Origin of the sequence: Glycomyces xiaoerkulensis (genome assembly GCF_002798405.1) — a bacterium.
Taxonomy (GTDB): Bacteria; Actinomycetota; Actinomycetes; order Mycobacteriales; family Micromonosporaceae; genus Glycomyces; species Glycomyces xiaoerkulensis.
The window spans coordinates 1-57,671 of the sequence record NZ_PGGV01000003.1; the positions used below are offsets into that span (position 1 = coordinate 1).

Below are 57,671 nucleotides of genomic sequence, written 5' to 3' on the forward strand. Positions count from 1 at the left end.
TACTCCAGTTGTAGGTTCGGGTTTCATGCGGCGAGGGTGAGTTGTCGCTGGTAGTGGAGCTGTTTCGCGGTGGCTTGGTGGCGGCGTCGCCAGGTCGACCAGCGGAGCCGGTGTTGCCAGTTGAGGTCGGGCGCGGCTGCACTGACTATCAGGTGGCGGATTTCGTTGCAGGTCAACGGGATCATGTCGGACTCGTCCGGGTCGGATTCGCGGGCGCGGGTCGCGGCGAGGAAGGCGTAGGCGAGCATCGCGAGGGTGACCCACCGGTGCCACGAGGTCCAGGTCCGGACTTGGTGCTCATCGAGTCCGGCGAGTTCCTTGGCGCCCTGGAAGGTCTCCTCGATCCTCCAGCGCATCCCGGCGACCGTGACCAGTGTCTGGAGCGGGACTGCTGTGAGGGTCCAGGCCAGGTAGTAGGCGAGTTCGCCGGTGCGCCGGTTCCGGCGGGCCAGCAGATGCGCGTGCCCGCCGCGTTCGGGTACGAGATCGATCCAGGCCCAGTCATAACACCGCAGGCCCTTCGCGCCGTCTCCGGCCGATCGGGGCTGCCAGGCGACTCCTGCCTGTTCGATGGCTTCGGCGGCGGTGGTCTTACCCGCTTCGACAGCGACCGGGGTAGTGCAGGCGACGGCCAGGACATAGGGCAGGCCGCGGGCTTCGAGCCGGGCGCGCAGGTCGGGGTTGACGCCGTAGGCCTCGTCGCCGACAGCGAAGTCGGCGCCGATTCCGGCATCGAGCGCGGCCTCGATCATATCGCCGGCCAGTTCGGGCTTGGTGGCGAAGCCGACCTGTTCGGGCACACCCGCCGCCGCACACCGCCCGGGATCGTCGGTCCAGGACTTCGGCAGGTAGAGGCGGACATCGACCGGCGCGTGCCCGGCCGCGGTCGCCAGGGTGAGGTAGACCCCCAACTGGCAGTTCTCGATCCGGCCCGCCGTCCCCGAGTACTGCCGCTGCACCCCAACCGTCCGATCGCCTTTCTTGACATCGCCGGTTTCGTCCACGGCCAGGACCCGCAGGCCCGCTCCGGTGCTCAGCTGCTCGGACGCCCAGGCGCGGATCTCGGACCGGACCTGTGCATCGTCCCAGCTCGCACGGGAGAGGAGGTGCTGGAACCGCCAGGGCCCGGCCTCGCCTGCATGCTCGGCCAGGGTCCAGCAGTTGCGCCGTTCCAGATGCGCCATCATCGCCTGCGTCAGGCGCTTCGCGTTCTGCCTGGTCTCGATCCGCCGGAACGCCGAAGCCAGGCGCGCCCACAGCGCGTCCAGGTCAGACCGCCAGCGGCCCACGTCTACACTCGCCAAAGCGGCCGTCGTGCTCTTCAGTTGCCTCACAACAACAATGATCACGGCGGCCGTCCCGCGCCCAGCGACGGCATCCCCGCAGCTCACAACCTGAACTCTCACTGGAGTACTAACCACGTGTCTTAATTGGGGTGCCCAGGCCGATTCGGTACCCGGCGAGGCACCGCCTTGCCCCAGCAACACCACCGCCGCCACGGTCGCGCGCACCCGCCTGAGCGTTACGGCGCGCTCGACGTGCCGTTGACCGTCTGGACCGTCAGCGATGTCGCCGACTTGACCGCGCATCTGTTCGCCGAACTCAAGCCCGCTCGGGGCCCGATCATGGCCGTGAGTTTGCCCGGCTGGGCGTCAATCTGCCGGGCGGGACGCCGGGCACTTGTCTTCGGCGCCGACCGCGGCGCCTTCGCTCGAGCCCAGGCGACGCTCCCGGCCTCCAAGCAGGGCCTCGCCATCTTCCAAGCGATCGACTACGAGAGCGCAGCCGTCAGGATGGCGAAACTCCATGGATCGTGTGCCCTGGCCCTGTGCTCGGCTGAGGTCCTGACATGGCCGGGTGCGATGGCGGCCCTGGTCGGCGCGATGCGCCCTGGTGGTCTGGTGGTGCTGCTCGGACGCACTGATATCGAAGCGGCTGAGTTGTCCGATTTCAGTCGTCCGAGCCGCCGTGGCCGGAGCGAGGCGAGCGCGGCGGCGCTGGGATTGGAGTTCATCGGCTACCTGGTGGCCGCCCCGAAGAGGGTGTTCGATGCCTCTGTCGCTGCTGCGGTGCATCGTGAGAGGCGACCGCTCCGGCCCAGTGAGCCGTTGACCCGCCATTTCGACATCGCCGTTTGGCGCAAGCGGCCCGCGACCTCGGACGGTGACCTTGAGCGGAACTGAGGAATCGTCGATCTGGGCCAGCGGCCAGCGGCATCCGCGCTGGCAACGCGATGACCTGTACGCACCCGAAGTGCTGCAGCATCCGGCGAAGATGTGGCCGTCCATCGCCCGAGCCGCCATCGACCGGTACAGCCGTCCCGCCCAAGTCGTGCTCGATCCGATGTGCGGGATCGGGACGGTTCTGATCGAGGCCGTCCGACTCGGGCGAAGTGCTGTCGGCGTCGACTGCGAACGAGAATGGGTCGAACTCGCCCGCCGCCAGGTGGCCGACGCGACCGCATCACGCACTGGCTCCTGGGGCAAGGTGTTCAGCGGCGACGCCGCCGACCTGGCGACCCTGCTGAAGGAGAAGCGGCTGCGTCGGCCGGTCGACCTGATCGTGACCAGCCCGCCCTACGGCTCGGTCACCCACGGCAGGCCGAAGACCTACCGCGAGACCGCCGGCGGCGTCCAGAGCCGGGACAAACGGTATTTCACCGGCGGAGCGGCGCATCCGGCTCAGCTCGCTACCTCGTCGGTCCGGAAACTCACCGCCGGGCTGGAACGGGTCTGGGCCGAGTGTGCTGCGGTGCTCAAGCCCGACGGTGTGCTGGTGGTGACTGCCCGCCCGTTCACCGAAGCCGGGGTCACCATCGACTTCCCGTCGCTGATCGTCCAAACCGCCGCGAACGCGGGGTTCGCGTTGAGCGAGCGGCACGCCGCACTGCTGGGCCGGTGGACCGGGGGACTGCTGCGAGTCCACGCGACGTTCTTCCACAAGAACCGCGTCCGCGCCCTGCACCAGGCAGGAGAACCCTCGTTCTTGCGGGTGCATGAGGACGTGCTCGTTTTCGGTAGGGCCTCATGAATCGGGGGAGTCACGCTGGCCAGGCCGCTTGGCACGGCCCTGGAGTCGGCATACGGTCACACACCGAAACTCCAAAATGGGCATATCATGGCCAGTGGCGGTGACAGCTCCGAGCGCCAGAACGGATCTGAGCCACCAGTGGTCCTGGACTGGGAGCTGGCCGAACTTGAAGACCATGAGAGGCCCGTTCTGGAGGCGGAGCAAGCACGAGTTCTCATGGAAGTGATCGAATGGTTGAAGCAGTAGCGCCGCCCTGGCTGGTGGAAGGAGTCCTTCCCGGCCCGTCGGAGACCCATTCGGATGGGACGTTGCGCGTGGCGTTCATGGGGCGCACCTCGACCGACGACCTGCAGGACCCGACGATATCGATTCCGCGGCAGTTGAGCTCGGTCCGAAAGAGCCTGCCCGACCGGGCACAGGTGGTCGCCCACTACTACGACGTCGAAAGCGGCCGGACCGAGCTCAGCAAGCGGGGGACCGGGAACGCTCACGAGCGGTTCGACATCCCAGTGCCGCGAAACGGCGGCATCAACGACCTGCTGCAGGAGGCCGCCAAACGCGACCGCCTCTTCGACGTGGTCATGTGCGAGTCCATTGACCGCATCGCCCGGAAGACCTACTACTCGACCCGGCTGGAATACCTCCTCGAGGAAGAGGGGGTGGCGCTGCTGGCGGCCGACGAACCGATCATGGTCGCCCGCCGCAAGCTCAAGAACGCCACGACGGTGCTGACCAGGCGGGTCAAACAGGGCATCAGCGAGTGGTACGTCCTGGACCTGCTGGAGAAGTCCTGGGGCGGGTTCGAGACGCACACCCAGTCGGGCTTCAACGTCGGCAAGCCCCTCTACGGGTACCGGGCCAAGCGCGTGCCGCATCCGGTACCCGAGAAACGCGCCGCCGGCCGCTCGAAGACGACCCTGGTGACCGACCCGCCGAAAGCCGCGGTGGTCAAGCGGATCTTCGAGATGCGCGTCGGGCAGCGGCTGGGCTACGTGGCCATCGCCGAACGGCTCAACCAGGACCTGGTGGTCAACCCGCCGCCGGAACCGGGCGACCCGAGCCGGACCCGCGGCAACTGGTGCGGCTCCTCGATCCGCGAAATCCTGCGGAACCCGAAGTACACCGGCTACATGGTCTGGAACCGCCACGCCACCACCACCGGCGGCAACCGACTCAACCCGGTCAGCGAATGGGTGTGGTCGGCCGAGCCGGTCCACGAGGCGATCGTCGACCCGGAGCTGTTCACGGCCGCCCAGCAGATCGGCACCCACACCCAGCGCCGCCGCAGCAAGCAACCCAATTCGACCGGAGCGGCGACCTACCGGTACCGGTCGATGGTGCGCTGCGGCCAGTGCGGCCTGCTGATGTACGGCAAGCGCCGACAGACCCGCACCTACTACTCTTGCCACCCCAAGCGGCACTCCAGGCCGACGGGGCATCCAGCGGCGACCTACCTGCGCGAGGAGCTGGTCACCGGCGCGCTGGAGCGGTTCTTCCGCGCCTACCTCACCGGCGCGGCCCGCAGCGGGAACCTCGAGGCGCTGATGCGCCGCGCCCGGGCCGAAGGTCCGGAACGACACCGCCGCGAGCGCGATGCTGTAGCCGCCGCGCTGACCGAGGTCGATGAGCGGCGGTCGAAGCTGGTGCGGGTGTTGGAGATCGCCGACGAGGTCGACAGCGAGTTGATCGCGGGGGTCGCCGACCGTCAGCGGCAGTTGGGGGTGGAGCGGCGCGAGCTGGCCGATCGGTTGGCGCGGCTGGAGCGGGACTTGGAGCAGGTACCCGACCAGGAGGTCATCGAGGCGGTACCGGTGGTCGACCTCGAGCTCGGTCGCCTTCCCGACGAGCTGGTCAGGCGGCTGCTCGAGGCGTTCCGGGTGGAGCTGGCCTACGATCCGGCGAGGCGGACGCTGACGTGCCGGGCGGCGGTGTCCCGGGCGCTCATCCCGACGCTACGGGGGTTGCTGGCTGAGCAGGCAAAACGCCCAGAAGACGAAAGACCCACACGTACCGCCGGTGACGTGTGGGTCTGTGACGTAGGGCGGGTGGGACTCGAACCCACACTGTACGGGTTTTGAATCCGTTTTCTCTGCCAATTGGAATACCGCCCCGGGCACCGAGCCGCTGGGCCCGGGCCGCAGCATATGATACTCCTGGGGCGGAGCGGTCAACAGTAGGGCCCGGCTGCACGAAACGCTCGACATAGGCGGATGCGGCCAGACCTGTAGCCGGATAAGCTGACTTCCCGGTGCGCCCGCAGCACCGCCGCCCTACCGACCAGACGCGCATGAAAGGTACGGACACGCATGACGAGCAAGGCCGCCGAGGAGCCGCGGAAGCGCGTGCTCATCGCCGAAGACGAGGGGCTCATCCGCCTCGACCTGGCCGAGATGCTCACCGAGGAAGGCTACGAGGTCGCAGCCGAGGCCGCCGACGGCGAGGCCGCCGTCCGGCTCGCCCAGGAGCACCGGCCCGACCTGGTGATCTGCGATATCCAGATGCCGATCATGGACGGCCTCCAGGCCGCCGAGAAGATCGTGTCCGCGCGCATCGCTCCAGTGGTCATTCTCACCGCCTTCAGCCAGCGCGATCTGATCAACCGCGCCCAGTCCGCCGGAGCCATGGCCTACCTCGTCAAGCCCTTCCAGAAATCCGATCTGGTGCCGGCGATCGAGCTGTCCATCACCCGCTTCGCCGAAATGACCGCGCTCGAGAAGGAAGTGGAGAACCTCAACGAGCGCCTCGAGGTCCGCAAGCTGGTCGACCGCGCCAAGGGCCTGCTCATGACCCAGTACGGCATGGCCGAACCGGACGCCTTCCGCTGGATCCAGCGCGCCGCGATGGACCACCGCCTGTCGATGCGGGCCGTCGCCGAACGCGTCGTCGACGAGGCCAAGGAGAAGGAGTCCCAGGAGTAGCCCCCACGGGGCGCGCCGTTACCGGACTTGTCCGGGGGATGTCGGAGTCGGTCGATAGGCTCTGAGGCGTGACCGCTTCGCAAACCCGCCTGCTGCTGATCGACGGCCATTCGATGGCCTTCCGAGCCTTCTTCGCGCTGCCCGCCGAGAAGTTCTCCACCGACGACGGCCAAGTCACCAACGCCGTCTACGGCTTCGCCTCGATGCTCATCAACCTGCTGCGGGACCACGAGCCCACCCACATCGCCGTCGCCTTCGACGTCTCCCGGCGCACGTTCCGCACCGAGGAGTACGCCGAGTACAAGGACGGCCGCGACCAGGCCCCCGCGGAGTTCAAGAGCCAGATCCCCATCATCCAGGACCTGCTCGAGGCGTTCGGCATCAAGTGGCTCACCAAGGACAACTACGAAGCCGACGACATCATCGCCACCCTGGCGAACCGAGGCGAGGCCGCCGGAGCCAAGACCCTCATCTCCTCCGGAGACCGGGACGCCATCCAGTTGGTCAACGACGAGGTCACCGTCCTGTACCCGGTCAAGGGCGTCACCGACCTCGCCCACTACACCCCCGAGGCGATCGAGGAGAAGTACGGCGTTCCCCCCGGCCGGTACCGGGACCTGGCGGCCCTGGTGGGGGAGAAGGCCGACAACCTCCCCGGCGTGCCCGGCGTCGGTCCCAAGACCGCCGCCAAATGGATCGCCAAATACGGTTCGCTCGACGACCTGGTCGCCAAGGCCGACGAGATCGGCGGCAAAGCCGGCCAGAGCCTCCGCGACCACCTCGACCAGGTCCTGCGCAACTACCGTCTCAACTACCTGGTCGCCGACCTCGACCTGCCCGCCGGATTCGACGACCTCGCCTGGGAGGGCTGGTCGGTCCAGGACACCGGCGACCTGTTCGACGCGCTCCAGTTCCGCACCCTCGGCGACCGCCTCAACAACAGCCTCCGCGACAAGGCCGTCGGCGAGATCGCCTCCAAGGAGACCGAGACCAAGGACCTCCACGCTCGGCGGCTCGAACCGGGCGGGCTCGGCGAATGGCTCGGCGCGCGCGAGGGCGAGGTCGCGGTCGCCTACACCGGCCGGTTCGAATCCGGGACCGGCTCGTTCGACTCGATCGCGCTCGCCGAGGGCGGTGAGGCGCTCTGGTTCGACCCCTCTCAACTCGACGCCGAGGACGACCGGGTCTGGGTGGAGTGGCTGCGCGACGGCGAGCGCGGCAAGGTCGTGCACGATGCCAAGGCGTTCAACTGGGGCGCCGGGGCCGCCGGTTGGCCCGAGCCGGCCGGGCTGCGGGCCGACACCGTCATCGCCGCCTACCTGCTCAAGCCCGAGCAGCGCAGCTATGCGCTCGGCGACCTGGCGATGCAGTACCTCGGCCGGGAGCTGGAGGAGGCCGCGCAGCCGGCCGGGCAGGGAGCCCTGGAGGGCCTGGACGCGGCGATGGCCGACGGCGACTCCCGGTTCGAGGCCGACTGCGCCGCGGCCGCCACGATTGCCGACCTGGCCGTCGAGCAGCGCAGGCGCCTGGACGAGCGGCAGCAGACCCGCCTGGCCGAGGAGCTGGAGTACCCGGTCACCGGGCTGCTCGCACGCATGGAGATCGCCGGCATCGCCGCCGACGAGGGCCACTTCGCCGGCATCGAGGCGAGCTTCGCGGCCAAGTCCAAGGAGGCCACGGACGAGGCCCACCGGATCGTCGGGCGCCGGTTCAACGTCGGCTCGCCCAAGCAGCTCCAGGAGATCCTGTTCGACGAGCTGGAGATGCCCAAGACCAAGCGCACCAAGACCGGCTACACCACCAACGCCGAGGCCCTGCAGCAGCTCTACGTGAAGACGCAGCACCCGCTGCTGGAGCAGTTGCTCCGCTTCCGCGACGTCGAGAAGCTCAAGCAGATCGTCGCCTCGCTGCGCGCCACCATCCAGCCGGACGGGCGCATCCACACCACCTTCCACCAGACCGTGGCCGCCACCGGCCGCCTGTCGTCCTCGGACCCGAACCTGCAGAACATCCCGGTCCGCTCCGAGGCCGGGCGCGACATCCGCGCCGGGTTCGTCGTCGGCGACGGCTACGAGTCGCTGATGACAATGGACTACAGCCAGATCGAGATGCGCATCATGGCCAGCCTGACCGGCGACGAGGGCCTGATCGACGCGTTCAAGTCGGGTGAGGACGTCCACCGGGCCGTGGCGGCGAAGGTCTTCGGCGTCGCGCCCGGCGAGGTCACCGCCGAGCACCGCCGCAAGATCAAGGCGATGTCGTACGGGCTGGCCTACGGCCTGTCGACCTACGGGCTCAGCCAGCAGCTCGGTGTCTCCACCGAAGAGGCCCAGCAGTTGTCGGACGAGTACTTCGACCGGTTCGGGAAGGTCCGCGACTTCCTGCACCGGACGGTCGAGGAGGCCCGCAAGACCGGCTACACCGAGACGATGATGGGCCGGCGCCGCTACTTCCCGGACCTGACCAGCGACAACCGGCAGCGCCGGGAGATGGCCGAGCGGGCCGCGCTCAACGCCCCCATCCAGGGCAGCGCCGCCGACATCATGAAGACCGCGATGCTCCGGGTCGACCGGGAGCTGCGCCGCGACCGGTTCGATTCCCGGGTGCTGCTCCAGGTCCACGACGAGCTGGTGTGCGAGGTCGCGCCCGGGGAGGCCGACCGGCTCGAGGAGCTGGTGCGCGAGCAGATGGCCGGCGCCGCCGAGCTGGCCGTCCCGCTCACCGTCTCGGCCGGCTTCGGCGATTCTTGGGAGGCCGCGGCCCACTGACGGTGGCTGTCGACACCACCTGCGGCCCGAGGTGGCGCGGCATTATCGCGCACGGTAACCTGGATGAGCCTAGGCACGTCTGTGCCCTCAGAAGGGAGCAGGGCACGCGCCGGTCGAACGGCGGGACGGCCCGGGAATTGGCAATTGCGAGCATTCGCGCCTGTCGAAGACGCGGACGCGAACTGACGAATCTGAAACGTATCCGGAGCACCAGCCCACATGACGAGCAGCATCGAGGCCACCTCGAGCAACGCTGAGAACAGCACCACGGTCGACGAATTCGCCTCTGACGAGGATCTCCTTGCCGCGATCGACGCGACCATCAAATACTTCAACGACGGCGATATCGTCGAAGGTACCGTCGTCAAGGTCGATCGGGATGAAGTCCTGCTCGACATCGGCTACAAGACCGAGGGCGTCATCCCCTCGCGAGAGCTGTCGATCAAACACGACGTGGACCCCGAAGACGTCGTCGCTGTGGGCGATCACGTTGAGGCCCTCGTCCTCCAGAAGGAGGACAAGGAAGGCCGCCTGATCCTCTCCAAGAAGCGCGCCCAGTACGAGCGCGCCTGGGGCACGATCGAGAAGATCAAGGAAGAGGACGGCGTCGTCCGCGGCTCGGTCATCGAGGTGGTCAAGGGCGGCCTCATCCTCGACATCGGACTGCGCGGCTTCCTGCCGGCCTCGCTGGTCGAGATGCGCCGCGTCCGCGACCTGCAGCCGTACGTCGGCCGCGAGCTCGAAGCCAAGATCATCGAGCTGGACAAGAACCGCAACAACGTGGTCCTGTCCCGCCGCGCCTGGCTGGAGCAGACCCAGTCCGAGGTCCGCACCGAGTTCCTGCACCAGCTCGCCAAGGGCCAGGTCCGCAAGGGCACGGTCTCCTCGATCGTCAACTTCGGCGCCTTCGTCGACCTCGGCGGGGTCGACGGCCTGGTCCACGTCTCCGAGCTGTCCTGGAAGCACATCGACCACCCCAGCGAGGTCGTCGAGGTCGGCCAGCCGGTCGAGGTCGAGGTGCTCGAGGTCGACCTGGACCGCGAGCGCGTCTCCCTCTCGCTCAAGGCCACTCAGGAAGACCCGTGGCGCCAGTTCGCCCGCACCCACGCCATCGGCCAGATCGTGCCGGGCAAGGTCACCAAGCTCGTCCCGTTCGGCGCGTTCGTCCGCGTCGAGGACGGCATCGAGGGCCTGGTCCACATCTCCGAGCTCGCCGAGCGCCACGTCGAGGTGCCCGAGCAGGTCGTCAAGGTCGGCTCCGACGCGATGGTCAAGGTCATCGACATTGACCTGGACCGCCGCCGCATCTCGCTCTCCCTCAAGCAGGCCAACGAGGCCTACGTGGAGAACGAGGAGCAGTTCGACCCGACCCTGTACGGCATGGCCGCGCAGTACGACGACCAGGGCAACTACATCTACCCGGAGGGCTTCGACTCGGAGACCGGCGAGTGGATGGAGGGCTACGACGAGGCCCGCGAAGAGTGGGAGCGCCAGTACGCCGAGGCCCGTGCCCGCTGGGAGGAGCACGGCCGCCAGATCGCCGAGCGCACCATCACCGAGCCGCCGGCCAAGCCCGCCGAGGGCGAAAAGCCGGAGAAGAGCCCGAAGCAGCCGAAGGCCACCGAGAAGAAGGCGGCGGCCTCCCCCGCGGAGCCGTCCGGCACGCTGGCCACCGACGAGGCTCTCGCCGCCCTGCGCGAGAAGCTGGCCGGGAGCTAGCCGCTCGTTAAGCCGACAGACCACTACCCGTCCCAGGTTGTTCGCCTGGGGCGGGTAGTGTTTGAGATGTGCTTAAAGTCGCATTGACCGGTGGCATCGGAGCCGGTAAAAGCACGGTCGCGGCGAAGCTCGAGAAGCTGGGAGCCTACGTCATCGACGCGGACGTCCTCGCCAGAGAGGTCGTCGCCCCTGACACCGAGGGTCTCGCCGCGGTGGTCACCCGCTTCGGCCCGAAGATCCTCGACGCCGAAGGGGCGCTCGACCGTGCCCGGCTCGCGAAGATCGTCTTCGACGACCCGCACGCCAGGGCCGAACTCGAAGCCATCATCCACCCGCGAGTCCGCGAACGGGCCCGAGAGCTCACCGATACCCGATCCGACGACGCCATCGTCGTCCAAGACATCCCGCTGCTGGCCGAAACCGGTCAGGCGGCCGGCTTCCACCTGGCCATCGACGTGGAAGCGCCGGCGGAGCTGCGGCTCGAACGGCTCGTCGCCCGCGGCCTCGACCGCACCGACGCCGATCGGCGCATCCGGTCCCAGGCCAGCGACGCCGAGCGCCGCGACTCCTGCGACGTCGTCCTCCAGAACCGCGACGGCATCGAACAGCTCGAACGGCGCGTCACCATGCTGTGGGACGAACGGATCGTCCCCTTCGCCGACAACCTCCGTGCCGGACGCGCCGAACGGCGGCCTGAGAAACTCCAGTTCGTAGAGTCCGACCCGGCCTGGCCGCGCCGCTTCGAGCACCTCGCCGCCCGGCTCCGCCGCATCATGGGGCCCATCGCCGTCCGCATCGACCACGTCGGGTCCACCGCCGTGGCCGGACTGCCCGCCGAGGACATCATCGACATCCAGGTCACGGTCGTGACGCTCCGGGCGGTCGACATGCTGGAACAGCGCCTCGGGGAAGCCGGGTTCTTCGGCGGTGTCGCCCACGACGAACCCAAACCCGAACGGCCGGACGTCGCCGAGTGGGAGAAGCGCCTCTACGGCTACGCCGACCCCGGCAACATCGCACACGTCCACTTCCGCCGGATCGACAGTCCCGGGCAGCGGTTCGCGCTGCTGTTCCGCGACTGGCTGCGCGCCGACCCGGAGGCTTGCGCCGACTACGCCGAGGCCAAGGGAGAACTGGCCGCCAAGGTCGACTCCGCCACCGCCTACGCCGAGGCCAAGGAGCCCTGGTTCCTGCGCGAGGCCTGGCCGCGTGCGGGCCGGTGGGCCGAGACGACCGGCTGGAAACCCCCCGTCTGCTGACCGGCGACGGACGGCGGATCCGGCCACCCGACCGGATCCCGCGGCGTCCCTCGGCGCTCAGCCGATGGTGTCGCTGACCGTCCAGGGAATCGCCATCACCGGGTAGTCCTCGTAGGCCAGCTCGGCGCCGCCCACACCCCAGAACGTCATGAGCTCCACCTCTGCCAGCCTGCCGTCGGCCACGTGGTACCGGAAGGCCGACTCCCCGGCCTCGGCCTCCGCGTCGCCGGCCACCGGGAACTCGACCACATAGGTCGCCGGCTCGGCGTCCCCGTCGACCCGCAGCAGCGACGCCTCCTCGGCGACCGCCCCGGCCTCGCCCGGGTCCTCGGAGGCCGTCTCCAGCAGCCGGTACGTCATCGTCTCCACCGGGCCGAACAGCTCCGATGCCTCGTCGTCGCCGAGCGCGCGGGCCTCCCAGCCCTCGGTCGGCAGCGGCCGCGGCAGCTCGTCCGAGTCCACCTCCAGGTGCGCCACGCCGCCGGGCCGGGCCAGCAGCAGGTGGTGGCCGTCGGCGTCGTGCACGTTGAGGTAGGCGGTCATGGTCCGCCAGTCGATGAAGCCGTGCCCGTCGGCGACCTCGCCGTCCCCGACCGGCACCCGCATCTCCACCGTCGCCGAGGCCGCCCAGTTCGCCTGTCGGGCCTCCACGATCGCCGAGGCGAGCTCGGCGTCGACCTCGCCGGGGTCGATCGCCGGTCCGCCGAGCAGGTCGATCGGCTCCAGTCCGGCGGCGTCGAATTCGACCTGCCGCAGGAACTCGACCGACGCCAGTTCGTCGCCGCCGGTGTTGACCTGGAAGCGGCGGATCCGGCCGTCCTCGTCGAGCGAATAGAGCGCGTCCGGCCGGGTGCCCGCGGCCGTGTCGGCCCCGTCGGACTCGACCAGGATCGGCGCCCGGAAGGTGTCGACGGGCACGCCGTCGACCAGCCCCTCCTCCCGCCAGGTGGCGTGTTCGGCGAGGTAGGCCGGGTCGTCCTCCCGCTCGCCGGACACCGTGAACAGTGACGAGACCAGGATGTCGAACATCGACTCGTCGGGCGTGGCCCCGCCGGCCAGCATCTGCCGCGGCGACCAGTCCCCTCCCGGGACCTGCGCCCGGTCGAACTTCTCGTGGTCGGCACGGGTGGCCACCAGGCCCGGCATGGCCTGGACCAGCCGGTCCTCACCGTCGGCGCCGGCGGTGCGGGCGTACAGCAGCGGGTGCTCCCAGTCGAGATAGCCGTCGACGACGACCTCCTCGCCCTCCACCGGGAACCGGAGCCGGACGGCGACCGGATCGCCTTCGTGGTTGCGCTGGCGCAGGCCGGCCAGCATCTGCGCCTCCTGGTCGGTGACGGGCCGTTCGGCCTCGGCCTGGTCGCCCCCGCGGGAGAGGGCCAGCCAGCCGCCCGCTCCGATGGCGAGGAGGACGGCCAGGGTCCAAAGCAGGGCGGATTTCACGGGCTTGGTGGTATCGGTGCTCACAGAGGGACCAACGATCGGGGCCCGGAAAAGTCACCGGCCTGTGGCCTGTCGGGGGTCCGGGCTACCGTTGGCGCGTGGCATTCGATATCCCGCGCGCCGAGGGGCGCTTCGAAGTCGTCAGCGAGTACGATCCGGCCGGCGACCAGCCGACGGCCATCGCCGAACTGGCCGAGCGGGTGGAGGCCGGCCAGCGCGATGTGGTGCTGCTGGGCGCCACCGGCACCGGCAAGTCGGCGACCGCGGCGTGGCTGATCGAAAAGCTCCAGCGGCCCGCGCTGGTCATGGCCCACAACAAGACCCTGGCCGCGCAGTTGGCCAAGGAGTTCCGGGAGCTGCTGCCGAACAACGCGGTGGAGTACTACGTCTCCTACTACGACTACTACCAGCCCGAGGCGTACGTGGCGCAGAGCGACACCTACATCGAGAAGGACGCCTCGGTCAACGAGGAGGTCGAGCGGCTGCGGCACCGCGCCACCTATTCGCTGCTGACCCGCCGCGACGTGGTCGTGGTGGCGACGGTCTCGGCCATCTACGGCCTGGCCACCCCGGTCGAGTACCTCCAGCAGGCCACCGAGGTCGAGGTCGGCCAGGAGTGGGACCGCGACAAGCTCCTGCGGCGGCTGGTGGACGTCCAGTACTCCCGCAACGACATCGCCTTCACCCGCGGCACTTTCCGGGTGCGGGGCGACACGATCGAGATCATCCCGGCCTACGAGGAGCTGGCGATCCGGATCGAGATGTTCGGCGACGAGATCGACCGGCTCTACTACCTGCATCCGCTCACCGGTGAGGTGGTGCGCGAGGTGGACCGGGTGCTGATCTTCCCCGGGTCGCACTACGCCACCGGCGACGAGACGATGGCCCGCGCGATCGGCACGATCGAGGACGAGCTCGAGCAGCGCCTGGGCGAGCTCGAATCGCAGGGCAAGCTCCTGGAGGCCCAGCGGCTGCGCATGCGCACGGTGTTCGATCTGGAGAACATGAAGCAGACCGGCTCCTGCAACGGGATCGAGAACTACTCCCGCCACATCGACGGGCGGGCCGCGGGGGAGCCGCCCCACACGCTGCTGGACTACTTCCCGTCGGACTTCGTGACCATCCTCGACGAGTCGCACCAGACGGTGCCGCAGATCGGCGCCATGTCCGAGGGCGACGCGTCGCGGAAGCGCAACCTGGTCGAGCACGGCTTCCGGCTGCCGAGCGCCGAGGACAACCGGCCGCTTCGGTTCGGGGAGTTCCGCGAGCGAGTGGGCCAGACGGTCTACCTGTCGGCGACGCCCGCACCGTGGGAGCTGGAGCGGGCCGGCGGCGAATTCGTCGAGCAGGTCATCCGCCCCACCGGCCTGGTCGACCCGCGGGTCGAGGTCCGGCCCACCCGGGGCCAGATCGACGACCTGATGCACGAGATCGGCACTCGCGCTTCCCAGCACGAGCGGGTGCTGGTGACGACGCTGACCAAGAAGATGGCCGAGGACCTCACCGACTACTTCCTCGACCACGGCGTCCGGGTGCAGTACCTGCACTCCGAGGTCGAGACCCTGCGCCGCGTGGAGCTGCTGGGCGAGCTGCGGCGGGGCGACTTCGACGTCCTGGTCGGCATCAACCTGCTGCGGGAGGGCCTGGATCTGCCGGAGGTCTCGCTGGTGGCGATCCTCGACGCCGACAAGGAGGGCTTCCTGCGCTCGTCGACCTCGCTGATCCAGACGATCGGCCGGGCCGCGCGGAACGTCTCGGGCACGGTGCTGATGTACGCCGACGACCTGACCGACTCGATGAAGGCCGCGATCGACGAGACCGAGCGGCGGCGCGCCAAGCAGATCGCGTACAACACCGAGCACGGCATCGACCCCACGCCGCTGCGCAAGCGCATCGGCGACATCATGGAGGACCTCTACGACACCGCGGCCGATACCGAGGAGCTGGTCAAGGACGCCCGGCCGTCGCGGGAGGGGGCGGTGCGCGAGAAGGGCGCGGCGAAGGTGCGCGCCGAGATCGTGCAGCAGATCGACGAGCGGAACGAGCAGATGCTCGCCGCGGCAAGGGAACTTCGCTTCGAACTGGCCGCGGCCCTCCGCGACGAGATCGGCGACCTGAAGCGGGAGCTCCGCGAGATCGACGAGGGGAGCGCCTGACCGCTGGTCGGCCGCAGTGCTATTCGACGTCCTCGAAGTGCTCGACGCGCGGGGCCTCGGCGAAGTGCGGGCCGAGGGCCTCGCGCCAGGCGCCGAAGCGGTCGGTCCGGCGGAAGCCCTGATCGTGGGCCTCGACCGAGTCCCATTCGATGAGGAGGACGAACCGGCTCGGCGACTCGACTCCGCGGGTCATGCGCATCGAGCGCAGCCCGGGGGAGGCGGCCACGAGCCCGCGGGCGCGCCGGTACGCCTCGGTGAAGTCGGCCTCGCGGCCCGGGACGACGTTGATTTCGGCTACTTCGAGAACCACGCTCGGAGCCTTCCACAGGCGCTTGACCTCGAATCGCATCACACTTATGCTCGGAGAGCCAAGTCACATATCCGACTGATGCCATGTCGGATAACCGCGTGCATAATAGGGCCCGGCAAAACAAAATCCGGTATATGGGGAGTATCCCGCAGCGCGCACTGCGTTGTTAGCGTCGTCGTCAACACACGAGACCGCAGACGGTCTCCGGTGGCGCTGATCCAGGCGGATCGGGAGAGACCATGTGACCCTCCACCGATAAGGAAGGCAACACATTGGAACTCCCAGCATGGGTCTGGGTCCTCACCATCGCGGCCCTGGCGGCCGTCGTCGTCGTGGATCTGACGCTCGCCATCCGGAATCCCCACCGTCCCGGTATGCACGAGGCCGCCCTCTGGTCCAGCGTCTACATCGCCGCCGCGCTCGTGTTCGGCGGCGTCATGTTCCTGACCCAGGGGTCGACCTATGGGGGCGAGTTCCTGGCCGGCTTCCTCACCGAGAAGGCCCTGTCGGTCGACAACCTCTTCGTTTTCCTGCTCATCATCCAGGCGTTCCGCGTGCCCGATCCGCTCCAGTCGCGGGTGCTGCTGGTCGGCATCGTGCTCTCGATCGTGCTGCGGAGCGTCTTCATCGCCATCGGGGCGATCATGATCGAGCGGTTCAGTTGGGTCTTCCTCATCTTCGGCGCGATCCTGATCTGGACCGCCTGGGGCCTGCTGCGCGGCAGCGGCGAGGAGGAGAGCTATGAACCCAACCGGTTCATGAGGTGGGCGCAGCGGCGGTTGCGGGTCCTTCCCGACTACCACGGCGGGCGCCTGATGGCCCGGTTCGACGGGAAGCGGTACGTGACCCCGCTGTTCCTGGCGATGCTCGCGATCGGCTCGACCGACATCCTGTTCGCGCTCGACTCGATCCCGGCCATCTTCGGGCTCACCCAGGAGCCCTACCTGGTGTGGACGGCCACGATCTTCGCCCTGTTCGGGCTGCGCCAGCTCTACTTCCTCCTGGCGGCGCTGCTGCGCCACCTGCACTTCCTGGCGCTCGGCCTGGCGGCGATCCTGGGGTGGATCGGCGTCAAGCTCATCATCAACGGCCTGGCGGCGAACCAGTTGTCGTTCATCAACGCCGGTCGGCCGCTGCACATCCCGCACATCCCGACCTGGTTGTCGCTGGGCTTCATCGCCGCGGTGCTGTCGGCGGTGGTGCTGGCGAACTGGGTGATGCTGCGTCGGCAGGGCCGCACCTGGGCCGACCTGTTCGCCGAGTCGACCGCTACCCCCGCGACCGCAGCCGCCGGCAAGCAGTGATCGTCCCCAGCTCGGAGTCCTTGATCGACTCGATCACGACCTTGCCGTAGACCGGCGACGCGAAGATCACCTCGGGCAGGTCGGCCTGGCCGCGCTCGGCGACGATCGCCGGCAGGAACGAGTCGCCGCCGTGTTCGAAGAACACGAGGTCGCCGGGGAGCACGTCGTCGAATTCGACCTCGTCGCCGGTCCCGGCCAGCGGCTCGTTGAACCGCGGGACGTCGATCCCGAGCTGCCGGTAGACGATCCACACCAGGCCCGGCGCGTCGATGCCGTAGGCGCTGATGCCGCCGTGGAGGTAGGGGATCTCCAGCATCTGCTGGGCGAGCTTGACCGCGTCCAGGCCGCAGGCGATCATCGACGTCGCGGGCGCCTCGTCCCGGCCGGCGTCGAGCGGCTCGGCCGACAGGTCCCGCCCCGGCACCCAGCCGGGCTGCTGCGGCCCGGGCAATGAGACCGGCACCCAGCCCCGGTAGTCCTCGCCGACCACGCGCAGCCGGGTCCCGAGGGTGACGCCGGGGATGAGGACGTCGCCGCCGGGCTCGTCCCGGACGGCGGTGGCGGTGGCGACGACCTGATGCTCGGCACCGGCGTGGCCGTCGTCGGCCGGATTCACCAGTTGATCGAGCGGCACCCAGCCCGAGGTCTCCTGCCGCGGGCAGGTCACCTCCGCCCAGAGGTCCTCGATCCGCTCCACGGCCACCTCGGTCCCCAGCAGACACTGGGTGCGCGCCCGGCCCTTGAGCCCGTGCGCGCGCACGTCGCTGGTGAGGCGGGCGACCCAGTCCCGGACGGCGGACGGAACGCCGAGAGCGAGCCGGTCTTCAGATCCCGGCGCCGAAGGTGAGGCCCAGAGGGTGGCGACTGCCACGGCGATCAAGGCCGGTTGTCCTGGTGCGATCGGCACGGTTGGTTCTCTCCGAGTGTTCGGCTGGTTCGGTATTCATGACGCGAGCAGGGGGATCCTCCACCGGCCCGCCGCGTTCCACGCAGCACCGATCACTCACTGTAGCAAGAGCACCGTGGTCGGGACGGCGTGGCCCTCACGGGCACAGGACGGTCGGTTCCACCTATCGAGCGGGGAGGTAACCGGAACATAACCGGTCCCGAACCTGTGGCAGGATCTTGCCATGCCGGATGTGAACGACGCCCTCGCACACCTGTCCGCCGACGCCGACGCGGGGCGGACGCCCGACGCCGCCGACCTGGAGGCGGTGCTGGCGAGCGGCGACTCCGAGTTGATGGACGTGGTGTCAGCGGCGGCCCGACTCCGCTTCCGCCACTTCGGGAACCGCGTCAAGTTGAACTATCTGGTCAACCTCAAGAGCGGACTGTGCCCCGAGGACTGCGGTTACTGCTCGCAGCGCCTCGGGTCGGAGGCGGAGGTACTGAAGTACACGTGGCTGTCCCCGGAGGAGGCCGCCCGTCAGGCCGGGGCCGGCGTCGCCGGCGGCGCCTCGCGGGTATGCCTGGTCGCCAGCGGCCGCGGACCGACCGATATGGACGTCGAGCGCGTCGGCAAGACCATCGCGGCGGTCAAGAACGCCAGCCCGGGCGTCGAGGTCTGCGCCTGCCTCGGGCTCCTCCAGGGCGAGCAGGCCGAACGGCTCGCCGCCCTCGGCGCCGACGCCTACAACCACAACCTCAACACCTCGGCCGACCAGTACGCCGAGATCTGCTCGACCCACACCTTCGACGACCGGGTCGAGACCGTGGGCGCCGCCCGCGACGCCGGCATGTCGCCGTGCTCGGGTCTGATCGCCGGTATGGGGGAGTCCGACGCCGACCTCGCCTCGGTCGCCCTCCGGCTGCGGGGACTGGGTTCGGACTCGATCCCGGTCAACTTCCTGCTGCCGTTCGACGGCACCCCGATGGAGGGGCGCTGGGAACTCGACCCCCGCCGGTGCCTGCGGATCCTGGCGATGGTGCGGCTGGCGAATCCGTCGGCCGAGGTCCGCCTCGCGGCCGGCCGCGAAGCGCACCTGCGGCACCTCCAGGCGATGGCCCTGCAGGTGGTCAACTCGATCTTCCTGGGGGACTACCTGACCAGCGAGGGCCAGGCGGCGCGGGAGGACCTGGAGCTCATCGCCGACGCGGGCATGGTCCCGCTCGGCCTGGACCGCGCCCCGGAGCCGGTGCGCGAGGCGGTCCGGGTCCGCCGCCGCGGCGCGGGCACCGAGCAGGCGCCCAACGCCTGATCAGCGGCCCTGGTGCCGGGTGGTCGACTCCCGCACCACCATCTCGGTGGCCAGCTCCAGCCGGGGCGATTCGACGTCGTTGCCGGAGGCCAGCTCCAGCACCGTCCGGGCAGCTAGCGCTCCCATCTCCGAGAGCGGCTGCCGCACGGTCGTCAGCGGCGGCGACGTCCAGCGCGACTCGGGCAGGTCGTCGAAGCCCACCACGCTGACGTGCTCGGGGATGAGCAGCCCGCGCTGGCGGATCGCCTCGTAGGCGCCGAAGGCCATCTGGTCCGAGGAGGCGAAGATCGCCGTGGGCGGGTTGGCGAGGGCCAGGACCTCTTTGGCCGCGTCGAAGCCCGACTGGTGGTAGAAGTCGCCGTCGTAGACCATCGCGGGGTCGTAGGTGAGCCCGGCGGCGTCCAGGGCGGCCCGGTAGCCGTCGAAGCGGGCCCGGGAGGCCAGCACCTGCTTGGGGCCGTGGATGAATCCGATCCGACTGTGCCCCAGCTCGATGAGGTGGTCGGTGGCGGCCATGCCCCCGGCCCAGTTGGTGGCCCCGATCGCGGGGGCGTCCATCACCGGTCCGCCGGCCGGGTCGAGGACGACCATCGGGACCCGCAGGTGCCGCAACTGCTCGAGGATGGGGGAGGAGAGGGTGGAGACGACCAGGATGACCCCGTCGGAGGCGCGGGTGCGCAGGTTGTCGAGCCACTGCTCGCTGGCCGCCCGGCGCCGGTGGATGGCCGAGACGACCGTGCCCACCCCTTGGGCGTGGCAGGCGTCTTCGACGCCGCGGATGATCTCGACGGCCCAGGGGCTGTCGAGCTCGTTGAACACCAGGTCCACCAGGCGGGCGTTGCGGCTGGGCGTCCGAGTGGAACGGCGGCGCTGGTAGCCCCGCTCGGTCAGCAGGGTCTCAACGCGCTTGCGAGTCTCCGGTGCGACATCGGAGCGGCCGTTGATGACCCGGGAGACCGTGGGCACGCTGACGCCGGCCTCGTCGGCGATGGCGCGTATCGTGACGCGTCCCTGTTCGGCTTCGGTCAAGGGTCCTCCCGTGGTCGGTACGTTCCAAGGTAGCCGCCGACATCCTATAGCCAGGTACGGACCCTCACACCGCGTGTCCGAAAGTTTCGGTCAAATCCTGATCGATTCGACGTCATAAACCCCGTTTTCGGTGGTTGTTGAGCGCTAGAACTCCCGCGTAATCAATGTTATGGTGTCCAAACCTGTATCGGAACCGATCAGAAAAGTTTCAGAAACTATCGGCCCAGATAGCCCCCCAGGTAGCAAGTCTCGGGCCGTTGAGTGGAGTGGCATGGACACCGACACCCCCGCAGAGGCGGCCGAGCGCGCGGCCGGTCTGGTCAAGCAGATGACGCTTGCTGAGAAGTGCGCGCAGCTTGTGGGCCTCTGGCGAGACGTGGACGCCGACGCAGGGGACATGGCGCCCCACCAGAGCGAGCAGACCGGCGGTCTCAGCGAGGAAGAGGCCATGGCCCACGGCCTCGGCCAGTTGACCCGTCCGTTCGGCTCGGCGCCGGTCGACCCCGTCGAGGGGGCGGCCCGCCTGGCGGCCGTCCAGAAGCAGATCCGCGACACCAGCCGTTTCGGGATCGCCGCCCAGGTCCACGAGGAATGCCTCACCGGCCTGATGACCGAAGGCGCCACCATCTTCCCCACCCCGCTGGCCCTGGGCGCCACCTTCGACCCCGACCTCGTCCACGCCGCCGCGCATCAGATCGGTTCCTCCATGCGCGGCCTGGGCGTCCACCAGGGCCTGGCCCCCGTGCTCGACGTCGTGGCCGACTCCCGCTGGGGCCGCACCGAGGAGACCGTAGGCGAGGACCCCTACCTCACCGGCGCCGTCGGCACCGCCTATGTGACCGGCCTCCAGTCCGCCGGCATCGTGGCCACCCTCAAGCACTTCGTCGCCTACTCGGCCTCTCTGGCCGGCCGGAACTTCGGCCCGGTCTACATGGGACCGAAGCAACTGGCCGAGACCTACCTGACCCCGTTCGAGATGGCGGTGCGCATCGGCCGCGCCGGTTCGGTCATGAACTCCTACGCGGCCAACGACGGCGTCCCGGTCGCGGCCGACGCCGACATGTTCACCGGGGTCCTGCGCGACCAGTGGGGCTTCGAGGGCGTCGTCGTCAGCGACTACTTCGCGATCAACTTCCTGAACTCGCTGCACCACGTGGCCGCCGACCGCTCGGCAGCCGCCGAGCTCGCGCTGTCGGCCGGCATCGACGTCGAACTGCCCAACGCCGACTGCTACGGCGATCCGCTGCTCCAGGCCGTCGACTCGGGTCGCATCGGAGAGGACCTGGTCGACCGCGCCGCCGAGCGGGTCCTGACCCAGAAGGTCCGCCTCGGCCTGCTCGACGAGCCGCCCGACCCGCCCACCCGGATCGACCTCGACCCGCCCGAGGCCCGCGCGCTGTCGGCCGAGTGCGCCAGGCGCTCGATCGTGCTGCTGGACAACGACGGCACGCTCCCGCTCGCCGGCCCCGAGAACCTGGCACTGGTCGGACCGGTCGCCGACGACAAGGCGGTCATGCTGGGCTGCTACGCCTTCCCGAACCACCACGGCCGCCTCGACGCCGCGGAGATGGGCGTCGACATCCCCACCCTGCGCGAGCGGCTCACCGCCGACCTGCCCGGCGCACGGATCGAGCACGCCGCCGGCGGCTCGGTCCTGGAGGCGACCGACGCCGAGATCGAGGCGGCCGTCACCGCCGCCTCCGGCGCCGAGCTGGCGGTCGTGGCCGTCGGCGACCGCTCTGGCCTGTTCGGCCGCGGTACCTCCGGCGAGGGCTGCGACGCGGACTCGCACGCTCTGCCCGGACGCCAGGCCGAGCTGCTCGACGCCGTGCTCGCCACCGGCACCCCGACCGTGGTCGTGGTGATCTCGGGCCGCCCCTACGCCCTCGGCGACGCCGCCGACCGGGCCGCCGCGATCGTCCAGGCCTTCCTGCCGGGCCAGGAGGGTGCCCGCGCCGTCAGCGAGGTCCTCACCGGCGCCGTGGAGCCCGAGGGGCGCCTGCCGGTGGGCGTACCGGCCCGCGCCGACTCCCCGCCGGCGACCTACCTCGGTCCCGAACTGGCCCAGCGCAGCGAGGTCTCCACCGTCGACCCGACCGCCCGCTTCTCCTTCGGCCACGGCCTGTCCTACACCGAGTTCCAATGGGGCGAGCCCCGACTGCACTCGGGTGCCGAAGTCGCCCCGGACGGGACGGTCGAGGTCGCCGTCGAGGTGCGCAACACCGGTTCCCGCGCGGGCGTCGAGGTCGTCCAGCTCTACCTCCACGATCCGATCGCCTCCACCGTGCGCCCCGTCCAGCGCCTGGTGGGCTTCGCCAAGCTCCGCCTAGCCCCGGGCGAAGCGGCCGAGGCCCGCTTCGCGATGCCGGCCGACCTGGCCGCCTTCATCGGCGCCGACGGCGACTGGGTGGTCGAGGCCGGGACCCTGGAACTGCGGCTGGCCCGCTCGGCCGGCGACATCGCGGGCACGGTCGAGGTCGGGGTGACCGACTCGCGCCGCCTGGAACCGGGGACCCGGCGCTTGGAGACCCGCGCCACAGTCGGCTAGTATGCAGACCACGGCAAGAAAACGCTTACAACTCGCGCATTCATAGGAGCCACCGTGTCCTCCACCTACCGCCTTGCCATCGTCGGCACCGGGGGCATCGCCCATTTGCACGCCAAGAGCATCCGGGAGCACGTCCCCGGCCGGTTCGAGATCGTGGCCGCGGTCGACCCCGCCGCCGACCGGCTCGAGGACTTCCGATCCGCCTTCGGTGTCGAGCGCGGCTACGCCTCCATCGAGGAGCTCCTCGCCGCCGAGGAACCGGACCTGGTCGACCTGTGCACCCCGCCCGGCGCCCACGCCGACGGGGCCGTCGCCGCGCTGGGGGCCGACGTCGGCGTCGTCTGCGAGAAGCCACCGGCGCTGAGCCTGGCCGACTTCGACCGCATCGCCGCCGCCTCGGCCTCCTCCAAGGGCGATTTCGCGGTGATCTCGCAGCACCGCTTCGGATCGGCCGCCGAGCGCGTGCGCAACATGATGACCTCCGGTGTGCTCGGCCCGCTCGCGATCGCCAAGTGCGACACCCTGTGGTTCCGGCCCGAGGATTACTTCGCCGTCGAGTGGCGCGGCCGCTGGGAGACCGAGGGCGGCGGACCGACCATGGGCCACGGCATCCACCAGATCGACACGCTGCTGTCGATCGTCGGCCCCTGGGCGGAGGTGGTCGCCACCGCCCACCGGCACCGCCGCGCCACCAACACCGAGGACGTCTCCCACGCCATCGTGACCCTCGAAAGCGGCGCCAGCGTGTCGATCACGAACTCCCTGCTGAGCCCCCGCGAGACCTCCCACATCCGCCTCGACTACGACCACGCCACGGTCGAACTCGACCACCTCTACGGATACGGCGACGCCGACTGGACGGTCACCCCCATCGAGGCCCACGCCGAGGAGGTCATGGGCGCCTGGGGCGCCGAGCCCCGCGGCCGGCGGTCCGGCCACGGCGCCCAGTTCGCCGTCCTCGCCGACGCCCTCGACGCCGGGGCCAAGCCACCGGTGACCGCCGAGGACGCCCGCCGCACCCTGGAGCTGATCTCGGCGATCTACGCCTCGGCCTTCACCGGCAAGCCGGTCCGAGCCGGGGACATCGACCCGACCTCCCCGTACTATCAGCGGATGGACGGGGCCGGGACGCCCTGGCCGGACCGCAAGTGACGATCCCCGCGACCCTCACCAGAGAACCGGAGTTAACAACCGATGACGCTGCAGCTCGACCAAATCGAGGACAGAGAACTCTCGATCCGGCACGGGGACTTGGAGCTCCTCCGCTACGTCTACCGGCCGGACAACGACCAGTTCGAATCGCCCCGCCCCTACTTCGAACCGATCCGCGACCTCGCCGGCCAGCAGGTCAGCCTGTACCGGCCGCACGACCACGTGTGGCACAAGGGCATCGCGCTCTCGCTGCCCAACTGCGGCCCCCACAACTTCTGGGGCGGGCGCACCTTCCGGCGCGGCCAGGGCTACGTCGACGAGAAGAACGACGGCTCGATGGAGCACCGCTCCTTCACCGAGCTCGAATCCGGCGACCAGGGCGTCAAGGTCGCCGAGGAGCTCGAGTGGGTCACCCAGGACGGGGACCACTTCTTCAGCGAGAAGCGCGCCTTCGCCGCCACCGTCACCGGCGACGACACCTGGGTCCTGTCGTTCTCCACGGCGGTCACCAACGACACCGACCAGGTCGTGGTCATGGGCAGCCCCACCACCGAGGGCCGCGAGAACGCCGGGTACGGCGGCTTCTTCTGGCGCGGGCCCCGGTCGTTCACCGAAGGGCGGGTCTACACCGCCGCCGGCACCGGCGGCGACGAGATGATGGGCGTGCGCGGGGACTGGATGGGTTTCCACGGCAAGCACGACTCGAACGACGCCGAGTCCACACTGGTCTTCACCGACCATCCGGAGAACCCCGGCGCGCCGATCAAGTGGTTCGTGCGGACGACCCCGTTCGCGGCGGTCTGCCCCGCCCCGTTCTTCGACGCCGAGCTGCCGATGGAACCGGGCCGGACGGTCACCCTGCGCCACGCGGTCGCCGTCTGCAACGGCGACACCGGCGCCGAGGGAGCGGGCAAGACCGCCGAGCTCGCCGCAGCCGAACTGGCCCGACTGGGATAGCGATGAGTGGCTTCCCCGGCGGCACCGCCGTCTCCATCGTCTCGGTCTACGACTGGCCGACCGCCGACGGACAGGCCGGCGGCTCGCCGCATCTCCACACCGCCTCCACCGAGGGCTACGTCGTCTCTCGCGGCACCGGCGCGGTCGAGACGCTCTCCGGCGACGGCTACCGGCGTCATGCCCTTGAGCGCGGCACGGTCCTGTGGTTCACGCCCGGGACGGTCCACCGGCTCATCAACGGCTCGGGCGACCTCGAGCTCACCGTCGTGATGCAGAACGCCGGGCTCCCCGAGGCCGGCGACGCCGTCCTCACCTACCCGCCCGACACCCTCGACGATCCCGAGGCCTACGCCGCGGTCACCCGCGCGCCCGCCGCGCCGGACCTCACCGAGGACGAGCGCGCCGAGGCGGCCCGGGCCCGCCGCGACCTCGCCGTCGAGGGCTACCTGGCGCTGCGCGAACGCGTCGAGTCCGAGGGCGCGAGCGCCATGGAGCCGCTGTGGGACGCCGCCGCCCGGATCGTCTCCGGCCGGGTCGAGACCTGGCGGGGGCTCTGGGAGGCCGGCCCCCGCGCCCAGGTCGAGGCCACCGGCGGCCACCTCACGGCGCTCGCCGCGGCCGACCCGGCGCACTTGGGCGACTCGCACGTCTCCGACGGCGGCGGTCCGGCCCACCGCTGGGGCATGTGCGGCCGCCTCGAGGCATGGGACCTGCGCCCGCGGGAGTGACCGTCCGGACGTGGTGACCTTCGGTGTCCGGCGGCGACTACCATCGTCGCTGGACACCGAAGGAGCGCAGTTGGCCGACTGCAATCCAGCCGAGAGCGGCGTCATGATCGACGCCGAGACCACCGTGGACCGTGACGACGCCATCTGGATCGAACCGCGCGACGACGGCTACGACGTCTGGGTCCACATCGCCCGCGTCGCCGACCACGTCCCGGCCGGGCACCGCGCCGACCTGGAGGCGCGGCGCCGCGTCCACACCCTCTACCGCCCCGAGCGGAACCGCCGGATGCTCCCGCAGCCGGTCGAGCAGGCCGCGAGCCTCGAACCGGGCGGGCCGCGCGAGACCTTCGCCGTCCACCTCCGGGTGGACTCCGAAGGCCACCCGCTCGACTTCGACCTTGGGCCCGGGCGCCTGACCCGCTCCTGGGCGATCAGCCACGGCGAGGCGGCCGCGGCCGCCTCCGACCCGGGCCACGAGCTGCACGGCACGCTCGCGACGGCGCTGCGCTTCGCCCAGAGCATGCTCGCGGCCCGCCGGGCTTCGGGCGCGATGGCGTTCTACGACCTGCTCAGCGGCTTCGCCACCGACGAGGAGGGCCGGCTGGTGCGGCTGGACGCCTCCGAACGCAACTCCGGGTACGTGATCGTGCAGGAGTTCATGATCGCCGCGAACGCCCACATAGCGGCGTGGGCGGTCGAGCATGATCTGCCGATCCTGTTCCGCAACCACCGCATGGCCGCCGTCGCCGGCGATCCGGCCGAGCTGCGCGACGAGCTCGACGAGGTGGCCGCCGCCGGCGACGCCGAGGCGTTCGAGATGCTGCGCCGGCGCACCAGGATGGTCTCCCGCCAGGCGACGTACGGCCCGACCGTCGGCGGGCACAGCGGCCTCCGCCTGCCGGTGTACACCCACGCCACCAGCCCGATCCGCCGCTACCCGGACCTGGTGACCCAGCGGATCCTCCTGGCAGCCGTGGCCGGCGATCCCGCACCCTATTCGCCCGAGGCCCTCACCGAGCTGGCCGACGAGATCAACCACCGCATCGCCGAGGAGCGCGAGCGCACCGCCGAGCACTTCCGGAAGCGGGCCAAGGAGGCCGCCGAACGCCGCCTCGACGAGGCCGAGTTCGGGAACCTGCCCTACCACCAGTTCGCAAAGGTCCTGCGCGTCGCGGTGGAGCGCGACGAGGCCCCGGAGGGGCTCGTCGCCGACACCGAGCGCCGACTCGAGGCGGGGGAGCTGCAGCTCCGGGAGTTCGCCGCGGTCTACTTCGACGCCAAGGCCCCCGAGTTCGCGGATCTGCGGGTCAGACTGAACCACCGGCTGTGCACCGAGCCGCATTTCGCGGTCTCGCTGATCAACAAGTACCTGCAGGACCAGGTCGGCGGTCCGGTGGGCGCCGGCGACATGGTCTGGGAGGTCGAGTCCGTGCCGGGCCTGCGCATCGCGGCGTTCCGGGCGCGGCTGGAGCTGCGTTTCAACGGCGAGCGCCGCAGCTCGGCCGTGCGCACCCAGCGCACCAAGAAGGACGCCCGCAACCAGGCGGCCCTGTCGCTGGCGGCCTCGCTCGCGGACCTGCCCGACCTGTCCGACGACGTCGATCCGCGCCAGATCGACCCCGGCCGACCGCGGCCCCCGGCCCTGGTCGCCCCGGAGCTGAACCCGGTCGAGGCCGTCCAGATCTACTTCGCGCGCGGGGTGGTCGACGACCTGTTCTGGAACTTCGATCACGAGGGCCCGCCGCACGAGCGCGTTTACACCTGCGAGTGCGGGGCGGTCCTCCACAGCAGCGGTGTCGACATCGGCTCCGTGGGCGAAGGGGCGAGCAAGCAGGCCGCCAAGAACGCCGCCGCCGAGGGCCTGCGGGTCCACATCGAGGCCGCGGTCAGAATGATGCGGGAAACAGGCCGGCCCGAGGCGTGAAGCGCGCAATACCCGCTAAGGCAGAATGGTCACGTGCATATTCTCGATGACCTGGCCTGGCGCGGGCTGATCCAAGACTCGACCGACCTCGAAGCGTTCCGGAAGGACCTGGACTCGGGGCTCGTGACCTTCTACGTCGGCTTCGACCCGACCGCGGAGAGTCTGCACGTGGGCCACTTGATGCTGGTGCTGACCGCCCGCCGCCTCCAGCGGGCCGGGCTGCGCCCGCTGCTGCTGGTCGGCGGCGCCACCGGGCAGATCGGCGATCCCAAGGAGGCCGGAGAGCGCACCCTCAACCCGCCCGAGGTCGTCGCCGGATGGGTCGAGAAGATCCGGGAGCAGTTGGCCCCGTTCGTCACCTACGACGGGGACAACGCCGCTATCGCCGTCAACAACCTCGACTGGACCGGCGAGATGGGCATCGTCGAGTTCCTGCGGGACGTCGGCAAGCACTTCCCGGTCTCCAAGATGCTCTCCCGCGAGATCGTGAAGGCACGCCTGGAGTCCGGGATCTCGTTCACCGAGTTCGCCTACCAATTGCTGCAGTCGAACGACTTCTACGAGCTTCACCGCCGCCACGGCTGCACTCTGCAGATCGGCGGCTCCGACCAGTGGGGCAACATCACCGCCGGGGTCGACTACATCCGCCGCAAGACCGGCAGGCACGTGCACGCCTTCGTGACCCCGCTGGTGACCAGCGCCGACGGCTCCAAGATCGGCAAGAGCGACGGCAAGGGGCCCTGGCTCGACGCCGAACTGACCAGCCCGTACGCGTTCTACCAGTTCTGGTTCAACGTCGACGACGCCGACGTGGTGCGGTACCTGCGGTACTTCTCGTTCAGGTCCCGCGAGGAGATCGAGGAGCTGGAGCGGGCCACCGCGGAGAAGCCGGCGGCGCGGTCGGCGCAGCGCGCGCTCGCCGAGGAGCTGACGGCCCTGCTGCACGGCGAGGAGGAGACCGCGCACGCCGTCTCGGCCTCTCGAGCGCTGTTCGGGCGCGGGGAGCTGGCCGAGCTGCCGGAGGCGACGCTGCGGGCCGCCCTGGTCGAGGCCGGTCTGGCCGAGATCCACAAGCCCGAGGTCAGCGTCGCCGAACTCATGAAGGAGGCCGGCGTGGTCGCGAGCCTGGGGGAGGCGCGCCGGGCCGCCAAGGAGGGCGGGGCGTACCTGAACAACGTCCGGGTGACCGATCCGAACGCCGTGGTCGACCGCGCCGACCTGCTGCACGGTCGTTACGCGGTGATCCGGCGCGGGAAGAAGACCGTGGCCGGGGCGGAAGTGTTCGCCTGAGGCGTATGCTTGGTTGGTTTTGTCGCGGTGAACGCATAGGGGGAGGATCACGTGGCTGACAGCGGCCGTGCCCGAAGGGGCGACGACGACCGGCGAGGCGGCCGAGGAGGCTACGGACGGCGGGACCGGGGCGGCTACGACCGCGGCGGTCGGCCGCGCCGCGACCGCGACGCCGATCGCGGCGGCCGGGGCGGTTTCGGTTCCGACGACCGGCCGCGCCGCCGGTACGACGATCGCGACGACCGTCCCCGGCGTGACCGCGACGACCGGCCGCGCCGGTTCGAGGACCGCGGCGGGCGGCGCCGCGACCGCGACGACCGCGGCCGAGGCGGCTTCCGCGACGGGCACCGCGGCCGCCGCGAGGACCGCCCGCGGCGCGAGCGCGACGACGACCGGTACGGGCGCGACGGCAAGCCCCGCCGCGGCAAGGACGGCCTGCGCCCCCTCGACGAGCGCGAGGCCGGGCACGAGGGCCCGGTCCGCATCGGCGAGTCCGACCGGGCGCCCGACCTCCCCGAAGGCCTCGAGTACGGTTTCGACCAGCTCGACAAGGCCACCAAGGCGGGGCTGCGCAGCCTGAACAAGCAGCTCGCCGAGGCGGTCGGCAACCGGCTCATCGCCGCCGCCGCGCTCATGGCCGCCGACGACGTCGAAGGCGCCCTCGAACAGGCCCGCTACGCCCGGCGCAAGGCCTCCCGCGTCGCCAGCGTCCGCGAGGTCACCGGCGTGGCCGCCTACGGCGCCGGACAGTGGCAGTTGTCCATGAACGAGCTGCGCGCCGCCCAGCGGCTCGGCGGCAACCGCGACCACGTGGCCATGATCGCCGACTGCGAGCGCGCCACCGGCCACCCCGAGCGCGCCATCGACCTGTACCGCGAATTCGGCGATGACGAGAGCATCGACCCCGAGACCCGGGTCGAGCTGCTCATCGTCGCGGCGGGCGCCCGCCGCGACATGGGCATGGACGAGGCCGCCACCGCCATGCTCAAGGTCGGCGCGCTGAACTCGCCGAGGGCCGAACCGTGGGTCGCCCGGCTCCGCTTCGCCTACGCCGAGCACCTGCTGGCCGACGGCCGCGACGAGGAGGCCCGCGAATGGCTGTCCAAGGCCGTCGCCGCCGACGAGGCGGGCCTGAGCGGCGCCGCCGAGCGCCTCCTCGAACTCGAAGGCGTCGACTTCGAAGAACTCGAATACGAGCCCGACGATGAGATCGGGGCCGACCGGCCCCCGGCACCGGAGGAATCCGATGACACGGCTGACCGCCGCGACTGAGCCGCTCGCCTCCGCCTACGACCTGGCGCTGCTCGACCTCGACGGGGTCGTGTACCTGCTCGGGCAGCCCATCCCCGAATCCGCCGCGACCATCGGCGACCTCCCGGTCCACGACTGCGAGCCGGTGTTCGTCACCAACAACGCCTCCCGCAGCCCCGAGACCGTCGCCGAGGCCCTCCACGGCATGGACATCCCGGCCCGAGCCGACCAGATCCTCACCTCGGCCCAGGTCGTCGCCTCCGGGATCGTTGATCGAGTGGGGTCGGGTGCGAAGGTGCTGTCGATCGGATCGGCGGCCCTGCGCGAAGCGCTCGAGTCCGCCGGGCTCGCCCTGGCGGACGAGCCTCGTGAGGCGCAGGCCGTGGCCTTCGGCATGACGTTCGACCTCACCTGGCGCGACCTGACCGCGGTCACCGTCGCGGCCCGGTCCGGGGCGCTCTGGGCCGTGGCCAACCTCGATGCCACCCTGCCGACGCCCGACGGGCCCCTGCCGGGGAGCGGCGCGCTGGCCGACGCCGTGAGCACCGCGCTCGGCCGCGGCCCCGACCTCGTGGCCGGCAAGCCCCGGCCGCCGATCTACGAGGCCGCGCTGGCCCGCCGGCCCGGCGGGCGGGCGATCATGGTCGGCGACCGCCCGGACTCCGACATCGAGGGCGCCAACCGCGCCGGGATCGACTCGCTGCTGGTCTTCACCGGGGTCGTATCGCCGCGCGAGGCGCTCCGCCTGCCGCCCGAGCGTCGGCCTACCCACCTGGGGTGGAGCATCGGCGCGCTCACCGAGACGCACCCGCGACTGCACTGGAACGAGGCGGTCGACCGCGTCGAGTGCGGCGGCTGGACCGCCGTGCTCGAGCGCGGGCGGATCGTGCTCGGCGGCGAAGGGGCCGACCTGGACGGCTGGCGGGCGCTGTGCGAGCTGTCGTGGGCCGCGATGGACATGGCCGGTCTCGATCCGGACCGGGAGCCGCGGGCGCGCGGTCCGGCGGCCGAGAAGCTTTTCCGATAGCACGAAAGCCCGGACCGCGGGGCGGTTCCGGGCCTGTTCGCTCGCTGCCGCGGTCAGTCGACCTTGAGGGCCTTGCGGAGCTTGGCGAGGTCCTTGACGCTGGCCTTGACCTTGACCTTGCCGGTCAGGAACGCCTTGGCGGGCTTGAGCTGCTTCTTGGACAGCTTGATCAGGTCGTCGGAGGCGATCGAGATGCGCACCTCGGCGTCGGAGTCGTCGCCGTCGATCAGGTCGGTCAGGCTGCCGTTGGAGAGCTTGGCGCTGAAGGAGGTGTCGAGGTCGGTGATCTCGCAGGCCAGCGTGCGTTCGAAGTCCTCAAGCCCTTCGAAGTCGCCGGACTTCTTGGCGACCTTGCCCGCCATCTTCTCGAGTACGTTGCGGCATTCGTCCACAGTGGCCATATTATGGTCCTCCCAGTGAGTTGCGGGTTGAGCGCGATGGGCTCGACTGGCCAGAAGGGTACAACGTGCGTCGAAAGCCTTTGCGTCCGACCGGGAGCCAACGAAACGGTCACGGTCCGTGATATCGGAGCGCGGCCCGGCGGGCCCCACGGACCGTGTCCGAAGTCGTCAGAGAACGCCCTGCAGCTTCATCATGTCCATCATGTTGGCCTTGATCTTGACCTGCTTGGACATGAACGCCTTCTTGAAGTCCAGCTCGCCGGCGACGAGCTTCACCAGATCGTCCGAGGAGACGACCATCCGGATCTGCGCGTCCGGCTCGTCCCCCTCGGTGATGTCGACGAGCTTGCCCCCCTCGAACCTCCCGTGGAACGACGTCTCCAGGTCGGTGATGTCGCAGGCGAGCGCGCGCTCGAACCCGGTCAGCTTGCGCACGGTCTTGGGATTCGCGGCGAGATCGGCGGCGAACTGCTCCAGAGCGGTCCGGCATTCGTCGGCGGTGGCCATGGTGCCCTCCTGTTCGTTCGGTGTAGCGGCGGCGGTGCGCCCCCTCAGAAGGTTACCGCCCGGTAGAGCCCGGCGGGCGCGACCCGCCCCGGGTACCGTGGCAGTACCGTTGAGGTAGCCACCAGCCGCGCCCCTCGACCGCCGAGCAGGAAGGAGTAAGGCCATGGCCGACACCGCCCGCGCCTACTTCGACACCGTCTTCAGCCTCGCCGGGGAACCCGGTCGGCGCGCCCGCGACTTCGCCGGCAAGGTCCGCGAGGACCTCCGCGGCGGAGCCGAGCAGGTCCGCAGCCACGGCTCGCGCACCGTCACCGACATCGGCCGCCTCGTCCGCGCCGAGGTCGACGCCGGACTCTCGCGCCTGGGACTGGCGACCCAGTCCGACCTCGACGACCTCAACCTCCGCCTCGAGCACACCGAGGACGAGCTGCGCGAACTGCGGCTGCGCCTCGAGACCGAGCACGCCGCGGTCGGTCCCGCCGAACCGGCGGCCGAGGCACCGAACGACGAAGAGCAGGCATGACCGACGAACCGACACCGGGAAGCATCGCCGACCGGCTCCGCGGGCACGCCGACGCCGACGAGATCGGCGGCGAGATCGAGGCCGCCCTCGGGCGCCTCGAGGCCCTGCCGGACCTGGCCGTGACCGATCACGTAGCCGTCTTCGAAGGCGTCCAGCAGCGCCTGTCGGACATCCTCGGCAACGTCGACGACGCCTGAGCCCGACCGGAAACCGGCCCGCCGCATGCCAGCGCGAAAACGCCTCGACGCCGAACTGGTCCGCCGCAGGATCGCCCGCTCCCGGGACCACGCCCGCGAACTGATCGCGGACGGCCGGATCCGGCTGCGCGGCATCCCGGCCACCAAGGCCGCCACCGGCGTCACCGGCGACGACTCCATCCGCCTGGTGGGGGAGACCGACGACCACGCCTCCCGCGGCGCCCACAAGCTCATCGGCGCGCTCGACGCCTTCGGCCTCGACCCGGCCGGCCTCCGCTGCCTCGACGCCGGCGCCTCCACCGGCGGCTTCACCGACGTCCTGCTGCGCCGCGGCGCCGCCGCAGTGCTGGCGGTCGACGTCGGCTACGGCCAGTTGGCCTGGAGGCTCCGGACCGACGAGCGCGTGACCGTCCACGACCGCACCAACGTCCGCCGCCTCACCCCCGAAACGCTCGGCGGCCCGGTCGACCTGACCGTCGGCGACCTGTCGTTCATCTCACTCGAACTGGTGCTCCCGGCGCTGGCCGCCTGCACCCGCCCCGAGGGCACGATGCTGCCGATGGTCAAGCCGCAGTTCGAGGTCGGGAAGGGACGGGTCGGCGAGGGCGGCGTCGTCACCGACCCGGTCCGGCGCGGCGAGGCGGTCTGGAAGGTGGTCCAGGTCGCCGAGAAGCTCGGCTGGGGCACCACCGGCGTGGTGCCGAGCCCGCTGCCCGGCCCCAAGGGGAATGTAGAGTTCTTCTGCCTCATGCGCCATCGCACCGATACGTTGACCCGCGAGGACGTGTTCGCGGCGGTGGGCGCCTGATGAAGAAGGGCGGTTGAGCCGAGTGCAGCCGAAGCCGAGCCGGGTCCTGGTCGTCACCCACCCGCTCCGCGAGGACGTGGCCGAGCTGGCCGAGAAGATCGCCGCCGCGCTCCGCGGGGCCGGCGTCGCCGCACGGATCCTCACCGGCCGGGTCGCCTCCCTGGGCCGCGCCGAGGCGATCCTGGTAGACGACCGAGGCGCCGCCGAACCGGCCGACCTGGTGCTCGCCCTCGGCGGCGACGGCACCGTCCTGCGGTCGGCCCGGCTCGCCGCCGAGGCCGGCGTCCCGCTGCTCGGGGTCAACTTCGGCCGCGTCGGCTTCCTGGCCGAGGCCGAGACCGGCGAGCTGGAGACGGTCGTGGCCCGCCTGCTCGAAGGCGACTACAACGTCGAGCAGCGCACCACGCTCGCGGTGGAGTCGGAGAGCGCCGACGGGGAGATCACCGCCTCGTGGGCGTTCAACGACATCGCCGTCGAGAAGGCCGAACCGGCCCGCATGCTCGAGGTGTTCGTCGAGATCGACGGCGCCCGGATCTCCCGCTACGGCTGCGACGGCATCCTGTGCGCCTCGCCGACCGGATCGACCGCGCACGCGATGTCGGCCGGCGGGCCGGTCGTCTGGCCCGATGTGGACGCACTGGTGGTGGTCCCGATGAACGCGCACGCGCTGTTCGCCAAGCCGATGGTCGTCCACTCCTCCTCGCGGATCCGTATCGGCGTCGAATCGGCCGGCACCGCCGGGGCGCTCATCGCCGACGGCAAACCGATCGCCGAGCTGACCGCCGGATCCACCGTCGCCGTCCGCCGCTCCGATCTGCCGGTCAAGCTGGTGCGCATGTCGGGCCGGTCGTTCGCCTCCCGCCTGGTCACGAAACTCTCGCTGCCCGTTGACGGTTGGCGCCACGGCCGCATCTAGGCGACGGGTGTCGGAACGAACCGATAGGCTCGGAGTCGTGTTGGACGAGCTTCGCATCCAGAACCTGGGCGTGATCGCCGACGCCACGCTTCCGCTCGCCCCCGGTCTCACCTGCATCACCGGCGAGACCGGCGCCGGGAAGACGATGGTGGTCGCCGGTCTCGGCCTGCTCTTCGGCGGCCGGGCGTCCCGCGCCCCCATCGGCACCGAGAAGGCCCTTGTGGAAGGACGATTCCTCATCGGCGAGGGCGCCCTCGAACTGCGCGAACGCGCGGTAGAGGCCGGGGCCGAACTCGACGAGGGCGAGCTGCTGCTGTCCCGCACCGTCTCACCCGAGGGCCGCTCCAAGGCCTGGGTCGGCGGCCGCGCCGCCCCCGTCGGCGTGCTCGGCGAGCTGGGGGCGCTGGCCATCTCCGTGCACGGCCAGTCCGATCAGATGCGGCTGCTGCAGCCGGCCGAGCAGCGCGCCGCCCTCGACCGCTTCGCCGGGCCCGACCACGGCAAGATCCTGGACGACTACCGGGCGGCCCACGCCGAACTGGGCGCCTGCGCCGCCGAGCTGGCGCGCCTGCGCACGAGTGCCCGCGACATGGCCCGCGAGGCCGACACGCTGCGCCTGGGCCTGGAGGAGATCGCCGCGGTCGAACCGCAGGCCGGCGAGGAGACCGAGCTGGCCGAGGAGGCCCGCCGCCTGGAGAACGCCGAGACGCTCCGGCAGGCCGCCGCGACCGCCCACGGGACGCTGACCGGGGACCCGTCCACCGGCGACGGCGGGGCGGCCGACGTCGTCGGCTCCGCCGCCCGCGCCCTCGAGAACGAGGCCGCCGCCGACCCCAAGATCGGCGAGTTCGCCTCGCGACTGTCCGAGGCCGGGGCGCTGCTGTCGGAGACCGCGGTCGACCTGTCCGGCTACCTCGACGAGCTCGACGCCGACCCGGCCCGCCTCGAGGAGATCTACCAGCGCCAGGCCGCCCTGAAGACGCTGCTGCGCAAGTACGCCGAGGACCTGACCGGAGTCCTGGAATGGGCCGAGAACGCCCGCAAGCGCCTGGGCGAGCTGGACGTGTCCGATGAGCGCGTCGCCGAATTGGAGGCCCGCCACGGCGAGCTCCAGGCCCGCGCCGGCGAGCTGGCCTCCCGGCTCCGCGCCTCCCGCAGGTCGGCCGCCGAACGGCTCTCCGAGACCGTCTCGGCCGAGCTCAAGGGCCTGGCCATGCCGCACGCCGAGGTCACCGCCGCGGTCGAACCGCGCCCGGCCGGCCGCGGCGGGATTGATCTGGCGGTGGACGAGGCCGTCTCCGGCGCCACCGAGGACGGCGCCGACGAGGTCGAGCTGCTGCTGCGGCCCCACCCGGGCGCGAGGCCGGCGGCCCTGCACAAGGGCGCCTCCGGCGGGGAGCTGTCCCGCGTCATGCTCGCCATCGAGGTCGTCTTCGCCGGGATCGGCGGCCCGCCGGTGCTGGTGTTCGACGAGGTGGACGCCGGCGTCGGCGGCAGGGCCGCGGTCGAGATCGGCCGCTGCCTGGCGAAGCTGGCCCGCCGCTACCAGGTCCTGGTCGTCACCCACCTGCCGCAGGTCGCCGCGTTCGCCGACCGCCACCTGGTGGTGAGCAAGGACACCTCGGGTTCGGTCACCGTCTCCGGGCTGCGGGTGGTCGACGACGCCGAGCGGGCCCGTGAGCTCGCTCGCATGCTGGCCGGGATGCCTGATTCCCACCTCGGGGTGGCCCACGCCGAGGAACTGCTGGCCGAAGCCGCCAAACTGAAAGGATAGCCTCCCACCGGGCCGGCGGCGCGCCGCCGCCCCGCACCGGTGGACGAATGGCATGATGATGCACGATGCGTGTACCTAGCTTGCGTTTGCCCGGCCGTAACCCGGAGGGCGACTCCGGGGACGACCGGCTGGTCGGTCCCGCCCGGCTCGATCGCCGGACGAAGCGGCTCTGCGGCCGCCTCGAACCCGGCGACATCGCCGTGATCGACCACGTCGACCTCGACCGCGTGGCGGCCGACTCGCTCGTCGCCACCGGCGTGGCCGCCGTCGTCAACGCGGCCAAGTCCATTTCCGGCCGCTACCCGAACCTCGGCCCCGAAGTGCTGGTGAAGGCCGGGGTGGTGCTGATCGACGAGGTCGGCGAGGGCATCTTCGACGTCGTCCGCGAAGGCAAGACCGCCTCCATCGAGGGCGACCGGGTACTGCTGGGCGGCGAGGAGGTCGCCTCCGGGACGCTGCAGAGCGAGCAGAGCGTCGCCGCCGACATGGAGGCCGCGCGCGAGGGCCTGTCGGTCCAGCTCGAGGCCTTCGCGGCCAACACCATGGAGTACCTCAAGCGCGAGCGGGAGCTGCTGCTCGACGGCGTCGGGGTCCCCGAGGTCAAGACCGACTTCAACGGCCGCCACGCCCTGGTGGTCATCCGCGGCTACAACTACAAAGAGGACATCGACGTCCTGCGGCCCTACATCCGCGAGTTCAAGCCCGTCCTGGTCGGCGTCGACGGCGGCGCCGACGCCCTCCTGGAGGCCGGCTACTCGCCCGACATGATCGTCGGCGACATGGACTCGGTCTCCGACGACGCCCTGCGCTGCGGCGCCGAGATCGTGGTCCACGCCTACGCCGACGGCCGCGCGCCCGGCATGGAACGCATGGACAAGCTCGGCGTCCCGGCCACGCCCTTCCCGGCCGCCGCCACCTCCGAGGACATCGCGATGCTGCTGGCCGACGAGAAGGGCGCGTCCCTGATCTGCGCGGTGGGCACCCACGTGACCATGGTCGAGTTCCTCGACAAGGGCCGGGGCGGCATGGCCTCGACCTTCCTCACGCGCCTGCGCGTCGGCGGCAAACTGGTCGACGCCAAGGGCGTGTCGCGCCTCTACCGGCAGGACATGTCCGTGTCGGCACTGCTGCTGCTCATCGTCTCCGCCCTCGCCGCCATGGCCACCGCCGTCGCGATCTCCACCGTGGGCCGCTCCTTCATCGACGTCATCGCCGACTGGTGGGACGGACTGCTCTACCAAATCCAAAGGCTCTTCTCGTGATCAACTTCCGCTACCACCTGGTCAGCCTCACCGCCGTGTTCCTGGCGCTCACCGTCGGCCTCATCCTCGGCACCGCCGCCCTCAACGGCCCGGCCATCGACGCGCTCGAGGCGACCACGCAGAACCTGCGCGACAGCAACGCCGCCTACCGCGCCGAGATCACCGAACTGGAGGAGGAACTCAACGACGACCAGTCGTTCGCCTCCGAGATCGCCCCCTCCTACCTCGCCGGCGAACTCGCCGAGCGGCAGGTGCTCATCGTCTCCATGCCCGGGGTCGACTCGGCCGCCGCCGACAGCGTCGAGCAGATGCTCGGTTACGCCGACGCCGAGGTCGCCGGGCGGATCTCGGTGCTCGACGACTTCCTCGACCCGGCCAACACCGACCAGCTCGCCGACCTGGTCGACGGGGTCACCCCCGACACCATCGAAGCGCCGGTCACCTACGACGGCGTGGCCGCCATGAGCGCCGTCCTCGCCGCGGTCGCCACCGGCAGCTTCGAAGGCGAACCGGTCGAGATCGAATCGGGCGACATCACCACCGTCACCACCGGGCTCGAAGAGCTCGGCATGCTCACCGTCGAGTCCGAGCCCACCGGCGAGGCCGACGGCATCGTCCTGGTCGGCGCCGCCGCCGCGACCGACTCCGAGGCCGAGGCCCGCAACGCCGGCGTGGTCGCCGTCACGACCGCCTTCGCCGCCAATGAAGCCTCGGTGTACGCCGCGACCTCCTCGGTCGGCGACGACAACCCCGTGGGCACCCTGCGCGAGGAGGACCGCGAGGTCACCGTCGCCACCGTCGACAACGCCGGCAGCCCGCAAGGGCAGATAGCCGCCGTCGCCGCCCTGTCCGAGCTGATCGCCACCGGCCGGGCCCACCACCTCGGCACCGGGGAGGGCGCCGAAGGGCGACTCCCTGAAGCGGCTTAGGATTCGGCCATGAGCCAGCTATCCCGCGCAGCCGGCCGGGCGTTCCTGGGCGGCCTGGCCGCAGGCGGCACCATCGCCGCCATCGGCGCCGTCCGCCGCTCCAAATGGGCCACCGACCTCGACCGCGTCAACCACCGCGGCGAAACGGTGAGCCTGGCCGAGGGACCCGGCGTCACCGTCGGCGCGACCGCGGCCTCCGTGGTCGGCGCGAGTTCGCCGGCCTACGCCGCCGCCGCGGCCACCGTCGGCCTGACCGGCGGCGCCCTCGGGCTCTACGACGACATCGCCGACGCCCGAGGCGAAAAGGCCAAGGGCTTCAAGGGCCACGTCGCGGCGCTGCGCAAGGGCCGGATCTCGGCCGGGCTGGCCAAACTGCTCGGCATCTCCTCGGCCGGGCTGGCCGGCGCCGCCCTGGTCGACGCCGCGAACGCCGAGCGGCACCGCAGCCGGTCGTCGCGGCTGTGGAACATCGGCGTCGCCGGCGGCGTCGTCGCCGGCACCGCCAACCTCATCAACCTGTTCGACCTGCGCCCGGGGCGCGCTCTCAAGGTCGTCAGCGCCCTGGCCGCGCCCCTGACCCGCCCGCCCGGCCCGAAGGCCCGCAAAACCGCCGCCGGCGGGGCCGGCACCGCCATCGCCGTCTCCTCGGCCGCCGCCGCGGCCATGAGCGACGACCTCGAAGGCAAGACCATGCTCGGCGACTGCGGCGCCAACGCGCTCGGCGCGCTCCTCGGCCTGGCCTTCATCGCCCGCACCGGCCCGGTCGGACGCCACCTGGCGCTCGCCGGCCTCGCCGCGCTCATCGGCGCCAGCGAGCGCGTCTCGTTCACCCGTGTCATCGCCGACACGCCCGGACTTCGCGAACTGGACGAGCTGGGCCGGAATCAGGCGTGACCGACACCCGACGAGAAGTCGGTCGTGCCGCCACCCTGATCGGTGCGATCACCATCGGCTCCCGCCTGGCCGGATTCGGGCGGATGCTGGTGTTCACCTGGGCGGTCGGCTACCTCTCCCTCGGCGCCGCCTACCAGAGCGCCAACGCCATCCCCAACCTGATCTTCGAACTGGTCGCCGGGGGAGCGCTGGCGGCGCTGGCCATCCCGCTGCTGGCGGCACCGCTCGCCCGGGGCGACCAGGCCCAGGTCGACCGGACCGCCTCGGCCCTGCTGACCTGGGCGCTCACCGCGCTGATCCCGATCGGGGTAGGCGTCGCCCTGCTGGCCCGGCCGCTGGTCGAACTGGTCACCACCGACAACGTCAAGCCCGCCACCGTGGAGGCGGGCACCGAGATGCTCGTCCTGTTCGCCCCCCAGTTGCCGCTGTACGGGATCGCCGTGGTCCTCACCGGCGTCCTCCAGGCCCACCGGCGCTTCGCCTGGCCCGCGCTGGCGCCCCTGCTCTCCAGTGTCACCATGATCGGCGTCTACGTCCTCTACGCCGCCGTCTCCGGCCGCCAGGACGACGCCGCCGGCGTCACCCAGGGCCAGTTGTGGCTGCTGGCGCTCGGCACCACCGCCGGCGTCGCCGTACTCGCCGGATGCCTGCTGATCCCCATGAGTCGGCTCGGGCTCCACCTGCGCCCCACCTGGCGGTTCGACGCCTCGGTCTCGGCCAGCGTCAGGGCCCTCACCATCGCCGGGGCGGTCACCCTCGGGGCGCAGCAGATCTGCCAAGTGGTGCTGCTGCGGCTCGCCAACGACGCCGGCGACGACGGCCCGGTGGTCGTCTTCACCGTCGCCCAGACGTTCTTCCTGCTGCCGTGGGCCGTCCTGGCCGTCCCGCTGGCGATCGCCGCCTACCCCGGCATGTCCGAGTCCCACTCGCTCGGGCGGACCGCCGACTACCAGCGGACGCTCGCCTCCACCACCCGCGCGGTGCTGGTCCTGTCCGGCCTCGGCGTCACCGCCCTGGCCGGGGTGTCCGAACCGATCGCGACCGTGCTGGGCCGGGTCCAGCAGACCGCCCCCGAATCCCAGATCAGCGGCACCCTCGCCGGACTCGCCTTCGGCCTGTTCGGGTACTCCCTGTTCGCGGTGCTCTCCCGCGGGCTGTACGCGGTCGACCGCGCCTACGCGGCCGCCGTGGCCGTCGCCGCCGGCTGGGCCGCCGCAGCCGCGTCGGCGTTCGCGCTGTCGGCGGTCATCGACGAGGAACACCGCACCGTCGCCCTGGCGGCGGCCTGGTCGATCGGCATGACCGTCACCGGCGTGGCCCTGCTCGCGGTCGTGGGCGTCCGCACCGGCGCGGCCAGCCTCCGCGGCATGGGCCGGGCCGCCGCCGCCACCCTCGCCGCCACCGCCGCCGCGGTGGCGGCCGCCCGGGCGTTCATCGCCTGGTGGGGCGAGACCGCGTCGGTCCTGGCGGCGCTGACCGAGGGCGTCGTCGCCGGACTGATCGCCGCGCTGGTCTACGTTGGGGTGGCGGCCCTCGTCGACCGGCGCGACATCCTGCGCGCCGTGCGGCGCCGCACTGGCACAATACCGAACGGACCAACGGAGACAGAGAGCGGAGACAACCCGTGAGCCACCGACGCATCGCACTGGTGCTGGGACCCTCGACCGGCGGCATCGGCACCCATGTCGCCTCCCTGGCCGGCGGCCTGGTCGAGCGCGGCGATGCCGTCCTCGTCGTAGGGCCGCCCGAGACCGAGGAGCGATTCGGCTTCCGCGACAAGGGCGCCCGCTTCGCGCCCGCCCCGATCACCGCCCGGCCCTCGCCCGAACTCCCCGCCGCCTGGCGGGCGGCCCGCCGCGCCCTCCGCGGCGCCACCGGACGCGGCGTCGACCTCGTCCACGCCCACGGCCTCACCGCCGGCCTCACCGCGCTCACCGCCCGCCCCTCCGGCGCTGCGCTCGTCACCACCTGGCACAACCAACTGCTCACCGCCGGGCTCAAACGCCGCGTCTCCGACCAGCTCGAGAAGCGCCTGGCCCGCGGCGTCGACGTCGCCCTCGGCGTCTCCTCCGACCTGCACGCCCACCTGGTCGCCCTCGGCGCCGCCGACGCCCGCCTCTCCCCGGTCGCCGCCCCGCCGCGCCGCGGCGGCGGCAGCCCCGAGACCGTCCGCACCGAACTGGACGTCGGCGACCGGCCGCTGATCGTCTCGGTCGGCCGCCTGCACCCGCAGAAGGACTACGACACCCTCATCGCCGCCGCCGGCCGCTGGACCAAGCTGGACCCGTCGCCGGTCGTCGCCATCGCCGGCGACGGCCCCGAACACGCCCGCCTGCGGGACCTGGTCGACGCCACCGGCGCCGACGTGCGCCTGCTCGGCCACCGCACCGACGTCGCCGACCTGCTGGCCGCCGCCGACCTCGCCGTCGTCACCAGCAAATGGGAGGGCCGGCAACTGTTCGCCCAGGAGACCCTCCAGGCCGGCACCCCCCTCGTCGCCACCCGCACCGGCGGCATCCCCGAACTGGTCGGCGACGCCGCCGCCCTGATCGACGTCGGCGACGTCGACGCCCTCGACACCGCCGTCGCCGGCCTCCTGGCCGACCGCGGCGGACTCGCCGAACTCGGCGAAGCCGGCCGCGCCAAGGCCGCCACCTGGCCCGACGAGGAGCAGATGCTCGACTCGCTCGACGCGCTCTACCTGGAACTGACGGGAAGATAATCCGCACGTGCTAGAGAAGTTCCAACCCCGGCGACTCCTGCGCCGGTTCCGCCGCTCCCTGGCCCGCCACAGAGCCGTCGTCGCCGCCTGGGCCGCCGTCGCCGTCCTGGCCCTCGTCGCCGCCTGGCAGATCCTGCCCGCCCCCGAGACCGACCGCGTCCCCTCCTCCGCCTCCTCGGTGATCGTCCTCGGCGTCGGGGGCCTGACCTGGACCGACATCGACGCCGAGACCACCCCGGAACTCTACGCGCTGGCCGAGGACGCCTCCCTGGCCGAACTCAACACCGACTCCGCCCGCAACTTCACCTGCACCCTCGACGGCTGGCTGACGCTCTCGGCCGGTTCGCCCGCCGTCAGCACCTCCTTCGGCGACTCCCCCGACTGCGGCGAGGTCGAACCCGACCGAGTCACCGTCGACGGCGACGACGCCACCCTCAACGACCTGCCCCAGATCGTCGAACTCAACCGCGAACTCGACCAGGGTCCCGAAGTCGGCATGCTCGCCGCCGGCACCTCCTGCACCACCGCGATCGGGCCCGGCGCCGCCTACGCCGCCGCCAACTCCGTCGGCCGTGTCGCCGACTACCGCCCCGGCCTGCCCGGCGGCGAGCAGCTCGGATCCGATCTGGCCGAATGCCCCCTCACCGTCGTCGACGGCGGGGTGCTCCCGATCGACCGGGACGTGCGCGAGACGGCACTGACCGCCCTCGACGCGGTCGTCGGCCGCCTCGCCGACGCCCGCCCCGCCGGGTCGGCCCTGATCGTGACCGGCATCAGCCAGACCGTCGAGCCCAACCGGCTGCTGGCCACCATCGCCGACTTCGGCGACGACTCCGGCCACAACCTGCTCGACCTCACCGCCGAACGACCCGGCTACCTGCGGTTGACCGACCTGACCGCCACGATCCTGTCGCTGCTGGAGGCGCCTCCACCCGAGACGGTCACCGGGCTCTCGGCCGGAGCGGTCCCCGACTCCCTCCCCTTCGAGGAGCGGCAGGCGGTCTTCGACGACACCGACACCCGGCTGCTCGCCGCCGACACCGCCGCGCCCGCCGCCCAGTGGCTCCAAGTGCTGCTGCTGCTGGCGCTGACGATCGTGGCCTGGCCGCTGCTGCAACTGCTGCGCCGGGCCGGCCAACCCGGCGTCAGACCGCCGCCGCTGTGGCTCATGCGCGCCAACATCGTCACCGCCCTGGTGTGCGCGCTGTTCGTCGGCGCCGCCATCCTCGCCGACTTCTTCGGCTGGTGGAACGCCTCCAAACCTGCCCTGGTGGGCCCGGCCATCGCGCTGGGCATCGCAGCGGTGTGCGCGATCGCCGCCATCATCCTGCCGCGGCGGCACAGCCCCGCCGGGCTCATGGTCACCGTCTCGTCCTTCGGCCTCATCGTGACCGTCCTGGCGATGGTCATCCACGCCTCGGCTCCGCTGGGCACGCTGCTGGGGGACTACACCGTCGCCGACTCCGCCTCGGGCGAGCTCGGCCCGGTCGCCACCGGCATGTTCATCGCCTCCCTGTGGCTGCTGGCCGCCGCCGCGGTCTGGCGGCTGCCGCGCCGCTTCCAGGCGCCGGGCATCGCCGGCATCGGATGCATAGGCGTCATGGTCGTCTCGGTGGGCTTCCTCGGCGACTCCCTCCCGGCGGCCGTGGCCATCACGGTCGGCACCTGCCTGGCCGCCGCCATCACCACCGGCGGATGGGTGACCTTCGCGCGCCTGGTCTGGTCCGGACTCGCCGGCGTCGCGGTCATGCTCGCGGTGTCGTGGATCGACTACCAGCGCCCGGCGCCCGAGCGCGGCGCCCTCGGCGACTTCCTGTCCGACGTGCTCGGGCAGACCAACGGCGTCATCGGCGCCGGGGTCGGATCGAACATCGTCGCGGTCTTCAGTTCGCCGCTGACGGTGCTGACCGCGATCGCTGGCCTGTACTGCTGGCTGGTGCTGCTGCGCCCCGGCGGGGGACTGCGGCGCGCCTTCGGGCTCTATCCGCCGCTGCGCGCCGCGTTCTCGGCCGCGGTGGTCGGCTCGGCCATCGCCGGGCTCCTGGCGGGCAAGGGCCTGATGAGTCTGGGCTCGGCCCTGGCGGTGATGGTTCCGCTCGCGGTCATCATGAGCCACAGGGTGCTCGCGCGTGCGCACGTCAAATACGGCCAGTACTCGGCCATGATCGTCGACGCGCCCTCCTGGGTCGACGAGGAGAACAGCGCCGAAAGTGTTAGTGTGGAATCCCGTGGATGATGCGATCCACCGGCGGCGGGGCAGTCTCGACCGGCCGCTCGATCGACACGAATAACCACGGGAGTTCGCTTTGGCAGGCGCCGCCAACGGTCAGGTCCGTTCCACGAAACACCTCTTCGTCACCGGCGGGGTCACCTCCGCTCTAGGCAAGGGCCTCACCGCCTCCAGCCTCGGCAACCTGCTGACCGCGCGCGGGCTGTACGTGGTGATGCAGAAGATCGACCCCTACATCAACATCGACCCCGGCACGATGAACCCGTACGAGCACGGCGAGGTCTTCGTCACCGACGACGGCGGCGAGACCGACCTGGACATCGGCAACTACGAGCGGTTCCTCGACCGGAACCTGTCCAAGCGGGCGAACGTCACCACCGGCCAGATCTACTCCGACGTCATCGCCAAGGAGCGCCGCGGCGACTACCTGGGGGCCACCGTCCAGGTGATCCCGCACATCACCAACGAGATCAAGTCCCGCCTGGCGTCGATGGCCGACCCCGACCCCGAGACCGGCCGCGTCCCGGACGTGGTCATCACCGAGGCCGGCGGCACCGTCGGCGACATCGAGTCGCTCCCGTTCCTGGAGGCGATCCGCCAGTACCGGCACGACATCGGCCGCGACAACTGCTTCTTCGTGCACGTCTCGCTGGTCCCGTACCTGGCGGCCTCCTCGGAGATGAAGACCAAGCCCACCCAGCACTCGGTGGCGCAGTTGCGCAGCATCGGCATCCAGCCCGACGCGATCGTGTGCCGCTCCGACCGGGTCGTTCCCGAAGGCCTCAAGCAGAAGATCGCCGGGTTCTGCGACGTCGACGACGCGGCGGTGGTCTCGGCGCCCGACTCCAAGTCGATCTACGACATCCCCAAGACCCTCCACTCCGAGGGCCTGGACGCCTACGTGGTCCGCAAGCTCGGCCTGCCGTTCAAGGACGTCGACTGGACCGCCTGGGACGACCTGCTCGACCGCGTCCACCGGCCCGAGTCGGCCATCGAGGTCGCCATCGTCGGCAAGTACGTCGAGCTGCCCGACGCCTACAAGTCGGTGGTCGAGGCGCTCAGCGCGGCCGGGTTCGCCCACCGCGCCAAGGTGAACGTCCGCTGGGTCGTCTCCGACACCTGCGCCACCGCCGACTCCACCGCGAAGGCCCTGAGCGGAGTCGACGCGCTGGTCATCCCCGGCGGGTTCGGCGAGCGGGGGGTGTCGGGGAAGCTCCGGGCGATCACCTACGCCCGCACCCGCATGGTCCCGACGCTGGGGCTGTGCCTGGGCCTGCAGTGCATGGCGGTCGAGGGCCTGCGCGAGATCGCCGGCCTGGCCGGGGCCGACTCCGAGGAGTTCGACGCGGGCGCCGAGCACCCGGTGGTCTCGACGATGGCCGACCAGACCGACATCGTCGCCGGCCGCGGCGACATGGGCGGCACGATGCGTTTGGGCGCCTACCCGGCGGAGCTGGCCGAGGGCACCCTGGCCGCCGAGGCCTACGGCACCCTCGAGGTCTCCGAGCGGCACCGGCACCGCTACGAGATCAACAACGCCTACCGCGAGCAGCTCACCAAGTCCGGGTTCGTGATCTCGGGGCTGTCCCCGGACGGGCGCCTGGTCGAGTTCATCGAGCTCGACCGCGAGCTGCACCCGTACTACGTGGCGACCCAGGCCCACCCGGAGCTGAAGTCGCGCCCGACCCGTCCGCACCCGCTGTTCGCCGGCCTGGTGGCCGCCGCACTGAAGCGGCAGGCCGCCGATCAGTTGGTCTGAGCGCGCGCGAACCGGTGAGCGGCCTCTCAAGTCCGGACGCACCGCCTGTGCCGCACGCGCACTAGTGTGGTCGGCGTGCATGAATACCGTGTCCTGGACCGAGAGCTCATCTACCGCGGCTGGATCTACGAACTGGTCGCCGAGACCGTCGAGATGCCCGGAGGCGGCACCGCGCGCCGCGAGTTCACCGACCACTCCGGCGCCGTCGTGGCCGTCCCGGTCGACGCGCAGGGCCGCGTCGGCATGATCCGCCAGTACCGGGTGCCGACGGGGGAGTACCTGTGGGAGCTCCCGGCCGGCCTCCGCGACGTCGAGGGCGAGGACCCCGCCGTCACCGCCCGCCGCGAACTGGCCGAGGAGGCCGACCTCCGCAGCGACCGGCTCCACAAACTCGGTGAGTTCTACACCTCGCCGGGCATATCCAACGAGCTGATCCACTACTACCTGGCCACCGAGCTGAGCCCGGTCGCCGAAGCGGACCTGCACCGGCGCGTCGAGGAGGAGGCCCACATCGAGCTGGTGTGGTGGGAGCTGGACAAGGCGCTCGCCGCCGTGGCCGACGGGCAGATCCGCAACGGCGTCTGCGCGCTCGCGCTCAACCTGACCAGACTCCACCTGGAGGCTTCGAAGTAAAGGTCTGTCGCATCGGAGTCGTTGGTCTCGTAGTCGAAACGAGCCGCGCACCGCTACTATCATCGGCGAAGGCGTCGACCCGGTCGGCCGTCCCCACAAGGGAAAGCCGGGAAATCGGGCTCGGCGCGTCATAGACTGCCCGCACCGGCCGCGAACCGGCCGGATGCCGGACCGACGCTTCGGAAGGAACCCGTGCCGTGAAAGTCGCCGTCCCCCGCGAGATCAAGAACAACGAGTACCGCGTCGCACTCACCCCCGGCGGCGTCCACGAACTGGTCGCCGCCGGCCACGACGTCGCCGTCGAGACCGGCGCCGGCCTCGGCTCGGCCATCACCGACGACGACTACCGCGACGCCGGAGCCGCCATCCGCCCCGACGCCGACGCCACCTGGGAGGCGGGCGACCTCGTCCTCAAGGTCAAAGAGCCCGTCGCCCCCGAATACCACCGCATGCGGTCCGGCCAGACCCTGTTCACCTACCTCCACCTCGCCGCGAGCGCCGAGTGCACCGACGCGCTCCTGGAGCGGCGCGTCACCGCCATCGCCTACGAGACCGTCCAGAACGCCGACGGCCGCCTGCCGCTGCTGGCACCCATGAGCGAGGTCGCCGGGCGCCTGTCGGTCCAGGCCGGCGCCTACCACCTCCAGCGCCCCGAAGGCGGCCGCGGCACCCTCATGGGCGGGGTGCCGGGGACCAGGCCGGCCAAGGTCGTCATCATCGGCGCCGGCGTCTCCGGCATGAACGCCGCCGCCATCGCCGTCGGCATGCGGTCCGAGATCGAACTGCTCGACCTCGACATCGACAAGCTCCACGCCGCCGACGACCTCTACCAGGGCCGCCTGCGCACCGTCGTCTCCAACCGCTACGAGGTCAGGCGCGCCTGCCGCGGCGCCGACCTCGTCATCGGCGCCGTCCTCGTGCCCGGCGCCAAGGCCCCCACCGTGGTCGACGACGAAGCGCTCGCGGACATGAAGGACGGCGCGGTCCTGGTCGACATCGCCATCGACCAAGGCGGCTGCTTCGCCCACTCCCGGCCGACCACCCACGACGATCCGTCATTCACCCACGAGGGGAAAGTGTTCTACTGCGTCGCCAACATGCCCGGCGCCGTGCCCGACACCTCCACCTCCGCGCTCACGAATGCGACCCTCCCTTATGTCATGAAGCTCGCCGACCGCGGATGGACCGACGCCCTCAAATCCGACCCCGCGCTCGCCGGCGGCCTGAACACCCACGACGGCCACCTGACCAACGAGCCGGTCGCGCTCACCCACCACCTGCCGGTCACCCCGGCCGAACAGGTCCTCGCCGGACTTTGACATCCGATTAGTGTTGGTGCCAGCGATGTGGTGGTCGGGGTAGCTCCCCGCAGCCGCTCGTGAGGATATCGGCCAGGCTGGCTCGTTGACATCCTGCCGCGTTCGCGCTGGCTCTGCGTGAGGTCTGCCGCCTGGCCGATATTCGCCTCGGTCTGGCTCGATAAAGGAATGCTCGACGCGAGCGTCTGAGCTGGTAATCGGATTGCCGACCGAGACGCCATCCTCAACCCTCGGCATCAGAGCAGGATCCCTTCATGCTAATCGTCGGCGTCGACCCCCACAAATCCACCCATACCGCCGCCGTGCTCGACACCATCACCGGTGAGGCGCTGGGCGAGCTGACCATCACGGCCACCACGGAGGGCTACGGGGAACTCGGCACATGGTGCCGCGACCTCGGCACCGACCTGGTCGCCATAGAGAACCTCCGCGGCCTGGGCTGCCATCTCGGCGCCTGGCTGAATTCGCAGGGCTTCGACCTGGTCGATGTCACCGCCAAGGAAGTCCAGGCCCAGCGCCTGGCCCGTCGCGGCGGGCGCAACAAGAACGATCCCGCCGACGCGTTCGCCGCCGCCCTAGCGGCGGCGCATGGCGGGGGATACCGTCTCAGTGGTGAAGACCTTCGGGTTCTCGATGGTCTTGCCGCCGCGCAGCACCGCGAACGACTTCAGCCCGAGATCGATCCCGGTCTCAGCGTCCTCGTCCGGGATCGGTTCGGCCAGGTCCGCGCCGTCGTCGACCGCGACCACGAAACTCGCGTAGTACCTGCCGGTCGCCGTCTTGGTCACCGTCACGCTCGAGGGCGCGGCGGGCAGGTCCCGCGACCAGGCGACCTTGAGGGCACCGACCTTCGCCACGTACAGGCGGCCATTGGGTTTGAGGCTGAACCCGCGCCGGGTGTACCGGGCGGTCTGCGTGCCCGCGCGGCGCTTGAAACGCGGCGGCCCCACCCGGGCCCCGTGCCGCTTCCCCTGGAGCGAGTCGAAGAAGTGCCGGTAGGCGGCGTGGCAGTCCCGCAGGGCCTGCTGCAACGGCACGGTCGACACCTCGCCCAGCCACGCCCGCTCCGGCGTCCGCTTCGCCGCCGTGATCAGCGCCCGGTCCAGCGCCGCCGTCGACGGATAGGGCAGACGGTGCCGGTACGCGGCCTGCCGCGCGGCCACGGCGTCGTTGTACACCACACGCACGCACCCGAACGTCCGAGCCAGCGCCCGCCGCTGCGGGCCTGTCGGGTAGACACGATAGGAGTACCGCAGATGCACGCGAACATTATACCCGTATCGCACCCGGCGTCCGCTTCCCGGCTCCCAGTCCTGCTCCGCAGGACCCAGAGAAGGCGATCACCCCCGATCCCTCCCCGCCCTCAAGGACGGGACCTCCCCGGAGAAATCCGGTGACACCGGCCGCCCGCAACGCCCGGGCGGGGCAACTCACGCCGGCCGCCGCGGCGTCTCGCAAGCCGTCGACAGCCTCGATACACTGACGTAGAGTCGCAATGACAGGCAAATCGGTGAGACGCCCGGCACACGGTGCCGTCCTCGCACCCGGAGGCGCGAAGAAATGAGCAGTGTGGACAGCAACGACAAGTGGGCGGCTTTGCGCGCGGCGCAAGTGCCACCCGCTGACTCCGAGGGCGACTTCTCCTCGCCGGACCCGGAGAGCTACACGGGCAAACGCGACATCCCCCAGCCCCAGCCGCTCGAGCGCCACGGTCCGGCCCGCGTCATCGCCATGGCCAATCAGAAAGGCGGGGTCGGCAAGACCACCACCACGATCAACCTCGGCGCCGCGCTGGCCGAGTACGGACGCAAGGTGCTGCTGGTGGACTTCGACCCGCAAGGGGCCCTGTCGGTCGGCTTCGGCACCAACCCGCACACGCTCGACCTGACCGTCTACAACCTCCTGATGCAAGAGGACGTCGACATCGACGACGTCATGATGAAGACCAACGTGGCGGGCCTGCGCCTCATGCCCGCCAACATCGATCTGTCCGCCGCGGAGATCCAACTGGTCAACGAGGTCGCCCGCGAGCAGACCCTCGCCCGGGTGCTGCGGCCTGTGATCCCCGACTTCGACTTCGTCCTCGTCGACTGCCAGCCCTCGCTGGGCCTGCTGACGGTCAACGCGCTCACCGCCGCCCACAGCGTCCTGGTCCCCCTGGAATGCGAATTCTTCTCCCTGCGGGGCGTGGCGCTGCTGCTCGACACCATCGACAAGGTCCGCGAGCGGCTCAACTACGACCTCGAACTCGAAGGCATCCTGGCCACCATGTACGACTCGCGCACCACCCACTCCCGGCAGGTGCTCCAGCGCGTCGTGGAGGCCTTCGGCGAGAAGGTCTTCTCCACCGTCATCACCCGCACGGTGCGGTTCCCCGAGACCACCGTCGCCGGCGAGCCCATCACCACCTGGGCCCCCGCCTCCTCGGGCGCCCGCGCCTACCGCCAGCTCGCCCGAGAGCTCATCGCCTCCACCGACAAGTAGCGACCCACCGACCTGCGGGCCACGAAACCGGACGTTCACCCGGACGTGGCCGCACGGCCGGTCTAAGCTTGCCTGCGTGACCGAGCAGCAGCCACCGCGCGCACCCGACCAGCGGGACGCCGAGACCGAGGGGACCGAGCCCGGCTTCCACGTCCGACTCGAGAACTTCGAAGGCCCGTTCGACCTGCTGCTGCAACTGATCGGCAAGCACAAGCTCGACGTCACCGAGGTCGCCCTCCACCAGGTCGCCTCCGAGTTCATCGCCTACGTCACCGCCCTCGACGAGGCCTGGAACCTCGAGGAGACCAGCGAATTCCTCCTGGTCGCCGCCACCCTCCTCGACCTCAAGACCGCCCGCCTGCTGCCGAACACCGTCGTCGACGACGAAGAGGACCTCGCGCTCCTGGAGGCCCGCGACCTCCTGTTCGCGCGACTGCTCCAGTACCGTGCCTACAAGGAGGCGGCCGGACACCTCTCCCGCCTGGCCGAGACCGCATCGACCCGCGTGGCCCGCTCCACCGGCCTCGAGGACCGCTACCGGGGACTGCTGCCCGAACTGAACCTCGACCTCACCCCCGAGGAATTCGCCCGACTGGCCGGCAAGGCGATGAAACCCAAACCGCCGCCGCAGGTCGGCACCGAACACGTCCACGGCCAGCGCGTCTCGGTACGCGAGCACGCCGTGATCCTGTCCCGCCGGCTCCAGCGCGTCGAGACCGCCACCTTCAGGGCCCTGGTCTCCGACTGCGAGAACCGCCTCGAGGTCGTGGCCCGGTTCCTGGCCCTGCTGGAGCTGTACCGGGAGGCGCTGGTCGGTTTCGAGCAGATGCAGGCGCTCGGCGACCTGACCGTGCGCTGGCACGGAGGGTCGGGACCCACCGAGATCGAAGTCGACGAGTACGCAGGTGCACAGCAGACGGGGGAGGAACCGAAAGGTGAGTGAGCAGCCCGAATCCATGGCGGACGCGGTGGCCGAATGGCGCCCGCCCTGGCAGCGCGACGACGGCCCGGCGCCGGCCCGGTCGGACACCCCGGCCGACGAACCGGCCGACGAGAGCGACGAGTACGCCGAGGCGGTGGCCGCCGTCCCGGCCCAGACCGACACCGGACCCGAGGCCGAACCCGAACCGGAGGGCGAAGACCGCCCCGTGCCGGTGCCCGAGGACGTCGACCTCGGCGCGGTGCTCGAGGCGATCCTCATGATCGCGGAGGAGCCCCTGTCCGAGCAGTTCCTGGCCTCGGTATTGGAGCGGCCACTCTCACAGGTGCGCGAGACCCTCGGCCGCCTGAGCGCCGAATACACTGGCGACGGCCGCGGATTCGATCTGCGCCGCCAAGCCGGCGGATGGCGGTTCTACACCAGGGCCGACTACGCCCGCTACGTGGAGCGATTCGTGACCGACGGCGCCTCCGCCCGCCTGACCAAGGCGGCCCTGGAGACGCTTGCGGTCGTCGCCTACCGGCAGCCGGTCACCCGCGGCCGCATCTCGGCGATCCGCGGGGTCAACTGCGACGGCGTGATGCGGACGTTGACCGCCCGCGGCATGGTCGAAGAGTGCGGCTCCGACCCCGATTCGACGGCGACGCTGTACCGCACCACCACCCTGTTCCTGGAAAAACTCGGTCTGGACTCGGTCGCCCAGCTCCCCGAGCTGGCGCCGTTCCTGCCGGACGACATGACGGATATCGAGGAAGATGAACAAAGCTGAGACAGCGGGCGTGCGCCTCCAGAAGGTGCTCTCCCAGGCCGGGGTCGCCTCCAGGCGAGCCGCCGAGGACCTCATCGCCAGAGGGAAGGTGAAGGTCAACGGCGAACCGGCGCGGCTGGGCCGTCGCGTCGACCCCGCCGAGGACGTCATCCACGTCTCGGGCAAGCGGGTGATCACCGACGTCGAGACGGTCCACTACGCGCTCAACAAGCCCCGCGGCGTCATCTCGACGATGGACGACGAGGAGGGCCGCCTCTCCCTCGCCGAATTCGCCAAGGGCATCGACCAGCGGGTCTTCCACGTCGGCCGTCTCGACACCGACTCCGAGGGGCTGCTGCTGCTGACCAACGACGGGGACCTGGCCAACCGCATCATGCACCCCTCCCACGGCCTGCCCAAGACCTACCGGGCCCAGATCGCCGGCATCCTCGACAAACCCACCTACCGGCGCCTGCTCGCCGGCGTCGAACTCGACGACGGGCCCGCCAAGGCCGACAAGCTCAAGATCATCGACGAGCACGCTGGCCAGTCCCTGATCGAGATCACCATCCACGAGGGCCGCAAGCACATCGTGAGGCGGCTGATGGATCAGGCCGGGCACCGGGTCTCGCGGCTGGTGCGCACCGAGATCGGCCCGGTGCGGTTGCGCAACCTCAAGCCCGGCACCGTCCGGCGGCTCAGCCCCGACGAGATCGGCCGGCTCTATCGGGACGTCGGCATGTAGGCGAGCGGCGGTTATCCTGGCAGGGTGCGGTTCATCCTCAACGTCATCTGGTTGGTGCTCTCGGGCCTCTGGCTGGCGATCGGCTACTTCCTGGCGGGCGTGCTGGCGTGCGTCCTGATCGTCACCATCCCGTTCGGGATCGCCTCGTTCCGGATGGCCGGGTACGCGCTGTGGCCGTTCGGGCGGACGGTGGTGCGCGACCCGGCCTCGGGCTGCCTCACTCTCCTGGGCAACGTCCTCTGGCTGGTGCTGTTCGGCTGGTGGCTGGCCTTGGAGCACCTCGTCACCGGGGCGGCGCTGGCGATCACCGTCATCGGCATCCCGCTGGCGGTCGCGAACTGGAAGATGATCCCGCTTGCGCTGTGGCCGCTCGGCGCCCGGGTCGTGGAGGTCCCGTAGGGCGGCCTCCGGCGTTCCGGACGGTCGGAATCCCTATCCCGGATCGGGTCGGGTTCGCGCTCCGTGCCACCCTTGGGGACAAACCACACCCCTACCGGTCCATCCAGGCATGATGTAGGTTTGCGTGGTTTGCAGTTGAAGAACGGAGCGAGACAGTGCCTGAGAACAAGAAGAGCGCACCGGTCGTCGCCGTCGACGGCCCGTCGGGGGCGGGGAAGTCCACCGTCTCCAAGACCCTCGCGACCGCCATTGACGCCGCCTACCTCGACACCGGTGCGATGTACCGCGCCGCCACTCTTGCGGTCCTCCGGGCCGAAGTCGACCCCTCGCAGACCGCGCAGGTGACCAAGGCGGTCAAGAACGCCAAGCTCGAGTTCGGCACCAGCCCCGAAGATCCCTTCGCCCGTGTCGACGGCGAGGACGCCACTCTGGAAATCCGCGGCGACGACGTGACCAAGGCCGTCTCGACCGTGGCCGCGAACAAGACCGTCCGCAAGCATCTGGTCGCCGAGCAGCAGCGGCTCATCGGCGAGGCCAAGAAGGGCATCGTCGTGGAGGGGCGCGACATCTGCGAAGTGGTCGCCCCAGAGGCGGACATCAAGGTCTACCTGACCGCCGACCCGGGAGAGCGGGCGAAGCGCCGCGCCGCCGAGGTCGGGGCCGACGAGTCGGCCACCGAGCAGGACATCGCGCGGCGCGACGGGGCGGACTCGGAGACGACGAAACCGATGGATCCGCCCGAGGGCGCCACGGTTATCGATTCCACCGAGCTGCCGGTCGTGGAGGTCGTCGCGAAGATCCTGGCTTTGCTGAACAACAGGGACATCAATGACTGACGAAGCGACCTGGGCCGAACTCGACGAGGTCGAACGAGGCCCGGTCCCGACGGTTGCCGTCGTCGGCCGCCCGAACGTGGGCAAGTCGACCCTGGTCAACCGCATCCTCGGCCGCAGGGCCGCCGTCGTCCAGGACGAGCCGGGCGTGACGCGCGACCGGGTCGCCTACGACGCCGAGTGGGCCGGCCGGGACTTCAGTCTGGTCGACACCGGCGGCTGGGCCCCCGACGCCGAGGGCATGGCCGCCGCGGTCGCGACCCAGGCCGAGCTGGCGATGAGCACGGCCGATGTGGTGGTCTTCGTCGTGGACGGCACCGTGGGCGCGACCGATGCCGACGCGGCGGCAGTCCGGATCCTGCACCGGGCGAAGAAACCGGTGCTCCTGGTGGCGAACAAGGTCGACAGCACCCGCCAGGAGGCCGACGTGGCCGACCTGTGGCGCTTGGGCCTGGGCGAGCCGCACCCGGTGTCGGCGCTGCACGGCCGGGGGGCGGGCGATCTGCTCGACGAGATCGTCTGGTCCTTCCCCGAGCAGCCGACCGGTCGGCTCAAGGAGAGCGGCCCGCGCCGCGTGGCCCTGATCGGCCGCCCGAACGTGGGCAAGTCGAGCCTGCTGAACCGGATCGCCGGCCAGGCGCGGGCGGTGGTCGACGAGGTCGCCGGCACGACCGTCGACCCGGTGGACTCCCAGGTCGAGCTGGACGGCGAGACGTGGGTGTTCGTCGACACCGCGGGTCTGCGCAAGCGCGTCAAGTTCGCCGCCGGCACTGAGTACTACGCCAGCCTCCGCACCGGCGCGGCCGTCGAGGCCGCCGAGGTGGCGATCGTGCTGCTCGACGCCTCCGAACCCATCTCCGAGCAGGACCAGCGCGTCCTGACGCAGGTGGTGGAGTCCGGCCGCGCCCTGGTCCTGGCGTTCAACAAATGGGACCTGGTCGACGACGACCGGCGGTACTTCCTGGAGAAGGAGATCGACCGCGAGCTCGCCCAGGTGTCGTGGGCGCCCCGCGTGAACGTCTCGGCCGTGACCGGCCGGTCGGTCTCGAAGCTCGCCCCGGCCCTCCGGGAGGCCCTCGACGGCTGGGACCAGCGCATCGCCACCGGCGAGCTCAACCAGTGGATCAGCGCCCTCCAGCAGGCCCGCCCGCACCCGGTCCGCGGCGGGAAGGCACCGAAGGTCCTGTTCGCCACCCAGGCCGACATCGAGCCGCCCCGCTTCGTGCTCTTCACCTCCGGCAGGTTCGACAAGCAGTACCTGAAGTACGTCCAGCGCCGCCTGCGCGAGGACTTCGGGTTCCGGGGCTCGCCGATCGATTTGGCCGTCAAGCCCCGCGAACCGCGCAAAAAGGCCCGGAGATGACCGACCGGGGCCACATCGGGGGACCTCGCCTGGTCGCCCCGGAGCCGATGGGTTAAAGTTGTCTCCGGCCGCCCGAAGCGGTCGGAAGCGGGCTGTGGCGCAGCTTGGTAGCGCACTTGACTGGGGGTCAAGGGGTCGCAGGTTCAAGTCCTGTCAGCCCGACGTTTTCGCAGGTCAGAGACCAAATCTCTGGCCTGTGTTTCGTTTTATGTGAACGTTTTCACGCCTGAGCGCCAGGTCAAGGGGCGGCAGGTTCAAGTTCCAGGATTCCACCGACACGGTCCTGAGCTGAGGAAACGCATGATCGCTCGTCGCGAGGATTTCTCTCAGAGCACTTGACAGGTCTGCGTTCGGAGATCGTAGTCGTCTCGGACCTGTCGGCGTGGCTGCCAAACCGACGTTTGACCAGTTCAGGGGCTAGTTCTCTGATCTGGGGTCGTTGATTGCGGATGCATTCTCCGCTGGGCGTCGATTCAAGAGACAGCAGGTCCCAGTGCCGACATCCGAGCAGCGACCGCCTGAACAGTGGAAATGCAGATGCACTCGTTGTGAGCGTCTGCGCCACCGAGCACTTGTCACCTGCACGGGAGGCGGATCCAGCTCAAGGCGCTACTGCCAGCCGAAATGCGAGGCAAGAGCATGTTGTTGGGTATGGGAATCGTCAAGGCGCTGGCGTGTCGATGTGTGCCAAGTCCACTTGAGGTGGTGGATGATCCCTGATCAAGTCCCCGCGAATGCGTGGATCGGTAACAGGAAAAGAGGACTGCTCGCATGGGCGCTCAGCGATCACATCGAGGGAAGCGCGGAAGCCGTTACACCATGGTCTTCCTCGGCGGCGACACCGCGAGCCTTGGGCCAGCCACGAGGACGGTTCGTGGCGGCGAGGACGTGTCCGACGACACCGGTGCCAGGAACGAGGCGGCGCCGCCGTCGACCTGCGGCACGGTGCGTTTCGACGTGTACGCCGAACGGCAGTGGCTGCCCAACCTCATCGTCGAGGCCTCCACGCGCGAGGGCTACACCTACTCGCTCTATGCGCATCTCATGCCCTTCTTCGGCCACCGGAGACTGGTCGACATCCGAGCGACGACGATCAAGCAGTGGTTGACCGCGCTCAATGCTGCGGGACTCTCGGCGTCGAACCGCAAGAACCTCAAGATGATCCTGAGCGCCGTGCTCACCAGCGCCGTGCACGATGAACTCATCCCGAGCAACCCCTGTCGGCTGGTCAAGACCGACCCGGTCCCGACCAAGCCGCTGGCGACTATTTCCCCGACCCAGTTCGAGCAGTTCCTTGCCGCTATCCCGGGCGCGATGCCCCGGATCCTGGTCGAGACCGCGATCGAGACCGGCATGCGTTGGGGCGAGTTGACCGAGTTGCGCCCTAAGGATTTCGACCGACCCACCGGTGTCTTCACCGTCGCCCGCGCCGTTGTCCGACTGGCTCCCGACTTCCGCAGTGACGGCAACCCCTTCCAGGTCAAGGACTACCCCAAAGACAAGGAGTACCGCCTGATCAGAGTCGACCGGGCATTCGCCGAGAAGGTCGGTGACCACATCGACCGCCACCGGCTTGCAGCTGAGGACCTGTTGTTCTGGTACCAGCCGGACAACCAAGAACCCCTCGAGGACGACCTGGAATTTGAACCGGGCGATCGGGGCTACACCGGGCCCAACGAGCAGGGACGCATCTACGCACACGGCACCACCACCGCCTACACCAACGGCAAATGCCGATGCCTGTACTGCAGGGCCGCGGTCGCCGCTTACCGGCGGAAGCGTCGTGCGCTCGGCAAAGACTCGCCTCGCCGACGCCGGACTATCGACTCCGACGGCCACATCCCCGGCCGTTGGTTCGCCGATACCATCATCAAGCCTGCCTTGGCAAAGGCGGCGTTGCCGCTCGATGTCAAGATGCACCGGCTCCGCCACGCGCACGCGTCCTGGCTCCTGGGCGGCGGCGCAGATCTCATGGTCGTCAAGGAACGCCTGGGCCACGCCAGCATCCAGACCACGGAGCGCTACCTCCACACGCTCGACAACGCCGACGACACCGCCCTCGCCGCGCTCGACAAAGTCCGCGGGCCGCGAGTCCAACCTTCCGCCAACGCCTGCGACGATGCGGCCACCTTGGCCGAACCGACTTCGATGCAGGCCGTCATGGACCGAATGGCCGAGCTCCAGGCCATGCTCGGACAGATGGCCGCCGGCACTGAGCCGCCGAATCCCGACGAGCACGCCACCTCCTGAACTGCATCGACGGGTTCCCTGCCA

General features: G+C 70.6%; 48 protein-coding genes, 2 tRNA genes and 1 pseudogene. 42 read left to right on the plus strand and 9 right to left on the minus strand.

Annotated features, from left to right (window positions below):
* Window positions 1-23: 23 nt before the first annotated feature.
* Window positions 24-1,289, minus strand: coding sequence for an IS701 family transposase (locus CUT39_RS00015; protein ID WP_456298044.1), 1,266 nt, complete (start codon window positions 1,287-1,289; stop codon window positions 24-26).
* 183 nt (window positions 1,290-1,472) lie between these two features.
* Between CUT39_RS00015 and CUT39_RS00020 the strand changes: the two genes are divergently transcribed.
* The 3 genes from CUT39_RS00020 (at window position 1,473) to CUT39_RS21580 (ending at window position 5,108) form a co-directional block, all read left to right on the plus strand.
* Window positions 1,473-2,183: a hypothetical protein gene (locus CUT39_RS00020; protein ID WP_157930391.1), complete on the plus strand. Its 711-nt coding sequence runs from the start codon at window positions 1,473-1,475 to the stop codon at window positions 2,181-2,183.
* Window positions 2,170-3,030 carry a TRM11 family SAM-dependent methyltransferase gene (locus CUT39_RS00025; RefSeq protein WP_157930392.1) on the plus strand — a complete coding sequence of 287 codons (861 nt, stop codon included), beginning with the start codon at window positions 2,170-2,172 and terminating at the stop codon, window positions 3,028-3,030. The genes CUT39_RS00020 and CUT39_RS00025 overlap by 14 nt, the downstream gene beginning before the upstream one ends.
* Before the next feature lie 965 nt (window positions 3,031-3,995).
* A complete protein-coding gene (locus CUT39_RS21580) occupies window positions 3,996-5,108 on the plus strand; it encodes a recombinase family protein (protein ID WP_408611074.1) in 1,113 nt (370 codons plus the stop codon).
* On the opposite strand, the gene CUT39_RS00035 is transcribed toward CUT39_RS21580, so the two are convergent.
* A tRNA-Leu gene (locus tag CUT39_RS00035) sits at window positions 5,068-5,141 on the minus strand. The two genes, CUT39_RS21580 and CUT39_RS00035, sit on opposite strands and share 41 nt — an antisense overlap.
* Before the next feature lie 195 nt (window positions 5,142-5,336).
* Between CUT39_RS00035 and CUT39_RS00040 the strand changes: the two genes are divergently transcribed.
* The 4 genes from CUT39_RS00040 (at window position 5,337) to coaE (ending at window position 11,694) form a co-directional block, all read left to right on the plus strand.
* The gene (locus CUT39_RS00040) at window positions 5,337-5,948 is read left to right on the plus strand and encodes an ANTAR domain-containing response regulator (protein WP_100443908.1); all 612 of its coding nucleotides are present in this window, start codon (window positions 5,337-5,339) and stop codon (window positions 5,946-5,948) included.
* Between the two features lie 68 nt (window positions 5,949-6,016).
* On the plus strand, window positions 6,017-8,716 hold the full coding sequence (gene polA / locus CUT39_RS00045; protein ID WP_100443909.1) for a DNA polymerase I: 2,700 nt from the start codon (window positions 6,017-6,019) through the stop codon (window positions 8,714-8,716).
* A 219-nt stretch (window positions 8,717-8,935) separates the two neighbouring features.
* A complete protein-coding gene (gene rpsA, locus CUT39_RS00050) occupies window positions 8,936-10,435 on the plus strand; it encodes a 30S ribosomal protein S1 (protein ID WP_100443910.1) in 1,500 nt (499 codons plus the stop codon).
* A gap of 68 nt (window positions 10,436-10,503) precedes the next feature.
* Complete coding sequence (gene coaE / locus CUT39_RS00055) at window positions 10,504-11,694, plus strand: dephospho-CoA kinase (RefSeq protein WP_100443911.1); 1,191 nt, start codon at window positions 10,504-10,506, stop codon at window positions 11,692-11,694.
* 57 nt (window positions 11,695-11,751) lie between these two features.
* Here coaE and CUT39_RS00060 read toward each other — a convergent pair whose 3' ends face one another.
* Entirely contained in the window at window positions 11,752-13,137 is a 1,386-nt protein-coding gene (locus CUT39_RS00060) for a hypothetical protein (RefSeq protein WP_157930394.1), read from the minus strand.
* Window positions 13,138-13,235: 98 nt separating this feature from the next.
* On the opposite strand from CUT39_RS00060, the gene uvrB reads away from it, so the two are divergent.
* A complete protein-coding gene (uvrB, locus tag CUT39_RS00065; protein ID WP_100443913.1) occupies window positions 13,236-15,293 on the plus strand; it encodes an excinuclease ABC subunit UvrB in 2,058 nt (685 codons plus the stop codon).
* Between the two features lie 19 nt (window positions 15,294-15,312).
* Here the strand turns inward: uvrB and CUT39_RS00070 are convergent, their stop codons facing one another.
* Window positions 15,313-15,603 carry an antibiotic biosynthesis monooxygenase family protein gene (locus CUT39_RS00070; RefSeq protein ID WP_100444051.1) on the minus strand — a complete coding sequence of 97 codons (291 nt, stop codon included), beginning with the start codon at window positions 15,601-15,603 and terminating at the stop codon, window positions 15,313-15,315.
* A 272-nt stretch (window positions 15,604-15,875) separates the two neighbouring features.
* Between CUT39_RS00070 and CUT39_RS00075 the strand changes: the two genes are divergently transcribed.
* Window positions 15,876-16,907: a TerC/Alx family metal homeostasis membrane protein gene (locus CUT39_RS00075; RefSeq protein WP_100443914.1), complete on the plus strand. Its 1,032-nt coding sequence runs from the start codon at window positions 15,876-15,878 to the stop codon at window positions 16,905-16,907.
* On the opposite strand, the gene CUT39_RS00080 is transcribed toward CUT39_RS00075, so the two are convergent.
* Window positions 16,873-17,778, minus strand: coding sequence for a C40 family peptidase (locus tag CUT39_RS00080; RefSeq protein ID WP_232805506.1), 906 nt, complete (start codon window positions 17,776-17,778; stop codon window positions 16,873-16,875). The two genes, CUT39_RS00075 and CUT39_RS00080, sit on opposite strands and share 35 nt — an antisense overlap.
* Window positions 17,779-18,037: 259 nt before the next feature.
* Between CUT39_RS00080 and bioB the strand changes: the two genes are divergently transcribed.
* Window positions 18,038-19,105, plus strand: a complete 1,068-nt coding sequence (gene bioB / locus CUT39_RS00085; protein WP_100443916.1) for a biotin synthase BioB — start codon at window positions 18,038-18,040, stop codon at window positions 19,103-19,105.
* On the opposite strand, the gene CUT39_RS00090 is transcribed toward bioB, so the two are convergent.
* Complete coding sequence (locus CUT39_RS00090) at window positions 19,106-20,134, minus strand: LacI family DNA-binding transcriptional regulator (protein ID WP_100443917.1); 1,029 nt, start codon at window positions 20,132-20,134, stop codon at window positions 19,106-19,108.
* 271 nt (window positions 20,135-20,405) lie between these two features.
* On the opposite strand from CUT39_RS00090, the gene CUT39_RS00095 reads away from it, so the two are divergent.
* From CUT39_RS00095 to CUT39_RS00130, 8 genes are read left to right on the plus strand one after another with little or no spacing between them, the layout of a single operon-like run.
* A complete protein-coding gene (locus CUT39_RS00095) occupies window positions 20,406-22,682 on the plus strand; it encodes a glycoside hydrolase family 3 N-terminal domain-containing protein (RefSeq protein ID WP_198586748.1) in 2,277 nt (758 codons plus the stop codon).
* Window positions 22,683-22,736: 54 nt separating this feature from the next.
* Window positions 22,737-23,834 (plus strand): Gfo/Idh/MocA family protein, encoded by a 1,098-nt coding sequence (locus tag CUT39_RS00100; protein ID WP_198586749.1) that lies wholly within the window; start codon window positions 22,737-22,739, stop codon window positions 23,832-23,834.
* Between the two features lie 42 nt (window positions 23,835-23,876).
* A complete protein-coding gene (locus CUT39_RS00105; RefSeq protein ID WP_100443920.1) occupies window positions 23,877-24,791 on the plus strand; it encodes a DUF6807 domain-containing protein in 915 nt (304 codons plus the stop codon).
* Between the two features lie 2 nt (window positions 24,792-24,793).
* Window positions 24,794-25,519, plus strand: a complete 726-nt coding sequence (locus CUT39_RS00110; protein ID WP_100443921.1) for a cupin domain-containing protein — start codon at window positions 24,794-24,796, stop codon at window positions 25,517-25,519.
* A gap of 10 nt (window positions 25,520-25,529) precedes the next feature.
* Window positions 25,530-27,443: an RNB domain-containing ribonuclease gene (locus CUT39_RS00115; RefSeq protein WP_157930395.1), complete on the plus strand. Its 1,914-nt coding sequence runs from the start codon at window positions 25,530-25,532 to the stop codon at window positions 27,441-27,443.
* Between the two features lie 33 nt (window positions 27,444-27,476).
* A complete protein-coding gene (gene tyrS / locus CUT39_RS00120) occupies window positions 27,477-28,733 on the plus strand; it encodes a tyrosine--tRNA ligase (protein ID WP_100443923.1) in 1,257 nt (418 codons plus the stop codon).
* A gap of 51 nt (window positions 28,734-28,784) precedes the next feature.
* Entirely contained in the window at window positions 28,785-30,005 is a 1,221-nt protein-coding gene (locus CUT39_RS00125; RefSeq protein ID WP_100443924.1) for a hypothetical protein, read from the plus strand.
* On the plus strand, window positions 29,980-31,011 hold the full coding sequence (locus CUT39_RS00130) for an HAD-IIA family hydrolase (RefSeq protein WP_198586750.1): 1,032 nt from the start codon (window positions 29,980-29,982) through the stop codon (window positions 31,009-31,011). Before CUT39_RS00125 ends, CUT39_RS00130 begins: the two co-directional genes overlap by 26 nt.
* 53 nt (window positions 31,012-31,064) lie before the next feature.
* On the opposite strand, the gene CUT39_RS00135 is transcribed toward CUT39_RS00130, so the two are convergent.
* Together CUT39_RS00135 and CUT39_RS00140 are read right to left on the minus strand one after the other, a co-directional pair.
* Window positions 31,065-31,412, minus strand: a complete 348-nt coding sequence (locus CUT39_RS00135; RefSeq protein WP_100443926.1) for an SCP2 sterol-binding domain-containing protein — start codon at window positions 31,410-31,412, stop codon at window positions 31,065-31,067.
* A gap of 168 nt (window positions 31,413-31,580) precedes the next feature.
* The gene (locus tag CUT39_RS00140) at window positions 31,581-31,919 is read right to left on the minus strand and encodes an SCP2 sterol-binding domain-containing protein (RefSeq protein WP_100443927.1); all 339 of its coding nucleotides are present in this window, start codon (window positions 31,917-31,919) and stop codon (window positions 31,581-31,583) included.
* A gap of 163 nt (window positions 31,920-32,082) precedes the next feature.
* On the opposite strand from CUT39_RS00140, the gene CUT39_RS00145 reads away from it, so the two are divergent.
* From CUT39_RS00145 to CUT39_RS21585, 15 genes and pseudogenes are all read left to right on the plus strand, one after another.
* Window positions 32,083-32,442 carry a phasin family protein gene (locus CUT39_RS00145; protein ID WP_100443928.1) on the plus strand — a complete coding sequence of 120 codons (360 nt, stop codon included), beginning with the start codon at window positions 32,083-32,085 and terminating at the stop codon, window positions 32,440-32,442.
* Complete coding sequence (locus CUT39_RS00150; protein WP_100443929.1) at window positions 32,439-32,639, plus strand: hypothetical protein; 201 nt, start codon at window positions 32,439-32,441, stop codon at window positions 32,637-32,639. Before CUT39_RS00145 ends, CUT39_RS00150 begins: the two co-directional genes overlap by 4 nt.
* 25 nt (window positions 32,640-32,664) lie before the next feature.
* Window positions 32,665-33,447, plus strand: a complete 783-nt coding sequence (locus tag CUT39_RS00155) for a TlyA family RNA methyltransferase (RefSeq protein ID WP_100443930.1) — start codon at window positions 32,665-32,667, stop codon at window positions 33,445-33,447.
* Between the two features lie 22 nt (window positions 33,448-33,469).
* On the plus strand, window positions 33,470-34,363 hold the full coding sequence (locus CUT39_RS00160) for an NAD kinase (RefSeq protein ID WP_100443931.1): 894 nt from the start codon (window positions 33,470-33,472) through the stop codon (window positions 34,361-34,363).
* Window positions 34,364-34,400: 37 nt separating this feature from the next.
* Window positions 34,401-36,137 (plus strand): DNA repair protein RecN, encoded by a 1,737-nt coding sequence (recN, locus tag CUT39_RS00165; RefSeq protein ID WP_100443932.1) that lies wholly within the window; start codon window positions 34,401-34,403, stop codon window positions 36,135-36,137.
* Window positions 36,138-36,202: 65 nt separating this feature from the next.
* A complete protein-coding gene (steA, locus tag CUT39_RS00170; protein WP_100443933.1) occupies window positions 36,203-37,399 on the plus strand; it encodes a putative cytokinetic ring protein SteA in 1,197 nt (398 codons plus the stop codon).
* A complete protein-coding gene (locus CUT39_RS00175) occupies window positions 37,396-38,328 on the plus strand; it encodes a copper transporter (protein WP_157930396.1) in 933 nt (310 codons plus the stop codon). Before steA ends, CUT39_RS00175 begins: the two co-directional genes overlap by 4 nt.
* A 9-nt stretch (window positions 38,329-38,337) precedes the next feature.
* The gene (locus CUT39_RS00180) at window positions 38,338-39,222 is read left to right on the plus strand and encodes a hypothetical protein (RefSeq protein WP_198586751.1); all 885 of its coding nucleotides are present in this window, start codon (window positions 38,338-38,340) and stop codon (window positions 39,220-39,222) included.
* Window positions 39,219-40,850, plus strand: a complete 1,632-nt coding sequence (gene murJ / locus CUT39_RS00185; protein ID WP_100443935.1) for a murein biosynthesis integral membrane protein MurJ — start codon at window positions 39,219-39,221, stop codon at window positions 40,848-40,850. The genes CUT39_RS00180 and murJ overlap by 4 nt, the downstream gene beginning before the upstream one ends.
* Complete coding sequence (locus CUT39_RS00190; protein WP_100443936.1) at window positions 40,847-41,944, plus strand: glycosyltransferase family 4 protein; 1,098 nt, start codon at window positions 40,847-40,849, stop codon at window positions 41,942-41,944. The genes murJ and CUT39_RS00190 overlap by 4 nt, the downstream gene beginning before the upstream one ends.
* A 7-nt stretch (window positions 41,945-41,951) precedes the next feature.
* Window positions 41,952-44,180 (plus strand): hypothetical protein, encoded by a 2,229-nt coding sequence (locus CUT39_RS20065; protein WP_100443937.1) that lies wholly within the window; start codon window positions 41,952-41,954, stop codon window positions 44,178-44,180.
* A gap of 70 nt (window positions 44,181-44,250) precedes the next feature.
* A complete protein-coding gene (locus CUT39_RS00200) occupies window positions 44,251-45,933 on the plus strand; it encodes a CTP synthase (protein WP_100443938.1) in 1,683 nt (560 codons plus the stop codon).
* Between the two features lie 75 nt (window positions 45,934-46,008).
* Window positions 46,009-46,566, plus strand: a complete 558-nt coding sequence (locus CUT39_RS00205) for an NUDIX domain-containing protein (RefSeq protein ID WP_232805500.1) — start codon at window positions 46,009-46,011, stop codon at window positions 46,564-46,566.
* 197 nt (window positions 46,567-46,763) lie between these two features.
* Window positions 46,764-47,885 carry an alanine dehydrogenase gene (ald, locus tag CUT39_RS00210; RefSeq protein WP_100443939.1) on the plus strand — a complete coding sequence of 374 codons (1,122 nt, stop codon included), beginning with the start codon at window positions 46,764-46,766 and terminating at the stop codon, window positions 47,883-47,885.
* A 254-nt stretch (window positions 47,886-48,139) separates the two neighbouring features.
* Window positions 48,140-48,436, plus strand: a pseudogene (locus tag CUT39_RS21585) (IS110 family transposase); the annotation flags it as partial.
* Between the two features lie 24 nt (window positions 48,437-48,460).
* Here CUT39_RS21585 and CUT39_RS00220 read toward each other — a convergent pair.
* Complete coding sequence (locus tag CUT39_RS00220; protein WP_157930397.1) at window positions 48,461-49,147, minus strand: RNA-guided endonuclease InsQ/TnpB family protein; 687 nt, start codon at window positions 49,145-49,147, stop codon at window positions 48,461-48,463.
* Window positions 49,148-49,445: 298 nt separating this feature from the next.
* On the opposite strand from CUT39_RS00220, the gene CUT39_RS00225 reads away from it, so the two are divergent.
* The 9 genes from CUT39_RS00225 to CUT39_RS00265 all read left to right on the plus strand — a co-directional run bounded on the left by CUT39_RS00225 (window position 49,446) and on the right by CUT39_RS00265 (window position 57,647).
* Window positions 49,446-50,369, plus strand: a complete 924-nt coding sequence (locus CUT39_RS00225; protein WP_100443941.1) for a ParA family protein — start codon at window positions 49,446-49,448, stop codon at window positions 50,367-50,369.
* A gap of 76 nt (window positions 50,370-50,445) precedes the next feature.
* Window positions 50,446-51,312 carry a segregation and condensation protein A gene (locus CUT39_RS00230; protein WP_100443942.1) on the plus strand — a complete coding sequence of 289 codons (867 nt, stop codon included), beginning with the start codon at window positions 50,446-50,448 and terminating at the stop codon, window positions 51,310-51,312.
* Between the two features lie 13 nt (window positions 51,313-51,325).
* Window positions 51,326-52,078: an SMC-Scp complex subunit ScpB gene (scpB, locus tag CUT39_RS00235; protein WP_100444054.1), complete on the plus strand. Its 753-nt coding sequence runs from the start codon at window positions 51,326-51,328 to the stop codon at window positions 52,076-52,078.
* A complete protein-coding gene (locus CUT39_RS00240; protein WP_100443943.1) occupies window positions 52,065-52,802 on the plus strand; it encodes a pseudouridine synthase in 738 nt (245 codons plus the stop codon). The genes scpB and CUT39_RS00240 overlap by 14 nt, the downstream gene beginning before the upstream one ends.
* Before the next feature lie 24 nt (window positions 52,803-52,826).
* The gene (locus CUT39_RS00245; protein ID WP_100443944.1) at window positions 52,827-53,201 is read left to right on the plus strand and encodes a YccF domain-containing protein; all 375 of its coding nucleotides are present in this window, start codon (window positions 52,827-52,829) and stop codon (window positions 53,199-53,201) included.
* A gap of 155 nt (window positions 53,202-53,356) precedes the next feature.
* Complete coding sequence (gene cmk, locus CUT39_RS00250) at window positions 53,357-54,037, plus strand: (d)CMP kinase (protein ID WP_100443945.1); 681 nt, start codon at window positions 53,357-53,359, stop codon at window positions 54,035-54,037.
* A complete protein-coding gene (der, locus tag CUT39_RS00255; protein ID WP_100443946.1) occupies window positions 54,030-55,397 on the plus strand; it encodes a ribosome biogenesis GTPase Der in 1,368 nt (455 codons plus the stop codon). The genes cmk and der overlap by 8 nt, the downstream gene beginning before the upstream one ends.
* Before the next feature lie 88 nt (window positions 55,398-55,485).
* A tRNA-Pro gene (locus CUT39_RS00260) sits at window positions 55,486-55,559 on the plus strand.
* Between the two features lie 726 nt (window positions 55,560-56,285).
* On the plus strand, window positions 56,286-57,647 hold the full coding sequence (locus CUT39_RS00265) for a tyrosine-type recombinase/integrase (RefSeq protein WP_198586752.1): 1,362 nt from the start codon (window positions 56,286-56,288) through the stop codon (window positions 57,645-57,647).
* The last annotated feature ends 24 nt before the right edge of the window (window positions 57,648-57,671 follow it).

Bases quoted from the DNA above. Each gene is read 5' to 3' on its own strand.
- bioB (WP_100443916.1), top strand. From the start codon at position 18,038: ATGCCGGATGTGAACGACGCCCTCGCACACCTGTCCGCCGACGCCGAC.
- rpsA (WP_100443910.1), top strand. From the start codon at position 8,936: ATGACGAGCAGCATCGAGGCCACCTCGAGCAACGCTGAGAACAGCACC.
- CUT39_RS00040 (WP_100443908.1), top strand. From the start codon at position 5,337: ATGACGAGCAAGGCCGCCGAGGAGCCGCGGAAGCGCGTGCTCATCGCC.
- CUT39_RS00150 (WP_100443929.1), top strand. From the start codon at position 32,439: ATGACCGACGAACCGACACCGGGAAGCATCGCCGACCGGCTCCGCGGG.
- CUT39_RS00155 (WP_100443930.1), top strand. From the start codon at position 32,665: ATGCCAGCGCGAAAACGCCTCGACGCCGAACTGGTCCGCCGCAGGATC.
- CUT39_RS00140 (WP_100443927.1), bottom strand. From the start codon at position 31,919: ATGGCCACCGCCGACGAATGCCGGACCGCTCTGGAGCAGTTCGCCGCC.
- CUT39_RS00105 (WP_100443920.1), top strand. From the start codon at position 23,877: ATGACGCTGCAGCTCGACCAAATCGAGGACAGAGAACTCTCGATCCGG.
- CUT39_RS00145 (WP_100443928.1), top strand. From the start codon at position 32,083: ATGGCCGACACCGCCCGCGCCTACTTCGACACCGTCTTCAGCCTCGCC.
- CUT39_RS00135 (WP_100443926.1), bottom strand. From the start codon at position 31,412: ATGGCCACTGTGGACGAATGCCGCAACGTACTCGAGAAGATGGCGGGC.
- scpB (WP_100444054.1), top strand. From the start codon at position 51,326: ATGGCGGACGCGGTGGCCGAATGGCGCCCGCCCTGGCAGCGCGACGAC.
- CUT39_RS00240 (WP_100443943.1), top strand. From the start codon at position 52,065: ATGAACAAAGCTGAGACAGCGGGCGTGCGCCTCCAGAAGGTGCTCTCC.
- CUT39_RS00110 (WP_100443921.1), top strand. From the start codon at position 24,794: ATGAGTGGCTTCCCCGGCGGCACCGCCGTCTCCATCGTCTCGGTCTAC.
- CUT39_RS00225 (WP_100443941.1), top strand. From the start codon at position 49,446: ATGAGCAGTGTGGACAGCAACGACAAGTGGGCGGCTTTGCGCGCGGCG.
- der (WP_100443946.1), top strand. From the start codon at position 54,030: ATGACTGACGAAGCGACCTGGGCCGAACTCGACGAGGTCGAACGAGGC.
- CUT39_RS00130 (WP_198586750.1), top strand. From the start codon at position 29,980: ATGACACGGCTGACCGCCGCGACTGAGCCGCTCGCCTCCGCCTACGAC.
- CUT39_RS00180 (WP_198586751.1), top strand. From the start codon at position 38,338: ATGAGCCAGCTATCCCGCGCAGCCGGCCGGGCGTTCCTGGGCGGCCTG.
- steA (WP_100443933.1), top strand. From the start codon at position 36,203: ATGCGTGTACCTAGCTTGCGTTTGCCCGGCCGTAACCCGGAGGGCGAC.
- CUT39_RS00095 (WP_198586748.1), top strand. From the start codon at position 20,406: ATGGACACCGACACCCCCGCAGAGGCGGCCGAGCGCGCGGCCGGTCTG.
- CUT39_RS21580 (WP_408611074.1), top strand. From the start codon at position 3,996: ATGCGCGTCGGGCAGCGGCTGGGCTACGTGGCCATCGCCGAACGGCTC.